The organism is Litoreibacter meonggei, assembly GCF_003663885.1.
GTDB lineage: Bacteria > Pseudomonadota > Alphaproteobacteria > Rhodobacterales > Rhodobacteraceae > Litoreibacter > Litoreibacter meonggei.
Genome location: NZ_RCCE01000006.1, coordinates 166,323 through 222,556 on the forward strand (window position 1 = coordinate 166,323; position 56,234 = coordinate 222,556).

Annotated in this window: 55 protein-coding genes and 1 pseudogene (2 of these 56 cut by a window edge); 26 read left to right on the forward strand and 30 right to left on the reverse strand. The window is 55.0% G+C overall.

The annotated features are described in order from the left end of the window. On the reverse strand, positions 1–573 hold the 5' portion of the coding sequence (fnrL, locus tag BCF46_RS16940; RefSeq protein WP_121027142.1) for a transcriptional regulator FnrL. 156 nt of this gene lie to the left of the window's left edge; only the first 573 of its 729 coding nucleotides appear in the window; its start codon is at positions 571–573; its stop codon lies beyond the left edge, outside the window. A gap of 70 nt (positions 574–643) precedes the next feature. On the opposite strand from fnrL, the gene hemN reads away from it, so the two are divergent. Beyond that, a complete protein-coding gene (hemN, locus tag BCF46_RS16945) occupies positions 644–1,993 on the forward strand; it encodes an oxygen-independent coproporphyrinogen III oxidase (protein ID WP_121027145.1) in 1,350 nt (449 codons plus the stop codon). A 1-nt stretch (position 1,994) separates the two neighbouring features. Here hemN and BCF46_RS16950 read toward each other — a convergent pair whose 3' ends face one another. Beyond that, a complete protein-coding gene (locus BCF46_RS16950) occupies positions 1,995–2,231 on the reverse strand; it encodes an Lrp/AsnC ligand binding domain-containing protein (RefSeq protein WP_121027148.1) in 237 nt (78 codons plus the stop codon). Between the two features lie 130 nt (positions 2,232–2,361). On the opposite strand from BCF46_RS16950, the gene BCF46_RS16955 reads away from it, so the two are divergent. Genes BCF46_RS16955 through BCF46_RS16970 form a run of 4 tightly spaced genes read left to right on the forward strand, consistent with a single transcriptional unit; the run spans position 2,362 to position 5,709 of the window. Continuing rightward, a complete protein-coding gene (locus tag BCF46_RS16955; RefSeq protein ID WP_121027151.1) occupies positions 2,362–2,904 on the forward strand; it encodes a 3-hydroxyanthranilate 3,4-dioxygenase in 543 nt (180 codons plus the stop codon). 22 nt (positions 2,905–2,926) lie between these two features. After that, on the forward strand, positions 2,927–3,907 hold the full coding sequence (locus BCF46_RS16960) for a TRAP transporter substrate-binding protein (RefSeq protein ID WP_121027154.1): 981 nt from the start codon (positions 2,927–2,929) through the stop codon (positions 3,905–3,907). Between the two features lie 3 nt (positions 3,908–3,910). Beyond that, positions 3,911–4,453 (forward strand): TRAP transporter small permease, encoded by a 543-nt coding sequence (locus BCF46_RS16965; RefSeq protein ID WP_121027157.1) that lies wholly within the window; start codon positions 3,911–3,913, stop codon positions 4,451–4,453. Continuing rightward, positions 4,450–5,709 (forward strand): TRAP transporter large permease, encoded by a 1,260-nt coding sequence (locus BCF46_RS16970; protein WP_121027160.1) that lies wholly within the window; start codon positions 4,450–4,452, stop codon positions 5,707–5,709. Before BCF46_RS16965 ends, BCF46_RS16970 begins: the two co-directional genes overlap by 4 nt. A 4-nt stretch (positions 5,710–5,713) precedes the next feature. Here the strand turns inward: BCF46_RS16970 and BCF46_RS16975 are convergent, their stop codons facing one another. Together BCF46_RS16975 and BCF46_RS16980 are read right to left on the reverse strand one after the other, a co-directional pair. Further along, entirely contained in the window at positions 5,714–6,577 is an 864-nt protein-coding gene (locus tag BCF46_RS16975) for a sugar phosphate isomerase/epimerase family protein (protein ID WP_121027164.1), read from the reverse strand. Then, positions 6,574–7,476 (reverse strand): NAD(P)-dependent oxidoreductase, encoded by a 903-nt coding sequence (locus BCF46_RS16980; RefSeq protein WP_121027167.1) that lies wholly within the window; start codon positions 7,474–7,476, stop codon positions 6,574–6,576. Before BCF46_RS16980 ends, BCF46_RS16975 begins: the two co-directional genes overlap by 4 nt. Before the next feature lie 330 nt (positions 7,477–7,806). On the opposite strand from BCF46_RS16980, the gene gmd reads away from it, so the two are divergent. The 13 genes from gmd to BCF46_RS17045 all read left to right on the forward strand — a co-directional run bounded on the left by gmd (position 7,807) and on the right by BCF46_RS17045 (position 20,748). Beyond that, a complete protein-coding gene (gene gmd, locus BCF46_RS16985) occupies positions 7,807–8,913 on the forward strand; it encodes a GDP-mannose 4,6-dehydratase (protein WP_121027170.1) in 1,107 nt (368 codons plus the stop codon). Next, positions 8,913–9,848, forward strand: coding sequence for a GDP-L-fucose synthase family protein (locus BCF46_RS16990; RefSeq protein WP_121027173.1), 936 nt, complete (start codon positions 8,913–8,915; stop codon positions 9,846–9,848). Before gmd ends, BCF46_RS16990 begins: the two co-directional genes overlap by 1 nt. After that, positions 9,845–11,017: a DegT/DnrJ/EryC1/StrS family aminotransferase gene (locus BCF46_RS16995; protein WP_121027176.1), complete on the forward strand. Its 1,173-nt coding sequence runs from the start codon at positions 9,845–9,847 to the stop codon at positions 11,015–11,017. The genes BCF46_RS16990 and BCF46_RS16995 overlap by 4 nt, the downstream gene beginning before the upstream one ends. Continuing rightward, positions 11,017–12,465: a mannose-1-phosphate guanylyltransferase/mannose-6-phosphate isomerase gene (locus BCF46_RS17000; RefSeq protein ID WP_121027179.1), complete on the forward strand. Its 1,449-nt coding sequence runs from the start codon at positions 11,017–11,019 to the stop codon at positions 12,463–12,465. The genes BCF46_RS16995 and BCF46_RS17000 overlap by 1 nt, the downstream gene beginning before the upstream one ends. 33 nt (positions 12,466–12,498) lie before the next feature. Beyond that, on the forward strand, positions 12,499–13,176 hold the full coding sequence (locus BCF46_RS17005) for a Crp/Fnr family transcriptional regulator (protein ID WP_121027182.1): 678 nt from the start codon (positions 12,499–12,501) through the stop codon (positions 13,174–13,176). An 89-nt stretch (positions 13,177–13,265) separates the two neighbouring features. Then, positions 13,266–13,478, forward strand: coding sequence for a YgaP family membrane protein (locus BCF46_RS17010; protein ID WP_121027185.1), 213 nt, complete (start codon positions 13,266–13,268; stop codon positions 13,476–13,478). A gap of 2 nt (positions 13,479–13,480) precedes the next feature. After that, positions 13,481–13,912 (forward strand): YeeE/YedE family protein, encoded by a 432-nt coding sequence (locus BCF46_RS17015; RefSeq protein WP_121027649.1) that lies wholly within the window; start codon positions 13,481–13,483, stop codon positions 13,910–13,912. A 3-nt stretch (positions 13,913–13,915) separates the two neighbouring features. Further along, complete coding sequence (locus BCF46_RS17020; RefSeq protein WP_121027188.1) at positions 13,916–14,350, forward strand: DUF6691 family protein; 435 nt, start codon at positions 13,916–13,918, stop codon at positions 14,348–14,350. Positions 14,351–14,364: 14 nt separating this feature from the next. Next, on the forward strand, positions 14,365–15,246 hold the full coding sequence (locus tag BCF46_RS17025; RefSeq protein WP_121027191.1) for an MBL fold metallo-hydrolase: 882 nt from the start codon (positions 14,365–14,367) through the stop codon (positions 15,244–15,246). A 109-nt stretch (positions 15,247–15,355) separates the two neighbouring features. Then, positions 15,356–17,029 (forward strand): bifunctional protein tyrosine phosphatase family protein/NAD(P)/FAD-dependent oxidoreductase, encoded by a 1,674-nt coding sequence (locus BCF46_RS17030; protein ID WP_121027195.1) that lies wholly within the window; start codon positions 15,356–15,358, stop codon positions 17,027–17,029. Between the two features lie 55 nt (positions 17,030–17,084). Continuing rightward, the gene (locus tag BCF46_RS17035; RefSeq protein ID WP_121027198.1) at positions 17,085–18,821 is read left to right on the forward strand and encodes a SulP family inorganic anion transporter; all 1,737 of its coding nucleotides are present in this window, start codon (positions 17,085–17,087) and stop codon (positions 18,819–18,821) included. A 164-nt stretch (positions 18,822–18,985) separates the two neighbouring features. Continuing rightward, the gene (locus BCF46_RS17040) at positions 18,986–19,801 is read left to right on the forward strand and encodes an MBL fold metallo-hydrolase (RefSeq protein WP_342768444.1); all 816 of its coding nucleotides are present in this window, start codon (positions 18,986–18,988) and stop codon (positions 19,799–19,801) included. Next, entirely contained in the window at positions 19,801–20,748 is a 948-nt protein-coding gene (locus BCF46_RS17045; protein ID WP_121027204.1) for an MBL fold metallo-hydrolase, read from the forward strand. The genes BCF46_RS17040 and BCF46_RS17045 overlap by 1 nt, the downstream gene beginning before the upstream one ends. A gap of 6 nt (positions 20,749–20,754) precedes the next feature. On the opposite strand, the gene BCF46_RS17050 is transcribed toward BCF46_RS17045, so the two are convergent. From BCF46_RS17050 to BCF46_RS17115, 14 genes are all read right to left on the reverse strand, one after another. Further along, positions 20,755–21,822 (reverse strand): YeeE/YedE family protein, encoded by a 1,068-nt coding sequence (locus BCF46_RS17050; RefSeq protein WP_121027207.1) that lies wholly within the window; start codon positions 21,820–21,822, stop codon positions 20,755–20,757. Positions 21,823–21,872: 50 nt separating this feature from the next. Beyond that, positions 21,873–23,096, reverse strand: coding sequence for a 5-aminolevulinate synthase (gene hemA, locus BCF46_RS17055; RefSeq protein WP_121027210.1), 1,224 nt, complete (start codon positions 23,094–23,096; stop codon positions 21,873–21,875). Positions 23,097–23,098: 2 nt separating this feature from the next. Further along, positions 23,099–23,530, reverse strand: coding sequence for a DUF302 domain-containing protein (locus tag BCF46_RS17060; RefSeq protein ID WP_121027213.1), 432 nt, complete (start codon positions 23,528–23,530; stop codon positions 23,099–23,101). Positions 23,531–23,612: 82 nt separating this feature from the next. Beyond that, complete coding sequence (locus BCF46_RS17065; protein WP_121027216.1) at positions 23,613–24,881, reverse strand: NAD(P)/FAD-dependent oxidoreductase; 1,269 nt, start codon at positions 24,879–24,881, stop codon at positions 23,613–23,615. Between the two features lie 29 nt (positions 24,882–24,910). Continuing rightward, a complete protein-coding gene (locus tag BCF46_RS17070; protein ID WP_245990215.1) occupies positions 24,911–25,591 on the reverse strand; it encodes a c-type cytochrome in 681 nt (226 codons plus the stop codon). Positions 25,592–25,617: 26 nt separating this feature from the next. Continuing rightward, positions 25,618–26,658 carry a c-type cytochrome gene (locus BCF46_RS17075; RefSeq protein ID WP_121027222.1) on the reverse strand — a complete coding sequence of 347 codons (1,041 nt, stop codon included), beginning with the start codon at positions 26,656–26,658 and terminating at the stop codon, positions 25,618–25,620. Next, the gene (gene soxC, locus BCF46_RS17080; protein ID WP_121027225.1) at positions 26,642–27,904 is read right to left on the reverse strand and encodes a sulfite dehydrogenase; all 1,263 of its coding nucleotides are present in this window, start codon (positions 27,902–27,904) and stop codon (positions 26,642–26,644) included. Before soxC ends, BCF46_RS17075 begins: the two co-directional genes overlap by 17 nt. 23 nt (positions 27,905–27,927) lie before the next feature. Beyond that, complete coding sequence (gene soxB / locus BCF46_RS17085) at positions 27,928–29,625, reverse strand: thiosulfohydrolase SoxB (protein WP_121027228.1); 1,698 nt, start codon at positions 29,623–29,625, stop codon at positions 27,928–27,930. A gap of 100 nt (positions 29,626–29,725) precedes the next feature. Continuing rightward, on the reverse strand, positions 29,726–30,580 hold the full coding sequence (soxA, locus tag BCF46_RS17090; protein WP_121027231.1) for a sulfur oxidation c-type cytochrome SoxA: 855 nt from the start codon (positions 30,578–30,580) through the stop codon (positions 29,726–29,728). 27 nt (positions 30,581–30,607) lie between these two features. After that, the gene (gene soxZ / locus BCF46_RS17095; protein ID WP_121027234.1) at positions 30,608–30,937 is read right to left on the reverse strand and encodes a thiosulfate oxidation carrier complex protein SoxZ; all 330 of its coding nucleotides are present in this window, start codon (positions 30,935–30,937) and stop codon (positions 30,608–30,610) included. Positions 30,938–30,960: 23 nt separating this feature from the next. Continuing rightward, the gene (gene soxY / locus BCF46_RS17100; RefSeq protein WP_121027237.1) at positions 30,961–31,380 is read right to left on the reverse strand and encodes a thiosulfate oxidation carrier protein SoxY; all 420 of its coding nucleotides are present in this window, start codon (positions 31,378–31,380) and stop codon (positions 30,961–30,963) included. 41 nt (positions 31,381–31,421) lie between these two features. Beyond that, positions 31,422–31,895 carry a sulfur oxidation c-type cytochrome SoxX gene (gene soxX / locus BCF46_RS17105; protein ID WP_121027240.1) on the reverse strand — a complete coding sequence of 158 codons (474 nt, stop codon included), beginning with the start codon at positions 31,893–31,895 and terminating at the stop codon, positions 31,422–31,424. Between the two features lie 107 nt (positions 31,896–32,002). After that, entirely contained in the window at positions 32,003–32,581 is a 579-nt protein-coding gene (locus BCF46_RS17110) for a thioredoxin family protein (protein WP_121027243.1), read from the reverse strand. 15 nt (positions 32,582–32,596) lie between these two features. Then, positions 32,597–33,334 carry a cytochrome c biogenesis CcdA family protein gene (locus BCF46_RS17115; RefSeq protein WP_121027652.1) on the reverse strand — a complete coding sequence of 246 codons (738 nt, stop codon included), beginning with the start codon at positions 33,332–33,334 and terminating at the stop codon, positions 32,597–32,599. Between the two features lie 78 nt (positions 33,335–33,412). Between BCF46_RS17115 and BCF46_RS17120 the strand changes: the two genes are divergently transcribed. From BCF46_RS17120 to BCF46_RS17135, 4 genes are all read left to right on the forward strand, one after another. Further along, positions 33,413–33,784 (forward strand): thioredoxin domain-containing protein, encoded by a 372-nt coding sequence (locus BCF46_RS17120; protein ID WP_170157966.1) that lies wholly within the window; start codon positions 33,413–33,415, stop codon positions 33,782–33,784. A gap of 112 nt (positions 33,785–33,896) precedes the next feature. Beyond that, complete coding sequence (locus BCF46_RS17125; protein WP_121027246.1) at positions 33,897–34,232, forward strand: ArsR/SmtB family transcription factor; 336 nt, start codon at positions 33,897–33,899, stop codon at positions 34,230–34,232. A 45-nt stretch (positions 34,233–34,277) separates the two neighbouring features. Further along, on the forward strand, positions 34,278–35,333 hold the full coding sequence (locus BCF46_RS17130) for a YeeE/YedE family protein (RefSeq protein ID WP_121027658.1): 1,056 nt from the start codon (positions 34,278–34,280) through the stop codon (positions 35,331–35,333). A 255-nt stretch (positions 35,334–35,588) separates the two neighbouring features. Then, positions 35,589–36,755 (forward strand): WD40/YVTN/BNR-like repeat-containing protein, encoded by a 1,167-nt coding sequence (locus tag BCF46_RS17135; protein ID WP_121027249.1) that lies wholly within the window; start codon positions 35,589–35,591, stop codon positions 36,753–36,755. Here the strand turns inward: BCF46_RS17135 and BCF46_RS17140 are convergent. From BCF46_RS17140 to BCF46_RS17150, 3 genes are read right to left on the reverse strand one after another with little or no spacing between them, the layout of a single operon-like run. After that, positions 36,752–40,033, reverse strand: coding sequence for an error-prone DNA polymerase (locus BCF46_RS17140; protein ID WP_121027252.1), 3,282 nt, complete (start codon positions 40,031–40,033; stop codon positions 36,752–36,754). The genes BCF46_RS17135 and BCF46_RS17140 overlap by 4 nt on opposite strands. Then, on the reverse strand, positions 40,030–41,508 hold the full coding sequence (locus BCF46_RS17145) for a Y-family DNA polymerase (protein WP_121027255.1): 1,479 nt from the start codon (positions 41,506–41,508) through the stop codon (positions 40,030–40,032). Before BCF46_RS17145 ends, BCF46_RS17140 begins: the two co-directional genes overlap by 4 nt. Beyond that, positions 41,450–42,058 (reverse strand): ImuA family protein, encoded by a 609-nt coding sequence (locus BCF46_RS17150; protein ID WP_425454433.1) that lies wholly within the window; start codon positions 42,056–42,058, stop codon positions 41,450–41,452. Before BCF46_RS17150 ends, BCF46_RS17145 begins: the two co-directional genes overlap by 59 nt. 276 nt (positions 42,059–42,334) lie before the next feature. Between BCF46_RS17150 and BCF46_RS17160 the strand changes: the two genes are divergently transcribed. Next, positions 42,335–43,297 carry a sugar kinase gene (locus tag BCF46_RS17160; protein ID WP_121027261.1) on the forward strand — a complete coding sequence of 321 codons (963 nt, stop codon included), beginning with the start codon at positions 42,335–42,337 and terminating at the stop codon, positions 43,295–43,297. Here BCF46_RS17160 and BCF46_RS17165 read toward each other — a convergent pair whose 3' ends face one another. Genes BCF46_RS17165 through BCF46_RS17190 form a run of 6 tightly spaced genes read right to left on the reverse strand, consistent with a single transcriptional unit; the run spans position 43,298 to position 49,634 of the window. Beyond that, positions 43,298–44,038, reverse strand: coding sequence for an ABC transporter ATP-binding protein (locus tag BCF46_RS17165; RefSeq protein ID WP_121027264.1), 741 nt, complete (start codon positions 44,036–44,038; stop codon positions 43,298–43,300). Further along, a complete protein-coding gene (locus BCF46_RS17170; RefSeq protein ID WP_121027266.1) occupies positions 44,035–44,892 on the reverse strand; it encodes an ABC transporter ATP-binding protein in 858 nt (285 codons plus the stop codon). Before BCF46_RS17170 ends, BCF46_RS17165 begins: the two co-directional genes overlap by 4 nt. Then, positions 44,892–45,803, reverse strand: a complete 912-nt coding sequence (locus tag BCF46_RS17175) for an ABC transporter permease (protein ID WP_211332834.1) — start codon at positions 45,801–45,803, stop codon at positions 44,892–44,894. The genes BCF46_RS17170 and BCF46_RS17175 overlap by 1 nt, the downstream gene beginning before the upstream one ends. Next, the gene (locus BCF46_RS17180) at positions 45,803–46,876 is read right to left on the reverse strand and encodes an ABC transporter permease (protein ID WP_121027272.1); all 1,074 of its coding nucleotides are present in this window, start codon (positions 46,874–46,876) and stop codon (positions 45,803–45,805) included. The genes BCF46_RS17175 and BCF46_RS17180 overlap by 1 nt, the downstream gene beginning before the upstream one ends. Continuing rightward, positions 46,877–48,472, reverse strand: coding sequence for an ABC transporter substrate-binding protein (locus BCF46_RS17185; RefSeq protein WP_121027275.1), 1,596 nt, complete (start codon positions 48,470–48,472; stop codon positions 46,877–46,879). Positions 48,473–48,524: 52 nt separating this feature from the next. After that, on the reverse strand, positions 48,525–49,634 hold the full coding sequence (locus tag BCF46_RS17190) for a dipeptidase (RefSeq protein WP_121027278.1): 1,110 nt from the start codon (positions 49,632–49,634) through the stop codon (positions 48,525–48,527). Positions 49,635–49,695: 61 nt separating this feature from the next. Between BCF46_RS17190 and BCF46_RS17195 the strand changes: the two genes are divergently transcribed. Further along, positions 49,696–50,604, forward strand: coding sequence for a LysR family transcriptional regulator (locus BCF46_RS17195; protein WP_121027281.1), 909 nt, complete (start codon positions 49,696–49,698; stop codon positions 50,602–50,604). Between the two features lie 29 nt (positions 50,605–50,633). Here the strand turns inward: BCF46_RS17195 and BCF46_RS17200 are convergent, their stop codons facing one another. The 3 genes and pseudogenes from BCF46_RS17200 to BCF46_RS17210 all read right to left on the reverse strand — a co-directional run. Then, positions 50,634–52,550: a beta-galactosidase gene (locus BCF46_RS17200; protein WP_121027284.1), complete on the reverse strand. Its 1,917-nt coding sequence runs from the start codon at positions 52,548–52,550 to the stop codon at positions 50,634–50,636. A 7-nt stretch (positions 52,551–52,557) separates the two neighbouring features. Then, complete coding sequence (locus BCF46_RS17205) at positions 52,558–53,163, reverse strand: 2-dehydro-3-deoxy-6-phosphogalactonate aldolase (protein WP_121027286.1); 606 nt, start codon at positions 53,161–53,163, stop codon at positions 52,558–52,560. 80 nt (positions 53,164–53,243) lie between these two features. Then, a pseudogene (locus BCF46_RS17210) lies at positions 53,244–53,606 on the reverse strand (SDR family NAD(P)-dependent oxidoreductase); the annotation flags it as partial. A gap of 255 nt (positions 53,607–53,861) precedes the next feature. Here BCF46_RS17210 and BCF46_RS17215 point away from each other — a divergent pair. Further along, positions 53,862–54,320: a (2Fe-2S)-binding protein gene (locus tag BCF46_RS17215; RefSeq protein WP_121027289.1), complete on the forward strand. Its 459-nt coding sequence runs from the start codon at positions 53,862–53,864 to the stop codon at positions 54,318–54,320. Between the two features lie 3 nt (positions 54,321–54,323). Then, a protein-coding gene (locus BCF46_RS17220; RefSeq protein WP_121027292.1) for a xanthine dehydrogenase family protein molybdopterin-binding subunit crosses the window boundary here: on the forward strand, positions 54,324–56,234 show its 5' portion. It continues 342 nt past the right edge of the window; 1,911 of the gene's 2,253 nt are visible here — the first part of the coding sequence; it begins with the start codon at positions 54,324–54,326; its stop codon lies off the right edge, out of view.

Sequence of the window (56,234 nt, forward strand, 5' to 3'; positions counted from 1 at the left end):
ATAGTCAGACATGGCATCGCGCGTCAGCGGAAGCTCCAATTGCAGTATCTCACCCTCTTTACGGCCTAGACGTCGCACGCAGATAAGCAAGAAGCTTGCGATCTTTTCACGCGCTGTTTTACGTCCTAGTAGCAGCATCCAATCGCGTGCCGCATCCAGTTCATCAAGCGCGATTTCAACCAAGCGCTCTTGAACATGCGGCGTCGCGTGAGTGACTTTCTCAAAAGGCTTTTTGTGAAAGTGGCACAAAGTCAACTCGGAGACTGCGGTCACATCATAAGAGGCCGTGTCGCGACCTGGGCGTCCGATAAAATCTGAGGGAAGTAACAAACCAACCATTTGCATACGTCCGTCAATCATAGACCGAGACAGTGTCGCGACCCCGGAAACCACAGAGGCAACAAAAGTCATAGGATCACCCATCAAAACCACGGACGCCCCTGCCGGATAGGTCTTGTAATATTTGATCTTATCAAGTTCCAACAACTCGTCTGCCGTGCAACGCGAGCAGATAGCTCTCGGCCGGATAGGACAATTTGCGCAGGACTTAGGGCTCAGATCAATTTGGGTCATAGACCCTACATGATTGAGAACTTGATCAGGATCAAGGTTTGCCCCATGAGATTGGATCAACTAGGGCAGTATGACACAGCACGAAACTCTTCGCCGCTACGGCCTATTCACTTCCCGCGCGCCACGATACACGAGCTATCCCACCGCGCCGCATTTCAATGCTGAAATTGGCCCAGCAACGATGGCGGGCTGGCTTGAACAAGTGCCTGAAGGCACGACGGTTTCGCTATATATACATATCCCGTTCTGCCGCAGGTTGTGCTGGTTTTGCGCCTACCGCACTCAAGGCACAAAAACCGACGCCCCATTACGCGCCTATCTCGACATGCTCAAAGCCGAACTGGCGATGGTTGCGAACAGCTTGCCCGCAGGCGTCAAACTGGGTCGCCTCCATTGGGGAGGCGGAACCCCAACAATTCTGCCAGCCACGATGATTACAGAACTGGCGGAAGAAATTGATCGGTTTTTTTCCCTGTCCTCAAGCTCAGAGTTTTCCGTCGAAATCGACCCGACACTAATTGATGCTGAAAAGATCGCAGCTTTAGGTGCTGCGGACCTATCCCGCGTCAGCATTGGCATTCAGGACTTCGACCCGCATGTGCAATCGGCGATCGGCCGCATTCAAAGTTATGAAGACACCAAATGGGCTGTTGGGGCGTTAAAAGACGCAGGCGTAAAAAATCTAGATCTCGATATTCTATACGGACTACCATTCCAGACGGCTGACAGCTTGGCCGATACCGTATCAAAAACACTGCTTCTGTCCCCGGATAGGATCGCCTTATATGGATACGCGCATGTACCTTGGGCGGCCAAGCGGCAGGTGCTCATCCCCGAAGACAACTTGCCAGATGGTCCAACTCGCTATGCGCTGTTTCACATGGCATCCCAACTTTTCAACGCAACCGGCTACGATGCCGTAGGAATCGACCACTTTGCACGCGCAGGGGACAGCTTACTGAACGCCTCCCTAAACGGAACTCTGCGTCGTAACTTCCAAGGCTACACCGATGATCAGGCCGAAGTATTGATCGGCATCGGGGCATCATCCATCTCGCGTTTTCCAGCCGGCTATACCCAGAACGCATCGGGCACTGGCGAGTATACGGCGGCGATCGCTTCGGGCAAACTCGCCACCAAGCGTGGACATGCAATGACGTCTGATGACGCTTTGCGCGCTCAACTGATTGAAGACCTGATGTGTCGGTTCGCGATTGATTGCTCAGATGTCGCAGAACGTGTCGGCGTCGATCAGACTAAGGTTGAAAGCATCGCTGCCGACCTTCATAGGCGCTACGCAGATGTGACCAAGATAAGCTCCAATACTTTGACCTTATCTGAGCCTGCATTATCTCGCCTGATGGCCATGAATCTGGACACCTACCAGACGCCGTCGAATAGACACTCGCTCGCGATCTGATCTAGAATGCCTTGAAGGTCAGAGTGGTCAAAGTCCGCTCTATTCCGGAGATGCTCAGTAGATTGTCATTAATGAATTGCCCAATGTCATCACCTTCCGGCACGTAGACCTTAAGCAACAAATCAAACGCGCCCGACGTGGAATAAAGTTCGGAATGGAACTCCCTCAAGACAATTTCCTCGGCGACCTTATAGCCTTGCCCCGGCTTGCATCTGATTTGAACAAACACGCAATTCATCTGGGTCTCCCTGACTGCAGTTCATCGCACCTTGCCACGCCTCTGGACCCGAGGAAAGTGCCCCTACAACATTGACAGACGTCAAGATGCGACGTTTCATCAACGATGTAGAGTCTGGGGAGATATAAAAATGGGCAAACTAAGCGCCTTCAATTTCAAGTCTTGGATAGACGAACATCGTCACCTGCTGAAACCGCCTGTCGGCAACAAGATGGTTTTTGAACATGCCGACCTGATGGTCACCGTGGTCGGCGGCCCCAACAAGCGCACAGATTACCACGACGATCCGGTGGAGGAGTTCTTCTACCAGTTAGAAGGCGACATGCTGTTGAAGCTCTATGACGGCGAGGAATTCTACGACGTTCCAATCCGCGAGGGCGATGTGTTTTTGTTGCCACCCCATATCCGCCACTCCCCTCAGCGCCCGCAAGAAGGCTCTGTTGGGTTAGTGATCGAACCCAAAAGACCCGCAGGCGCGTTAGATGCTATTGAGTGGTACTGCTTTGAGTGTGGCACGCGCGTGCATCGCGCCGAATTGGCCCTAAAGTCCATCGTCGATGATCTGCCACCAGTTTACGCGACATTTTACGAAAATGAAGACCTGCGCACATGCCCCAACTGTAAGGCCGTGCACCCCGGTAAGGAGCCACCTGAAGGCTGGGTCCAGCTTTAAAATTCCAACTAGGAGAACCAAAATGACCAAAGCCTTTCTCAAAGGCCTCGCCACTGGCGTCGCCACATTAGCGCTTAGCGCTACGGCGACCTTCGCAAATGACTTTCGCCTCGGGTTGATTACTCCCCCGTCCCACATCTGGACGAAAGCCGCCGAAGATTTCGGCGCGGCGTTGAAGGATGCCTCAGATGGCTCGCATTCTGTCACGGTATTCCCATCACGCCAATTGGGCAACGAAGCTCAGATGCTGCAACAACTGCAAACCGGCGCACTGGATATGGCGTTCATGACCGTGGCCGAGGTGTCCAACCGCGCGCCTGACTTCGGCGCGTTCTACGCGCCGTTCCTCGCCAAGGATATCGCGCATGCTGGTCGCATCCTACGCACCGATGCCGCGACTGACATGCTGGGGCAACTCCCCGCAAAAGCAGGCGTCGTCGGGATCGGGTACGGCATGGCGGGCCTACGCCAAATCGTGTCGCGCGGCGAGGTAAATTCCGCTGCTGATCTCAAAGGTCTGAAACTGCGCATCACGCCGTTCGAGCCGATCTTGGACTTCTACAACGCGCTAGAAGCCGCCCCGACACCAATGCCCCTGCCCGCAGTGTACGACGCGCTGGCCAACGGCCAAGTGGACGCGATTGATATGGATGCGGAGCTGATCTGGAAGCTTAAATACTATGAGCACGCCGACACTGTTGTCGCGTCCAACCACATGATGTTCCCGATGGTTGGCCTTGTCTCTGCCCGCATCTGGAAAGACTTGAGCGAAGATGACCGCGCAGCCATAACGTCATTGATGCAAGAGCAGCTTGAAGGCGTGATCGACACCTATGTGGCCCAAGACCCGGAGTGGATGAAGCAAGTCGAAGCCACTGGGAAGACCTACAAAACCGTTGGTCCGGAGTTCTTCGGCGATGCCGCGGCCGCTTGGGAAGCCAAGTGGAGCGAGAAATCTTCCCAACTTGGTGCGATCCGTGACGCGGCGGCCAGCGTCGAATAGGTGATGCTGGTAAGGCTGTCCAAATATTGGGCGAGGGTGGAAATCGCCCTCGCCTCTTTCTGTGCGGTGCTGGTCACCGCGCTGATCCTACTAAACGTGGTAACCCGCGCCTTCAACGCGTCGATTTATTGGGTCGACGAGGCCGCAATCTACGCGATGGTGTGGATGTGCTTCCTCGCCGCGTCCGCCGCCTTGCATGAACGCAGCGCTGTTTCTGTAACAGTGGTACGGGATTTGCTGGGGGAATTCGGCCAGAAATGGCTAGGACGCGCCGTGGACGTCTGCGTTCTTATCTTCGCCATTGCGCTTTTGTACTTCGCGTGGCGCTGGCTGATGCCATTGGATCTCTTGCACGCAGGGTTTGACGTCGAAGCCTTCCAAAGCGAAACTTTCAACTTCGTCTACGCCGAACCCACCACGACACTTGGCATCCGCAAAATCTGGGTCTGGTCCGTTCTGGGACTGTTTGTGTTTGGCACTTTGCTACATGCGGTCGCTAATCTGCTGTCGCCGTTACCCAAAACCAAACCGATGGCCCAAACATGACGCCATTTATTTTCGCGGCCCTGCTGTTTGGCGCGGTGCCTATTGCGCTTGTCCTGATTCTGACCGCCGTTTGGTACATCGCAGAAAGCGGCAACACCGTCCTGTTCGACAGTTTCATGCAGCAGCTTTTCTCGGGCGTCGAAAACTACGGCCTGCTTGCTATCCCGCTATTCATGCTCACCGGAGAGTTGATGAATGAAGGCGGTATGACCACCCGCCTGATCAACGCGGCGCGGGTGTTCGTGGGCGGATTTCGCGGCGGGCTGGCTTACATCAACCTGCTTGCCAACATGTTCATGGCCGCGATCATCGGCTCTGCCGCGTCACAGATCGCCGTCATGAGCCGCGCCATGGTTCCCGCCATGGAGAAAGAAGGCTACGACAAAGGCTTCGCAGCTGCGACCACAGCGGCGGGCGGGCTATTGGCACCGGTCATCCCGCCATCCATGCTGTTCGTCATTTATGGCGTTCTGGCCCAAATCCCCATTGGCGATATGTTTCTGGCGGGCATCATTCCCGGCTTCATTCTGGTGGTGGTGTTCTTTCTGGTGATCACCCTCATCGGTTTCTTTCGCGACATGCCCAAAGGCGCCTGGATGAGCCGCAAGGAAGCGCAGGCGGCGCTGCTTGCCTGCCTTCCCGCCGCATTAATCCCCGCCTCGATTATCGGCGGCATCTTGTTTGGCATTGCCACGCCAACAGAATCCGCCGCCGTAGCATCCTTGATAGCCTTCCTCATCGGTTGGCTGATTTACCGCGAGATAAACCCCGCGAAGCTTGGCGTACTATTTGCGCGCACGGCACGAAACGCCTCGATGGTGATATTCATGATTGCTGCCGCCAACGTCTTTGGCTGGGTAATCATCTATGAAGCTCTGCCGCAAAAGCTGGCCTCATTGATAGTCACAATCACCGCCGATCCATTCATCTTTTTATTGATCGTCAACCTAGCCCTGCTCATTGTTGGTATGCTGATCGACGGCATAGCAGCGCTGATCTTGGTCACCCCAATCTTGCTGCCCATCGCCATGAATAACTATGATATTGACCCGTTCCACTTTGGCGTGGTGATGAGCCTCAATCTGGTTTTAGGCCTTCTCACGCCGCCAGTTGGTGTCGGGCTGTATATCGCATCCGCAATGTCTGGCGCGTCGCCCGGCCAAATTTTGAGGGCGCTTTGGCCATTTTTACTGGCCGTAGCGGGCGTTCTTATACTGCTCAGCTATTTTCCCTGGCTGTCAACTGCACTCATTTGAAGCACTAAGCGAACGTGTCTTTAAAAACCTTGATGCACTGACGGAACCCGTCTTCAAAATTACCGTTTCCAGGATGATAGACGCTCTCAAAACTGACCACTCCGCCATACCCGTCATCCCGAAGCGCTTGCGCTATTGGCGCAAATAGCGGGCCAAGCTGACCTTCACCCATACGTCGCACCTCCAAGGTGGCACGTGGCGTATCGACCTGCACATCCTTGATGTGGACATGGCCCAAATACCCGTTCTTCACTTCCTGATAGCCATCCGGGAAAGCCAATTCGTGGCACCAGCAATTGTTGCCCGGATCCCAAAGCACTTTCAGAGCATCTTTGGCATCCAACTCGTCAATCAACCTCCGCGCGGTGTAGTTGGAGTTAACCATTGTACCGTTTCCCGTCTCGACCACCAAGGTCATCCCCTCTGCACGGGCTAATTCAACTGCCGGTGCTATCATCGGGGCCATCGTACCCCATGCGCCATGCGCCACGTTCCATTTTTCGGCGCCGTTATGTCCCCACAGGATTTGCTCCTTCTTCTGGGTCATAATCCGCACCAAAGGCGAGCCGACGACTTGCGCCATTTCGATCACGCGCTTCAACGCATCCATGTGTTTGGTATGCTCCTCATCACCGGCGCGGGTCGCAGTGGTTGTTCCCGCAAAGATATGCCGAGACAAACAGGAAACAGGTTTACCGCGACCACGCAGCAACGCGTCGATTTCCTTAATTTCAGCCGAACTATGATCGCCCACTTCGGTATCACCAACGAATTGAAGCTCCGCATATTCGAGACTGAACTCATCCATCACGTCCAAGGCATGTTTCAAGTCGCGGCTGATGCCGTCACAAATAACGCCCAGCTTCATTTGGACCCCTCGCGATGCAGTTCCGCCCCAATGATCTCCTCGATTACGCGGGTACAAACCCAGTTATCGCCGTTTGGATATTTCGTGCGCCCCGCGTGAAATAACTGCATCGCAGCGGCGGCGGTGTGAAGCGGGACGCCCAAGCGTTCCCCCAAATTCATCGAGATCGTCAGATCCTTGTGCATCGTATTGATATGGCTGCCAGTTCCCTCAAACTGGCGGTCGATAATCTTCTCCAAAGCGTTGTTTACAACGCCGCAGCCCGCAGAGGACGTCGAAAAAACGTCGAGAATGATCTGCCCCGGAACACCCGCCTTAGCCGCCAGCGCCGCCGCCTCGAACGTGGCTGAGAATTGCGCGCCAATCAAAGACTGAAGACACGCCTTGACCGTCTGTCCCTGCCCCGGCGTTGTGCCGACGCGATGGATGCTCGACGACACGGCCTCCATAACAGGCGCAAACTCGTCGAGCGTGTCATCTGGTGCAGCGGCCATCATAGTCAGCGTTCCCCCCTGCGCCCCCGGAAACCCGCCTGAAACGGGTGTGTCGATCAAATGGATACCCGAGCCTTGCATCGCCTGCCCGATTTCCTCAGCCTCTACCGGCTTTAAAGTCGCACTCAGGATGACGGCCCCGCCTTTGGGCATGTGAGCGACGAGTCCCGCCTCGCCCAAAATGACTTCTTTGGCCTCATCGCCATTCATCACCATGACAAAAACTGCGTCCGACGCAGCTCCAACCTCGGCACTACTTGCGGCGAGCCGCCCACTCATCGCCTCAAATGCCGCCATTCGATCCGGTTTCAGGTCGTGCCCTGTAACTCGAAACCCGTTCCTGATCAGGTTTTTGGCAAGCCCGCTGCCCATATCCCCTAGACCGATAACCCCTGTGGTTTTCATTTGAAAAACCTCCCGTGCTTTCCGCCGAAGCCTTTCGGCGGCGTTTGAAAATAGCCTAAGCGGCTGGTTTTCGCGGGGATTTCACGCGTCATATTGTGACGTCGGGCGGGTCCGGAAGACACCCCGCTGCCCGGTTACGTGGCCAAACGGTAGCACTTGGCCCCGCAGTCTGGCAATAATTTCAAGATCGACGGAAGAGGGTCGCCGCCTTCACAGTTTGCATCAAACGCCATTTACTTGTGCCAACGAAGCAAATGCGCGGACATTGCTGGATTTCACCGCGCCCGTATGGCAAGACCTAAAGTCAGAACAGGCAGCAGGAATACCATTGTGAAAAAGGCCCTTATCACCGGCGTAACCGGACAGGACGGCTCTTATCTGGCGGAGTTATTGCTCGAGAAAGGCTACGAGGTTCACGGCATCAAGCGCCGCGCGTCGTCGTTCAATACACAACGCGTGGATCATATCTACCAAGACCCGCATATCGACAATGCGCAGTTCATGCTGCACTACGGCGACCTGACCGACAGCTCAAACCTGACACGTATCATCTCAGAGGTTAAACCCGACGAAGTATATAACCTCGGCGCGCAGTCGCATGTGGCCGTCAGTTTTGAAGCGCCCGAATACACTGCGGATGTGGACGCCATGGGCACCCTGCGTCTTTTGGAGGCGATCCGCTTTCTTGGTCTGGAAAAGAAAACCCGTTTCTATCAGGCTTCCACTTCGGAACTATACGGTTTGGTACAAGAGACCCCCCAAACTGAAACCACACCATTCCACCCGCGCAGCCCCTATGCCGTCGCCAAAATGTACGCTTATTGGATCACGGTGAACTATCGCGAGGCTTACGGAATGTACGCCTGCAACGGAATTTTGTTTAACCACGAAAGCCCGCGGCGCGGCGAGACCTTTGTGACCCGCAAGATCACCCGTGGTTTGGCTAATATTTCCCAAGGGCTGGAAGACTGCCTGTACATGGGCAACATTGATGCGTTGCGAGATTGGGGCCACGCCAAAGACTATGTCCGTATGCAGTGGATGATGTTGCAGCAGGACAAACCGGACGATTTCGTGATCGCAACTGGCAAACAATACTCCGTTCGTCAGTTTATTACATGGTCGGCTGAACACCTTGGCCTAACGCTTCGTTTTGAGGGAGAGGGCATTGGTGAAACCGCAACGGTTGCCGCCATTGAGGGCGACAAGGCACCCGGCTTGAAAGTAGGCGACGTGATACTTCGAATTGATCCGCGTTATTTTCGCCCAGCGGAAGTCGAAACACTTCTTGGTGATCCAGCCAAGGCGAAGCGTGAGCTTGGTTGGACCCCCGAAATCTCGACGCAAGAAATGTGTGCCGAGATGGTGGAAGAAGACCTCAAAGAAGCGCGGCGCGCCGTTGTCATGAAGGCCCATGAGGCCGAGCGGAAAGCCTGATGGCACCGCTCAGCGAGAAGCGCATTCTACTGACAGGTGGTGGCGGTATGGTCGGCCAAAATCTGTTGCAAGCCGCCAAAAATTTGCGAGTTGATCACCCGACAAGCAGCCAATTGGATCTGACCAACACTGGTGATGTGCAGTCCTACCTGCAGGACACTAAACCTGACCTGGTCATCCACGCTGCCGGTAAGGTCGGCGGCATTCAAGCCAACATGGCGGACCCCGTTGGGTTTCTGGACAAAAACCTTGCGATCGGGCGCAATCTGATTATGGGTGCCTACGAGGCGAGGGTTCCAGAATTTCTAAACCTCGCCTCGACCTGCATCTATCCGCGTAACGCACAAAACCCGCTGCGCGAGGAAATGGTGCTGACCGGCGAATTGGAACCGACCAACGAGGGCTACGCCATCGCCAAAATCGCAGCGCTACGTCTGTGTGAATACATCCGCAGGCAACGGTCAGATTTACAATACAAGACCTTGATCCCGTGCAACCTGTATGGTCCGCACGACAACTTTCACCCCGAGAAATCCCACTTGCTGCCCGCGATTATCCGCAAGGTTCACGATGCTAAGTTAAGCGGTGAGGGCGAGGTGGAGATTTGGGGAGACGGAACTGCACGTCGGGAATTCATGTATGCCGGGGACCTCGCAAAGGTCATTCTGGAGGCCGCCGACCGTATAGAAACTGTTCCTGACCTGATGAACACCGGGCTAGGGCATGACCACTCAATCAACGACTATTACCAAGCGGTGGCAGATGTCCTGGAATGGGATGGTACTTTCACCCATGATCTATCCAAACCTGTTGGAATGAAACAAAAACTTTGCTCAACTGAACGTGCAGATGCTTGGGGTTGGCGCGCCTCCACCTCGCTTACGGACGGCATTGCTAAGACTTACGCCTTTTTTCTGGAGAACCACGTCTCATGAGCTTCAAATACCCTTTGGCCACTTCATCGTGGGATCAAGACGAGCAGGACGCTTTGCAGCGGGTGATTGCATCCGACCGCTTTTCGATGGGCGAAGAAGTTGCCATCTTCGAAAAACAGTTCGCTGCCCATTTCGGGTCGAAATACTCCGTGATGGTCAACTCGGGCTCATCCGCAAACCTGCTTATGGTTGCCGCGCTTTTCTACTCTCAGAACTCTGATTTGAACCTTAAAGCCGGCGACGAAGTCATCGTGCCGGCAGTGTCATGGAGCACCACGTATTTCCCGCTTCAGCAGTACGGGCTAAAACTGAAGTTCGTCGATATAGACGCCGAAACACTGAACTACGACCTTGATGCCCTGGCAGATGCGGTCAGCGACAAAACCCGTGCCCTTATGGTTGTAAACCTGCTGGGCAACCCGAACGACTTCGACCACCTCAACAAGATCGTATCCGGTCGTGAGATCGTGATGATTGAGGATAATTGTGAGTCTATGGGCGCGAGTTTCGGCGGCAAGCAGGCCGGTACCTTTGGCGTGATGGGTAGCTACTCGTCCTTCTTCTCGCACCACATCTCAACCATGGAAGGCGGTTTAGTCGTCACTGACGACGAGGAACTATATCACATCATGCTGTCCCTACGCGCGCACGGCTGGACTCGTAACCTTCCTAAAGAAAACACACTGACGGGCACAAAAAGCGATGATCCGTTCGAGGAGTCGTTCAAGTTCGTTCTCCCAGGCTACAACCTACGCCCGCTGGAGATGTCGGGCGCTTTGGGACAGGCGCAATTGCGCAAATTGCCCAAGTTGATCAATGGTCGCCGTGATAACGCTGCCCGCTTTCAGGAAAAAATGCGCGATCACCCGATCTTCTCCATCCAAAAGGAAACGGGACACAGCAGCTGGTTTGGCTTTAGCTTGGTGGTGAGGGAAAGTGCGAATATTTCGCGCAAACAAGCAATCGCGGCTCTCACGGATGCAGGCTTCGAGTGTCGACCAATTGTGACGGGCAATTTTGCCAAGAATGATGTTCTGAAGTACTTTGACTACGAAGTGCACGGCGAGCTTAAAAACGCCGATTACATTGATCAAAACGGATTGTTTATTGGGAACCATCACTATCCCATCCTAGACGCTTTTGATGTTCTTGCAGAGGTGACAATCTAATGAGTGACGTTATTCATCCGCTCCTGTTATGTGGGGGATCTGGGACCAGACTTTGGCCATTGTCTCGCAAAAGCTACCCTAAGCAATTTGCTCAGCTGACCGGCGAAGAAAGCCTGTTTCAAGCATCCGCAAGACGCTTGGCCGGAGACGGGTTTGCTGCCCCCATGATCGTCACCGGTTCTGATTTTCGCTTCACCGTCAAGGAACAGCTTGTCGACGTAGGAATGTCCCCCGACGCGATCATCATTGAACCCATGGGCCGCAACACGGCCCCTGCGATCCTCGCTGGCGCATTGGTGCTCGAGGCGGAAAACCCAGATGCGTTGATGCTGGTTGCCCCGTCCGATCACGTTATCCCGGACCAAGAGCGCTTTCGCGCCGTGGTTCAAGCCGCCATTCCCGCGGCAATCGACGGCCAATTGGTGACATTTGGTATACGGCCGGATCGCGCAGAAACGGGATATGGTTGGCTCGAGGTGACGACAGCCCCGTCACTCGATTTTGATCCCGTCGCACAGCCACTCAAAGCCTTCGTTGAAAAGCCGGACTCAGATACCGCACAGGCGATGTTGGATGGTAAAACGCATCTTTGGAATGCGGGTATTTTCCTTTTTTCGACCAGTGCGATAATCGCTGCATTCGAAACTTATGCACCAAACATGCTGGCAGGCGTCAGAGCCGCAGTGGCCGATGCGCAAAGTGACATCGGTTTCACACGACTGGCCGAAGATCCGTGGGAAAAGTTGGGAAGCGACTCTATTGACTACGCCGTGATGGAAAAAGCCAAAAATTTAAGTGTAATGCCATACGGCGGCGCTTGGTCTGATCTCGGGGGCTGGGACGCCGTTTGGCGCGAAACCGGTCCCGACGCACACGGCGTCGTAACCAATGGTCCCTCCACTGCACTCGACTGTCAAAATACACTGTTGCGCGCGGAGGACGGCAAACAGGTATTGGTTGGCATCGGGCTAGAAGATATCATTGCTATCGCCATGCCCGACGCTGTCTTGGTGGCCCATAAAGACCGCGCGCAGGACGTTAAGAAAGCCGTAGCCGCGCTGAAAGAGCAGGAGGCTCCGCAGGCCGAAACCCTGCCGCGTGATTATCGCCCTTGGGGGTGGTTCGAGAGTCTCGGTACAGGAACACGCTTTCAGGTGAAGCGTATTGTTGTAAACCCCGGCGCCGCCCTATCATTGCAAAGCCACAAACATCGAGCGGAGCATTGGATCGTGGTCGAAGGCACCGCGAAAGTCACAATTGATGACGAAGTGAAGCTCGTTGAAGAGAACCAGTCCGTCTACATTCCGCTAGGTGCGGTTCACCGAATGGAAAATCCTAAGGATATTCCAATGGTCTTGATCGAGGTTCAAACAGGCAGCTATCTAGGTGAAGATGACATCATTCGTTACGAAGACATCTATGCCCGCGGCCAGGGTGCGAAAGGCTGACGGATGCACCTTGAGGTTGATTGAGGAACAAGAATGAACCCGGAGTCTTTGGATACCGAATGGGTTGAACGCTTTCCTGGCTTATCGCGGCTGGAACCCAAGACCAAAACGCTGCTGGTTCAACGCAGTACGGTCGTCATCATGCCTGAAAAGACCGTTATTTTCGGCCCGGGAAAGTCGCCAGAAAACATGTTGTTCTTGCTGAGCGGGACGGTGCGGGTGCAGCAAGTTTCCGAAACTGGTCACGAAATCGTCCTATACCGCATCAACGCAGGTGAAAGTTGCGTCCTGACGACGGCTTGTTTGTTGGCATATGATGACTACTCCGCAGAAGGTATTGCGGAATCCGAAGTGCAGGCAGCAGCAGTCCCACGCCAAGTTTTTGACGATCTGGTTGCTCAGTCACCGTCCTTTCGCAACTTCGTCTTCGCCGCTTTTTCAAAGCGCATCACGGACCTTTTTCTGGTGATTGACGAAGTCGCGTTCCAACGCATGGATGTGCGCCTCGCCCACAAGTTGATCGAACTGTCCAAGGGAAACCATCAGATTTCAACCACTCATCAAAAACTGTCAGTGGAGCTTGGGACAGCGCGCGAAGTCATTTCGCGGCAGCTTCAGGAATTTCAGCGCCGGGGTTGGGTTGCGCAGTCTCGTGGCACTGTGAAAATACTGGATCGCACAAAACTCGAAAGCCTTGCGGATAGGGACTAGTTTCGCACCAGAACGCTTATGTGACTTTGTCACTGATAGAATTTCGAAATGAGTATAGTGATTCCTAAGATTATGAAGGAGTCCAATCTATGACTATGAATGTTGGCACAATTGACCGCGCGTTTCGACTGCTACTGGGTGTCGTTCTTTTGCTCGCGCCGTTTATCAGCGAAATGGCACTATTCAATTCGACCATCGTCACGGCAATCTCGGTGATTGCGGGTATTGTGATGCTGGTTACCTCTCTTACCCGCTCTTGCCCTCTTTATTCGATCTTCGGCATCAAGACCTGCAAGGCTTGATCGTGGAGACCGTTTTTACACCGTGGCAGTCGTTAAGTGGCGGCGTTTTGATTGGCGTGGCCTCTATACTGTTGATGGCCACATTGGGCCGTATCATGGGTGCCACCGGCATACTTTCTGGCCTGTTATCACCATCCAGCACGAGTGACTTTGGTTGGAGGGCTGCGGTGCTTCTTGGTATGGTTTCTGGACCTGTCGCCGTGATGGTGGTCACTGGGCAAATGCCTGTAATACAAGTGCCCACTCCAACGACAATGTTGGCTGTCGGTGGCTTCCTTGTGGGCATCGGGGTAACGTTTGGATCCGGTTGCACGTCAGGACACGGTGTCTGCGGAATGGCCCGATTGTCGGCGCGCTCCTTCGCGGCAACCATCACTTTTATGTTGACCACCGGCATCACAGTCTACGTCGTTCGCCATGTGTTGGGAGGCTGATCCATGCGCCTTATCGTAAGTTATATTAGCGGTCTGATCTTTGGGATCGGCATCTCAATCTCCGGCATGGCAAACCCAGCCAAGGTGCTGAACTTCTTTGACGTCGCGGGCACTTGGGACCCCAGCCTGATCTTCGTTATGGGGGGTGCCCTAATGGTGACCTTTGTCGGTTACCGTTTCGTACTGCACCGGCCAGCACCAACGTTTGAAGAAACCTTCAAGCTTCCCGCAAGCAACGAGCTTGATCTTCCATTGATCGGCGGTTCAGCGGTCTTCGGGATCGGCTGGGGTATCGCTGGGTTTTGTCCAGGTGGAGCATTGCCTGCGCTTGGGACGGGCCGTTCAGAAGTTATCATTTTCACCATCGCGCTGGTTTCTGGTATTTTCGCAGCAAAGGGCTTGCAACGATTGAGCGCGACAAAGGCAGCATCCGTTTAATAGAGAGGACTCCCATGACCTACCCCGTGAATATGGACGTCAAACCCATAGTGTCGGCTCATTTCGATGAGGCTACCAACACGATCAGCTACATCGTTCGCGATCCGTCCAGCACCCATTGCGCGATCATCGATAGCGTGATGGACATCGACTACGCCGCGGGCCGGATCACATATGATCACGCCGATAAATTGATCGAAGAGATCAAGAGCCAAGGCCTGACATTGGACTGGATCATCGAGACCCACGTTCACGCCGACCACCTGAGCGCCGCGCCTTATATCCAAGACAAGCTCGGTGGAAAAATCGGCGTTGGCGAAAAAATCATGGTCGTGCAGGAAACCTTCGGCAAGGTCTTCAATGAGGGCACTGAATTCCAGCGCGATGGCTCCCAGTTCGACGCGCTCTTCAAAGACGGTGACACCTACATGGTTGGCAACATGCAGGGTTTCGCGATGTTTACACCCGGTCACACACCTGCATGCATGGTGCACGTAATGGGTGACGCCGCTTTCGCGGGCGACACGCTGTTCATGCCCGACGGCGGCTCGGCCCGCGCTGACTTCCCCGGCGGAGACGCTGGTGAATTGTATGACAGCATTCAGAAAGTTCTATCCTTGCCTGACGAAACGCGTCTGTTCATGTGTCATGACTATGGCCCCAATGGCCGCGCGATTGAGTGGGAAACTACTGTCGCCGAGCAAAAGGCCAACAACATCCATGTTGGGGGCGGCAAAACCCGAGAAGAGTTCATAAAGTTCCGCACCGAACGCGATGCTCAGCTTGACATGCCAAAGCTAATCATCCCGTCCCTACAAGTGAACATGCGCGCCGGGGAAGTGCCAACAGATAAGGACGGCAATCCGATGCTCAAAGTTCCTGTGAATAGCCTCTAAGCCACTTTTCACAAAACGACTAGCTGATGCAGTGATCCGCGCCTCGGAGGACGGGCGCAATTCGGTTGCCAGGGTAACGTGACAAGCCCTTAATGGAGAGAGTTTCGCAATGGATATCAAAACACTCACGGCTAGCTTATCGGTTAGCCCTCAAATTTCTCCTGAAGACGTCCAGTCAATCAAAGATAAGGGCTTTCGCTCTATCATCTGCAATCGACCGGACGGCGAAGGCGTGGATCAACCCTCGTTTGACGAGATCGCAGCAGCGGCCAAAAAGCTCGAGCTGGAAACACGCTACATTCCCATCGTAGGTGGCAAAGTCGCGGACGAAGACGCAGAGATTTTTGATAACGCCTTAAACGAACTGCCGGGACCAACACTGGCCTACTGCCGCTCAGGTACGCGGTCAGCGACACTATGGTCGCTGGCAAAAGCAGAAGTTATGGGTGTCGCCGATATCTTAGCCGCGACCAAGTCTGCTGGCTACGACATGGGTGGTGTTGTTCGCCGGATCGTCAATGGTGGCAAGACCCCCACCAACCGCGCAGATGCAACATATGATGTGGTGATCGTGGGTGCCGGCGCTGCCGGGATCGCTGCCGCTTCCAGCCTACAGTCCCGCAAGTCAGGTCTGGAAATCGCAATCATCGACCCCGCAGACATCCACTATTATCAACCCGGCTGGACAATGGTTGGCGGCGGTATCTTCGATGCGCCGGACACAGCAAAAACAATGGGATCGCTTATCCCGCGCGGCGTTCACTGGATCAAAGCCGCTGTCGCTGCGTTCGAGCCTCACGACAACGCAGTTGTCCTAGATGGATGCCGCGTAGTGAGATACGCCCGCCTGATAGTGTGTCCGGGTCTCAAGCTTGATTGGCATCGCGTTGAAGGCCTAGTGGAAACGTTGGGCAAGAATGGCGTAACCTCCAACTATCGCTATGATCTGGCGCCCTACACGTGGGAATTGGTAAAAAGCATGAACGAGGGCCGCGCAATTTTCACGCAGCCGCCGATGCCAATCAAATGCGCGGGCGCTCCACAAAAAGCTATGTACCTATCCGGCGATGCGTGGTCCCGTCGCAATGTGCTAAAAGACATCGATATTCAGTTCAATAACGCAGGTGGGGTGCTGTTCGGAGTAAAAGACTACGTCCCTGCGCTGGAGAAATATGTCGAGAAATATGATGCCTCACTGAATTTCTTTCACAACCTTGTAGCCGTTGATGGTGCCGCGAAGAAAGCTTGGTTTGATGTTTCCAAGCCCGACACGCCAGTCGAGCGTGTGGAAATGGAATTCGACATGATGCATGTCTGCCCACCCCAAGCTGCACCTGACTTTATTCGCGTCTCGCCACTGGCAGATGCGGCGGGTTGGGTCGACGTGGATCAAGCAACCTTACGGCACAAGACATATGACAACGTCTGGTCACTAGGCGACGTCATGAACGCACCGAATGCGAAAACTGCCGCCGCCGCGCGAATTCAAGCTCCCATCGTAGCCGAAAACTTGATTGCGGACATCGAAGGGCGAGCCCCCGTCGCACAGTACAATGGCTACGGCTCCTGCCCGTTGACAGTGGAACGTGGCAAGATCGTGCTTGCAGAGTTCGGCTATGGCGGCACCATGCTGCCGAGCTTTCCAAGATTTCTGATCGACGGGACCAAACCTTCGCGCGCCGCATGGTTCCTGAAAGAAAAGATGCTTCCACCGATATATTGGAAAGCCATGCTGCGCGGCCGTGAGTGGATGGCAAAACCTGAAAAAATCGCCACCAGTTGATTATTCCGCCTCCGCCTAATCCCTGGGGGAGGCTCTTAACACAGACGAGCCCCTGATGCCAATTCAACTCACTCGGTATTTGCCCATCCTGACTTGGGGTCGGGACTATAATCGCACGACGTTATCGAGCGATTTATTGGCTGCGGTGATCGTCACGATCATGCTAATTCCCCAATCCCTGGCCTATGCTCTTTTGGCAGGTTTACCGCCAGAAGCGGGGCTTTACGCTTCCATCGCACCAATCATTCTATACGCCATATTTGGTACCAGCCGCGCGTTGGCCGTGGGTCCTGTCGCGGTGGTATCACTGATGACCGCTGCAGCACTTGGCACTATCGCCGAACAAGGGACGATGGGCTACGCCGCAGCCGCTTTGGTCCTCGCTGGTTTGTCGGGGGCCATCCTTCTCGGCATGGGGCTGTTTCGCCTCGGGTTCGTCGCAAATTTCCTGTCCCACCCCGTCATTGCGGGCTTTATCACCGCGTCCGGAATGATCATCGCTGCAAGCCAGTTGAAACACATTCTTGGCATTAACGCCGAGGGGCATAACCTGCTGGACTTGCTTATCTCTCTGATTAAGCACTTGCCCGAAACCAATTGGATCACCGCAGTCATAGGCGTCTCAGCCGCAGGTTTTTTGTTCTGGGTCCGCAAAGGTCTCAAGCCAACCTTGAAGCGTGCAGGCGTGGGCATGAGGGTTGCGGATGTCACAACTAAGGCCGGTCCGGTTGCAGTCGTGGTTCTTTCAACTTTTGCTGTTTGGATACTTGGGCTTACAGAATACGGTGTGAAAATCGTGGGAGAAGTCCCGCAAAGCCTCCCTCCGCTTACTCTGCCAATTTTCTCGCCCGATCTCGTTGGGAAATTGTTGCTGCCTGCATTCTTAATCTCGATCATCGGCTTCGTGGAATCGATTTCCGTTGCACAAACCCTTGCCGCCAAAAAGCGCCAACGTATTGATCCCGATCAAGAATTGATCGGGCTAGGCGCAGCCAATGTTGCAGCCTCGCTGACAGGTGGATTTCCAGTAACCGGGGGCTTCTCACGTTCAGTCGTGAACTTTGACGCAGGCGCTGAGACCCCCGCCGCTGGTGCCTTCACTGCTATCGGCCTTGCAATTGCGGCAGTTGCATTAACTCCCCTTATCTTCTTTCTTCCCAAAGCAACCTTGGCTGCAACCATCATTGTAGCCGTGTTAAGCTTAGTCGATTTCAGCATCCTCAAGCGCAGCTGGACATATTCAAAGGCCGATTTTGCCGCGGTGCTTGCCACAATACTTTTGACTTTGTCTGTTGGTGTCGAAGCTGGGGTTTCAGCGGGCGTGGGCTTATCTATCCTGCTCCACCTTTATAAATCATCACGCCCCCACATTGCTGAAGTGGGCCTGGTCCACGGGACCGAGCATTTCCGCAATGTGCTTAGGCACAAGGTCAAAACTGATCCCAAAGTCGTTACCCTGCGCGTGGACGAAAGCTTGTATTTCGCCAACGCACGATTCTTGGAGGACAGTATTCAGGACCGCGTGGCGGCAGCCCCAGATGTTCAGCACGTAATTCTGCAATGCACCGCAATAAATGAGATTGACCTGAGTGCGCTGGAATCCCTTGAGGCGATCAACAAGCGTCTAGACGAGATGGGCGTGAAGCTACACCTGTCCGAGGTCAAAGGCCCCGTCATGGATAGGCTGGAAACGTCACACTTTCTTGACGACCTGACCGGTCAGGTATTCCTGACCCAGTATGAAGCGGCGCATGTCGCATTGGAACGCTGCCAGAAGATCAAATCCGGTTAGCACTTGCAAAGCCCCCCTTCAAACATTCATATTCACTAAATCGAATGGATGTGGAGGATCCTATGAATATTGACCGCAGACTTCTTCTAGCTGGGTTTGGGGGCGTAGCTTTATCTGGGCTTCCTCGTGTTTCACTGGCCGCGACGTCAGCCAAAGTTGGCACTATGGAAGTTATCAGCGTCAGTGACGGTAATTTGGTTCTACCGGGCGCGATGTTCTTTGACGGGCTTCCCCAAGATGAGCTCGATAGCATACTTACTCCGCTCAACATCTCACGGGCCCAAGTAGAGCCACCTTGTAACGTCACGCTACTAAGGCACGAAGATCGTGTTGTTTTGTTCGACGCTGGCTCCGGTGACGGCTTCATGCCATCCGCAGGTGCGTTGATCGATAGCCTCGACGCCGTCGGCGTGGCTCCGGATGACATCACCCATCTCGTGTTCACCCACGGTCACCCCGATCATCTTTGGGGGGTACTCGACGATTTCGATGACCCAGTATTCACCAACGCCGAACACATGATGGGGCAGACCGAGTGGGACTATTGGACCAACCCGAACACGGTCAACACCATTGGCGATGTCCGCGCGTCCTTCGCTGTTGGTGCTGCACGCAGGCTCGAGGCCGTTGAAGATCGCATGTCGTTCTTTAGCGATGGCGACGAAGTACTTCCGGGCATTATGGCCCATGCAACTTTCGGCCATACCCCGGGCCACACGTCGTTTGAAGTGCGCTCAGGAACTGATGCACTGCTCGTAGGCGGGGACGCTATTGGCAATCACCACATCGCTTTTGCCCGACCGGACTGGGCAAGCGGGGCAGATCAAGACCCCGATCTGGGCGCTGTCACCCGCGCGCGCCTGCTCGACAAGCTGTCTCAGGAAAAGATCACCTTGCTCGGCTTCCATCTACCTGACGGAGGCGTCGGGCGGGTCGAGCGCAAAGATAGCGGATATCGTTTCGTATCGGAGAACATGTAATGAAGAAGAGTTTTCTGCTCGCCGCCCTTGCCCTGTCAAGCACCGCACATGCAAGCGAGGAAATCGCGGACAAATACCCAAACTCGCTTTTGTACGATAAGCCTTTCGAGGTGATCCCCGGCGTGTTCTCCGCCATTGGGGCAACCGCCCCGCCGACTTATGAAAACTCCGGTCACAACAACAACCTGAGTTTTATCATCACCGGCGACGGCGTTATCGTTGTGAATGGTGGCGCAGCCTATTCATTAGCCAAAGCGCTACATGACGAAATCCGCGCGTTGACGGACCAGCCGGTTAAATTGGTATTCAACGAGAACGGCCAAGGCCACGCAGTATTGGGCAACAACTATTGGACCGAGCAGGGCATCCCCGTGGTCGCCCATCAAGAAGCCGCTGACGAGGTCGAGGAGTATGGCGGTTCCATCCTCGAGGGGATGAAACGGTACAATCGCGACAAAGCCCAAGGCACCAAGATCCAAGGTCCAACTGTCACATTTGAAGATGAGTACATCGTCGATATGGGCGATTTCCATATCGAAGCACGCTATCTTGGCCCCGCCCACAGCCCCGGCGACATCGTGATCTGGCTGCCTGAACAAAGTCTGGTCATCTCCGGCGATATGGCATTCCATGAACGCATGCTACCCATCTTCGAGCATACTTATACCGCCGACTGGCTGGATACTTGGGACACCGAATTCGAGGCTCTCGGAGCGACCTACGTTATACCGGGCCACGGCCATCCCACCAATATGGATCAGGTGCGCCGATACACGAAAGACTATCTGGTTTACCTTCGGGGCAAAGTCGGAGAGTTGATTGAAGAAGGCGGCGGCCTCGCAGAAGCCTATTATGTGGATCAATCACCCTACAAAAAATTGGACACGTTCGAAGAGCTTGCGACAAAAAACGCTGGCCGCGTTTTCGAGCAAATGGAATTCGAATAGATTTTCCTAAACTGCGACTGCATCACGGCGTGAGATGCGACCCATCACAAGGTGGGTCGCCATCGCTCCGACCCACATAAAGAACACCGCAACCCATGCGGTTATTGCAAAAATCGCGCCTCCAGACATGCCCGCACCAACTGCGCAGCCACCGGCAAGCATGCTACCAAACCCCATCAGAGCCGCCCCTATCAAGTAACGCTCCATTGGAGTGTCTGGCCCGAAGCGTTCAATATGCGCTTCACGAGTCAGGATGGCCATGGACATCGCGCCAACGAAAACGCCAGGTACCAAACCTACTCCGAAGCCAAGGGGTAACTTCGTGCTGTTGACCAGTCCCATGAGCGTATCAGTGGACGGCCCTGTGAACGTGACTGATGAAATAGCAATCACTTCGAAGGAGCTTTGGGCGATCGCGTATGTCAACAACCAACCTAGTCCCACGGCACCTCCAACAATCGCGGCAGCGACAGCGTGACTTACACGCACTTCAGAGCGGTGGGCTAGCCAGAACCCGGACGCTAGAGCTAACGCCGCGCCGGTAGCCGCAACAGGGGATGACATATCAAGCTGGCTTAGCAGGCTTCGTGCTTGACCACCCGGAACAAGCCAAAGCCCAGCCAGCGCCTCCCGCACGGGGGCCAGCGCCCCCCTTAAGGACGCTTGTGCCACGAGCGTGAGTACAAGCCCGGTGACAATTGCGCGAAGATTTCCCGTCGCAGACAGCACCAGCAATCTGCTCGCACATCCACGCGCAAGGATCATGCCACACCCAAACATCAAACCGCCGATGATTGCACCAGACATACTGCCCGTCGCTGCAAGTTGCCGCGACTCGGACACGTCGAGAATGCCTAGAGAAATGCTCACCTGCACAAGCAAAACACCCGCGCTAAAGGCAATGAACCAGATTGAGATACGGGGGCCGAAGCCACCTTCGGTCAGCTCTACACTCGCCGCCCTAAGGCAAAAACGGGAATGCTGCGCGGACGCCCCGAAGATCACACCGACCAGTGCACCCGCCAGCATCAACACGCCCTCGTCGCCAAACCGGTCGATCAGAGTCTCAAGCATTCGTTTACCTTTCCGCTCTCAGGCAAGAAAGACCGAGCGCATGGTAACCGCTATTGTGCGGCCATCGGCATACGCGCCAATTCGCACTGTGACCACAACGCGCCTAAAGCATTGACCAAGCGATCTACGTCGTCTTGGCTGTGGACCGGTGATGGCGTGATCCGCAGGCGTTCTGTTCCCTTTGGAACCGTTGGGTAGTTGATAGGTTGGATGTAGATACCGTGGTCCTTCAGCAGCAAATCCGAGATGTACTTGCACTTAACTGGATCACCGACCATCACCGGAATAATATGGCTTGGGTTCTCGGTATGAGGAATGCCAAGCTCGTCTAGACGTGCGCGCACTTCCGCGACACGGACTTGATGCGCTTCACGCTCGGCCGAGGAGGTTTTTAGATGCCTAACCGACGCAGCCGCGCCAGCCGCAACAGCAGGAGGAAGTGCTGTTGTGAAGATAAATCCGCTGGCAAAGCTACGCACAAAATCACACAAATCAACAGACGCCGCGATGTAACCGCCGACAACGCCAAATGCCTTGCCGAGCGTACCTTCAATCACGGTAATCCGACCCATAAGGCCTTCGCGTTCTGCAATGCCACCACCACGTGAACCGTAGAGACCTACAGCATGGACTTCATCTAGATAGGTCATGGCATTGTATTTGTCGGCGAGGTCGCAGATTTCCTTGATCGGCGCGATGTCACCATCCATCGAATAAACGCTCTCGAAGGCAATTAGCTTCGGCTGGTTCAATGGAAGTGACGCCAGTTTGGCTTCCAGGTCCACAAGGTCATTGTGCTTCCAGATCATCCGATCAGCTTGTGAGTGCCGAATGCCTTCAATCATCGACGCGTGGTTCAAAGCGTCAGACAGTACAACGCAACCAGGAATTTTGCCCGCCAACGTACCAAGCGCAGCCCAGTTGGAAACGTAGCCGGAGGTGAACAGCAAAGCATCCTCCTTGCCATGCAGATCAGCTAACTCAGCTTCCAGTTGAACATGGTCGTGGGTCGTGCCGGAGATATTGCGCGTTCCACCAGCGCCAGCGCCGCAGCGGTCCAGTGCCTCATGCATGGCCTCGAGGACCGATGGATGTTGCCCCATGCCTAGATAGTCATTCGAACACCAGATGGTGACCGGCGCAGTACCGCCACTCTCATGCGACTTAGCATGGGGGAAGTCGCCGCATTGGCGCTCCAACTCGGCAAAGACGCGATAGTTTCCGTCATCGCGCAACTGATCAAGGCTGGCGGCAAAAAAATTCTGATAGTTCATGGTTACTGCAGAGCCTCTTTTACGATGTCGTCCAGCAGCGCTTGCACTTCTTGCATTGGCCCCTCTGGAAAGGTCTTGTAGCCGATGATGACTTCACCTTGTTGATCTACGACAAAGATTCCGTAAGGACAAAACGCGATGTTCATAGGATCAGCCTCCATGACCTTTCGCGAGAGTTGCGCAGAGCAGAACTGGAAAATATCCGCTCCGTCAAAGAGCTTCACATCACTGCCAACAGCGTCAGCAGTACGGTTGAGCATGTCACCTGTGTGGCTCACCCAATCAACAACCAATCCACGCCCAACAATTGCGCTTTCAACGGCAAAGGTGGCATCCCCGAAGTCACCTTCGAACGGATAGGTTATGGCGTGGTTTTCAGCAAAAGCTGACGTCGAAAATAGGGTTAAAGCCCCTGCCATCACTAATCTCTTCATGAGAGTCCCTCCTGTCGCTTAATTTATCGAACCACAGCCTGGAAGCGCGGGCCTTGATATAGATCATGCCCGCGCAGGTCGCTTATCCAAACATATCAGCCGTAATGCCAGCGTACCAACCTTCGGATTCCTCAAAGGTTGCCTTGCGAGTTGCGCTATCTTCACCAGTAGAAGAGATGAACCCATCAACCTTTGATATCTTCTCGGCGGTTGCCTCGTAAGTTGCGCCGACCTTCACGCCATCATCGGTGCCAATCAGGGACCAGCATGTGTTCGAGAACTTGGCAGGGAACACTTTGGATCCTGTCAGCGCACCGCGCACGGCGTTGGCACATACTTTCGCCTGCGAGTTGGCCGAGAAGCCGGATTTCGGCATATCACCCTGCTGGCTTGCATCACCCAAAACGTAGACGTCTGCGTCCGCTTTGGTGCTCATGTCAGCGGCATTCACAGGTGCCCAGTTGCCTTCAGTCACACCAGCAAGTTCCGCAATGCGACCCGCCTTCATAGCGGGAATCACGTTGCAAACGTCGACTTTGGTCTCTTCTCCATCAATGGTCACCGTCATTGCGTTCGGGTCCACCGAGACGTTGCCACCGCCAAAATCGGAGCCGATCCAATCGACCATCCCCGCGTAATGGTTCGCCCAGCCTTCCTGGAACAGGCTCATCTTGGAGAACTTCTCTTTCGGGTCGGCTACGATGATTTTCGCGGTCGGGTTGCTGGACTTTAGTGCGTGAGCAACCATCGAAACCCGCTCATACGGCCCTGGAGGGCAGCGGAAAGGATTCGGCGGGGCAACCATGGCGAACGTTCCACCTTCGGGCATCGCCATAACTTGCGCTTTTAGAAGCTCGGTTTGCGAGCCGCCCTTGTAGGCGTGTGGCATGGCGTTTTGGGAAGAGACACTCCAACCTTCCACAGCGCCGTCAACAAAATCAATGCCGGGGCTGAGGATCAGTTTGTCATATGGCAGTTTTGAGCCACCAGCGAGCGTAACCATCTTGCTGTCACGATCAACGCCCACGGCCCAGTCATGCACGACATTGATGCCGTACTTGGCAGCAAGCGTGCCGTAGTTATGACCAAGGTCGTCGATGTCGCGGAAGCCGCCCAAATACAGGTTCGAGAAGAAGCAGGTAAAGTATGTGCGCGACGGCTCCACCAGCGTCACATCCAGCTCACCCTTGCTATCTTTTGCGAGGTAGCGCGCAGCGGTTGCACCACCTGCCCCGCCACCGATCAGCACCACGCGCGGCCTGCCGTGACCGTCCGCAAGAACCGAAGGCGCACTTAGCGACGCCATTGCGGCAGCACCCGTTCCCATAAAAATTCGTCTGTTCAGTGTCATGTTTCATTCCTCCCAGAAAAATAGCCTCGTTATTCGAGGTCCTTAAAATACGCAGCCAAAGCTGCGATCTCGTCATCATTCAAACGCCCCGCCATCATCTGCATAACCGGATGCGGCCGGATTTTCCGTTTGTAGGCGTGCATAGCGACCACGAAGTCTTCTTCAGGCCATTGCGTGATTGATGGAATGCCCACGGCACTACCGTCAGATTGATGGCAAGTCAGGCATTCGTTCGAAAGATATTCGCCGTATTCTGGATCACCCTTCAAAGCAAGGATCGCTGGATCAAGGTCATGATCCGTTGCCGTCGCAGTTGGCTCGGCCTCTGGCAGGTTGGACGGGTTATCCGAAAAGTTCCGCAAATAGGCTAACAGGTTGGCGCGGTCAGTCGCGTCTTTCATGCCGCGAAAACTCATCCGAGTTTTGGACACCAGCGCACGTGGGTTCTCGATATAGGCGTCGAGTGTCTTGGCGGTCCACGTCAGCCCATCGTTGCCAGCGCGCTGCATCGACTTTGAGTATCTGAAACCCTCATGCGCAGCGGCGCGGCGCCCGAAGATGCCATTCAAGTGCGGCCCTATACGGTCTTTCGCGCCGGCCCCGAGTTGGTGGCACCCTTTGCATTGGGAAAACACTTTTTCACCCGCTTCTGCGTCGCCGATTTCATTGGCAAAAGACGTCCCAGCCGCGATGCTCGCGGCTAGGGTCATTTTTGCAAACAATGCGACGCCCATGCTTAGTTACCCAAGCTGGTCAGATAGGCCGTAATCGCCGCAAGGTCCTTTTCTTTCTTCAGACCTGCGAAGCTCATTTTTGTGCCCTTCATGAAGGCTTTCGGCTTTCTAAGGAACTCGGCCAAGGTTTCGTCGGTCCAAACCAGACCACCTTCGGCTTTTGCCTTCAGCGCCTTGGAATACTTAAACCCTTCAACTGCGCCCGCAGCTTGGCCAATAATACCGTTCAACACCGGACCAGTTTTGTTTTTGGCCCCGTCGCCGACTTGGTGGCAAGCCTTGCATTTTTTGAAAACCTTGGCACCTGCCGCAACTAATTCTGGGTCAAGAGCCACCACTTCTTCGACAGGCGCTTCCTCTACTTTGGTTTCTTCCACGACAGGCGCGTCTTCGACCATTGCGGGTGCCGGTTCGTCTTTCCCCTCATCAGGGGTTACATCCAGAACCATGGCGCGCATGGTGACTTTGACGTCTTCCTTGCAGTTCTCCATGCAAGGCTCGCCAACCCATTTGGAATGCTCTGTCTCAAGGCGGTTATCCAAGATGAACCCATCGTGGTTTGGCAATTCGACATCAGCAAACGTCTCGTTAGACAGCACGAAATCCTCGTCAACCAAATCGTTGGAATAGAGAATGTAGGCAACGATCGCGTAGACCTCATCTGCGTCCAAAGTTTGGGCGTTGCCGAATGGCATAGACCGGTTCACGTAGTCCCATGCCGTTGACAAATACGGCCAATAGCTGCCCACAGTTTTCAACGGATCTTCATCCGCCAATGTGCCAGCGCCGCCTGCCAGCTTTGGCCAGTTGTCGACGCCTTCCGCAAAGTCACCGTGGCAAACCGCACATTGATCAGCGAACACCTCCTCGCCGGTCAGCACGTCGCCGGAGCCGTCGGGCAAGCCGGTGCCATCAGGGCGAACATCTTTGTCCCATGCCGCAATTTCTTCAGGCAAAGCCGTACGGCCAAGACCGAATGTGTCGGCGACAGCCGGAGTTGAAATCAGGGCAAGCGCCGTTGCTACCTTAAGAAACTTCGACATTTTCCGCCTCCCCGTTCGCGCGCACCAGCCAGGTCTGGATACAGTTGTTGTGGTAAATTGAATTCAACCCGCGCACCTCGCGCAGCTGCGTTTTCGTAGGCTGCACATAGCCCGTGTCATCCATGGCGCGCGACTGGAGCATCATCTCGTCGCCATCCCAATTCGTGTCGAGATAGAAGCGTGTCAGCGCCATTTTCTCACCCGGTTTGGCAAGGCGCGCGGTTTCCCAAGTCTTGCCACCGTCTTTCGACACATCAACGCGTTTGATCGCGCCACGACCGGACCAGGCCAGACCTGTGATAACCAGCGGGCCTTTGCCGTGGGTGATCGGCGCTTGCGGACTAGGCGAGGTCACAACGGACTTCGCATCCATTTCCCACGTCCATTTGCGCGCGATGCCATTCTCAAGAACATCAGTATATTTTGACGTCTCTTCGCGGCTCTCAACCGGCGCGTCAGTCACTTCGATGCGGCGGATCCATTTGACCCACATATTGCCTTCCCAACCGGGGACGACCAGCCGCACGGGGTAGCCATGCTCTTTGCGCAGCGCTTCACCATTGGCTTTAAAGGCAATCAATACATCGTCGAGCGCTTTTTCCATCGGGATCGAGCGGCCATTTGACGACGCATCCGCGCCTTCAACATAGACCCACTTGCCTGCGGTGTCGTAGCCGGCTTCTTCCAGCAACGTGCGCAGAGGCACACCAGTGTATTCCATGTTGTGGATCATGCCGTGGGTGAACTGTGCGCCGTTTAGTTGCGCGCCTGCCCATTCCATTCCGGTGTTCGCTGCGCATTCGCAGAAGTACACGTGGTTCTCACGCGGGAACCGCTCCAGATCGGCGTAGGAGAAGACCAAGGGGCGGTCCACCATCCCGTTGATCATCAAGCGGTAGTCGTCTTTCTTCAAGTCAATCGCGCCAGAGTGGTGACGCTCGAACGCGCATCCTTGCGGCGTGATCGTGCCGTCCAACGCGTGGATCGGCGTGAAGTTGATCGAGCTGATCGTATCAGCGGTGAGCCATTCCACATTGCGGCGCACGACGTCGCCCTCATACTGAATAGGTAAACCATACGGCGATGCGTCCACTCCGTCACCAAGGCCGGACGCCCATGGTTGAACTTCGGTGATCAGCGGGTCAGGCGTTGCGGCGCTAGCCTTGCCCGCCGCCAAGCCAACCCCTGTCAGGGCTGCGCCTTTAAGGAAGGCGCGGCGGGATTTACCGGTCGTCTTGTTCGTCATCTCTTTGCCTTTCTATTGGGGGCTTAAGCGCCAACAACCTGCACACTGTTGTTCGGATCAACCGTCACAGTGCCTTGCTTGCGGATATGATCTTCCACGACATCCCAGATATGAGGGCCCTCGGTGCCCTCGTTCACCGAGGCCCACCCCGCGACTTGATATGTCTTCGACGCATCAATCTTCTCGCCAGTTTTCAGCAACGTCATTTCTGTAATGCGTTCACCTTGCGGCTTGGTGATGTCGATGCGGTAACCAAGGCCACCCGTGCGCACCATGTCCCCGCCCTGTTGATAGTAGGGGTCTGGATTGAATAGGTTGTCGGCCACGTCTTCCAAAACGACATGCAGGAATTCACCCGTCATCTCGGAGCGGTAAGCCGCACCGTACGTCATTGAAGTGACGTTCCAAATGTCTTCGCGGGTGATGTCTTGCCCGGGCAGCAGAGACGGCCCCCAACGCACGCCAGGGCTGAGCGCTATGTCGGCTTCACGCTCCGAAATGAGCGCATCACAGATGACGTCATCCCAAGTGCCGTTGAAGTTACCACGGCGGTACAACAAGGAACCGGTTTGCCCGATCACCTCCGAAAGCTTCTCCTCGTACGGCGCACGCTGATCATCAATGACCGCAGCAACTTCGGCATCAGGCGTAATGACATCTGAAAAGATAGGGATCAGCTTGTGGCGGAAGCCCATCATGCGGCCGTCCCTGACGTCCAGATCAACCCGCGAAACGAACTTGCCATTGGAGCCCGACGCCACGATGATCGTCTCGCCCACCAATACCGGCTCTGGCAATGCGTCATGGGTGTGGCCGGACAAAATGACGTCGATGCCTTTCACCTTACCCGCCATCTTCTTGTCCACGTCAAAGCCATTGTGGCTCAGGCATACAACAAGCTCGGCACCTGCGGCGCGGACTTCGTCAACCATCTCTTGCATGTTCTCGTCACGAATTCCGAACGCATATTCGGGGAACATCCATCCGGGGTTGGCGATCGGCATGTAAGGGAACGCCTGCCCGATGACAGCCACTTTCACCCCACCGCGTTCGAAGAATTTGTAAGGCGGGAACAATTCTGCGGGTTCGTCCCACTCGGCGTCAAAAATGTTTTGCCCAAGGGCAGCGAAGGGCAAGCCTTGAACAATCTCGTTTACGCGGTCAGAGCCGAGCGTGAATTCCCAGTGGAAGGTCATCGCGTCGGGCTTCATCGCATTCATCACGTTGACCATGTCTTGGCCTTCGGTGTGGAAGCAGGTGTAGGAACCGTGCCATGTGTCGCCGCCATCCAGAAGCAGGGCGTCAGGACGCTCAGAACGGATTTGATTGATAACTGTTGCAACGCGGTCCAAGCCGCCGACGCGACCATAGCCCTCCGCCAACGCGGTGAAATCACCAGAACTCAGCGCATAATGCGACGGGCTGCCGTCTTCGATCCCGTATAGCTTCCGGAAATCAGAGCCCGTGACATGTGGAACCTTTCCGCGATTGTCACCTACACCAATGTTGATTGAAGGTTCGCGGAAATAAAGCGGCTTCAGCTGCGCATGAATGTCTGTGACGTGGATCAACGACACGTTGCCAAACGTATCAAACTGCAGCAGCTGGTCTTGTGTCAGCGACTGCTGCGCCGCCAAACGCCCCCAATTGCCATAGCTGGACGCTCCGAGGATGGCACTTGCCGCCATGCTTGTTTGAAGAAAGTCACGCCGTGAGATCATTTGAAGGTGTTCCCTTTGTCAAGATATATGCTGTTTCTTGAATGTTTTGAGTTTTAAAAAACCCCACACCGATCACTCGGTGCGGGGCAATCAAAATCCTTTAGTTACGAACAGACGGTCCTTCGACCGACAAGCCGTTCCCGCGCGACGCGACATACAGCTCAAGCGCCACGAACTCCGGGCTACCAGGGCTGTAGGTTTCAGCACGGGTATCGCGAACGCAGCCTTTGAAGCGCGCATGAGCCGAGTTCAGCTTGGTGTTCTTCAAACGGTAAGTTGGGAAACCGTTGATTTGACCTTGGCTCAGGTGATCCGCACGGATCATCTTGCCATAGCTGTCTTCGTGGCAGTTGGCACAAGACAGCTCAAGCTGACCGGTGCGAGTATAGTACAGCTCTTTGCCATCTTCCCAAGTTGACTGGGCGGGGCCGTCAATCGCCACGTTCACAGGTTTGCCGCGCGATACGGACGCCAACAATGCAGTCATGTTGACGATATCGCCACCAGTGTACTTCCACTTTTCGGCACCCATACGGTTTTCACGGCAATCGTTGATCTGCATCTCAAGCGTAAACACTTTTTCGGCCGCGTCATTCCACTTTGGGAATGTTGGGCGAACGTCGGACATGTCCGAAGATGCACCGTGACAGTCGGCGCAAGACTTGCCTTCCGATCCGTCAGCAGTGTTCCAGACATCCTCGGCCTGCTCAACAAAGATCATGCCGGGATTGTCGAAATCATCAGCTTGCATCGCGCGGGTTTCAGTGCCGCGAAACAGCCAGCCGGACATCACTTCGTCAAGTACATCGGCCACGTGGGCAGGTGCGGCGGTACGTGTAACGATTGTCAGCTCTTCGTTGATGATCAAAGTATCATCAACTGGGTCAGCCATGGCGCCAGACGCCATGGATCCCGCTACGATCAGGGCGCTAAGTGCGCCTTTTAGATTGGTCATATCATCCCTCCCGTGATGTTGCGACGCTCATTCAATGGCAATTTTCTTGCTCTCTTCGTACACAGAGCCGTCGTCGTCATACCAAGTGAACTTGAACTCGCCAGCCTCAGGGACCTTGGCTTCAAATTCCAGATATGGGTTGGTCGAAATCGCAGGTTCAAGCACCACATCGACGACGTTCTCGCCGTTGAAGTCGCATGTAAAGCGATTGATGATCGAGCGTGGGATCAGGTTGCCGTCGTCATCTTTACGCTGACCAGATTCCATCTTGTGGCTGATCAGCGTTTTGATGGTTATTGTGTCGCCTGCAGCTGCCTTCTTAGGCACCTTGACGCGGGGTTTTACACCTTTTGCCATTTTAGAATTCTCCTTGAGATACCTTAGCCGCCGCAGCCGCCGATTGTGACTTTGACCGTGCTCGACGCTTTCGCGAAGGACCCGTCAGCCATTTTTGCGATCGCAACAACCTCTTGGGTGCCGGCAAGCCGGATGCGCGTAGACGCATCCTGCGATGCAGCCAGTGGTCCGAACTTGAATGTCGCAACGGCCGGTATTGGGTTGCCCGTGGCCAGCACGAGAATTTCAGATGCGCCAGGTGCGGACACCTCAACCGGAACGGTATTGCCGTTCTCAGCAATTTCCGGCGCTGTCAGGGTGATCCCTGCATCGCCCATTTCAGCGCCGCCCGTGAAGGCTGCAATGGCGTCGTCTGCCAAGGTTGCGGACGCGCGCAGCGGTAAGCCAACCGCAACGAAGGCACCCGCGCCCATGATCATGGCATTTCGTCTTGTCAGTTTCATTGATTCAGCTCCTGAGCTTGATCCCCTTGGATAGGGACCGATCATTCTTTGAGGGTGGAAAGGTAGGCCACCACGTCTTCGATCTGCTGCGCAGTAAGAAGTGGTCCGAACGTGTCGTCGGCAGCCTCGCCTGTGTATGCGTTACCAGGGCGGATGAAGCCCTCGGTTTTGTAGAACGACGGCATCATGGTGTCCTCGAACATAATCTTGGCGTTAGCAACGATGCCGCGAAGTTCGGCCTCGGTCCAACGTTCACCAGCTCCATCAAGCGAGGGGCCGATTTCCCCTTGGAACGGAACATCGGCCAAGTCTGAAACCTGATGGCAAGCTATGCAATTGCCCAGTTTTTTGCTGCCGACAATCTCGCTGCCGCTTGCTGGATCGCCCGCAACACCCGAAAGTGATTGCGAGACCGTACCGTCTTCGAAGCTAACGGCAGTTGGCGCAATTTCGGCCGCGCCTAAAGCGGTGGCAGAGACAGCGGCTGCTATCGTTGTAATTATGGAAACTCTCATGCGTCCTCCCGTAACACATTCAATTTTTCGTATACCATAGGACACGCGTTCGTGAAGCGGCAAGCGTAAATTCTACTTTGTGAATATATCTCTTGCCTAACTGCCGCTCAATCGGTTGACCCGTCCTGCCTCTCTTGAATTCTACGCGCATGATAACGTTGGAAATCTTCTTCGGAATCAAGCTCGTAACGCTTCTCGTTGACCCAAGTAAACATATCAAGAGTTGTACCAGCCCCAAATGCCCCGGGCATCATGGCAACCGCCGCAGATTGCGCAGTTTGATCTTCGCTGACTTCCTCGGGCATGAATAGAATCGATGGTGTGAATAGAAGTCCCCATTTTCGCGCGGCCGCCTTTTCCGAAAGAACCTCACCATCAAAATCAGTAATCTCCGTGTCTCCGTGCAGATTTAACTGCACCACGAAATAGTTATCGCTTATGTAGCTCGACACCTCTTCTCGCGGGTAAATTTCAGTGTGCATCTTGGTGCAATAGATGCAGCCGCGCTGCTCAATGAATAAGGCGAGCCGCTTGCCTTCGTCATTGGCTTCACCGAGGTCTTCACGCAAGTCCTTGAACGTGTCGCGCATCCACTCTGTTTTGTGCAAGCCATCATCGCCCAACTCGGCGGCTAGCGCGGGTAGGGCGAACAAGATTGCCATCAAAGTCATCCAAAAACGTTTCATTGGCTCGTCTCCTTCTTAAATACCCTGAAACACAGGGAAGGTGTTTATCATCCATTCCGCAATGCGATTTACGCTATCCGTAGCAATCAATCCGGCGAACAGGATCATCAAAATGCCCATCGCTTTCTCAACTTTTGGCAAGTGCTTCCGGAAGCGCGAGGCGAACCTCAGGAACGGCCCAATAAAGAGCGCGGCTATCATAAAGGGGGCTGTCATTGCGAAGCCGAAGACCAACAGTAACATCAACCCTTCAAAGGCTGTAGACTCGGTGCTGGCTGTGAACACAACCGCAGTTAAAACTCCGCCAACGCACGGGGTCCAGCCCGCCGCAAACGCAAAACCTACGAGGTATGCTCCTAAGACCGACATATTCTTCGTGTCGCCCGCGTCCATCTGAAAAACGCGATTTAAGAATCCAATGCGCAAAACTCCAAGGAAATGAAGGCCCATGATGAACACGACTGTCGCGGCAAATAGGCGAAACTCCGTTTGCATGCTGCGGAAGGTTTGGCTCAGCCCATAGGCCGCGGCTCCCAACAAGACAAATACCGTAATGATCCCCAACGAGAACATCACCGATGCCAAAAACGCCCTTCGACGTACTCCGGGTGCCATTTCCCCTTCGGCGCTGATTTCCGACATCGAAGCCCCAGCCATGTAGCTTAGGTAGAAGGGAACGATTGGCAGAACACAAGGCGAGAAAAAAACGATTAACCCACCCGCTAAAGCCCCAAGAATAGTGACGTCGAACATCGCCGGAAGTCCCAACAGTTGCATGCATTACACATTCAAGTTATTATATGTTTTAGCAACTGGTCAACTGGAACCGCAATGACGGCTGTTCGATCCTGCCTTATCGGTCTACTCCTTTCCGGAGTATTCGCATACTCCGCCCAAGCCGCTCATCTTGTGATGGTCGAGCAAGATGGATGCCATTGGTGCGCCCAATGGGACAAGGAAATATCAGAAATTTACCCGAAAACCGATGAAGGCAAACACGCTCCACTGCGCCGCGTCAATCTTCGAGATCTTCCAGATGACATTGAGTTTACCTCCAAGCCCGTCTTCACGCCTACATTTGTTCTGGTTGAAGATGGCAAAGAACTGGCGCGGCTGGAAGGCTACGCAGGCGACGAGTTTTTCTGGTTCCTGCTTGGCAAAATGCTTGATGCACACCCTGATGCAACGCAGGTGTCCAATTGACCGTTCTCGGTGACGTATATAACGCACGCGCCGAATACTTACGTCGTGTGCATTGCCACATGCAGTTTCCCGCATATAAAGGGAACGCATTGTGCTGGATAGCGATAGTTCCATGAATCTGCCCGTCATCACCAAGAACATGTCCGACGAAGACATTGAGAGAATGATGGAAAGCGCCTGCAACGCGTCAAACTTCCTCAAAGCGATTAGCCATGAAGGCAGGTTGATGATCCTGTGCCATCTTGCGACGGGGGAAAAATCCGTCACCGAGTTGGAAGAATTGCTGTCTGCCCGCCAAGCAGCTGTATCCCAACAGCTTTCGCGGTTGCGCACTGAAGGTCTGGTGACCCCCAGGCGTGAAGGCAAAGCCATCTATTACAGTTTGACAGATCGTCGTGCCGTTCAGATACTTGATGTGGTCTACGACCTATTTTGCCAAGGTAGATAAGACCCCGCCGTAAGCCCAGCGCTGGCGGGCAAGCGGAGTAACGTGGTGCTAGACAATATCTCAGATGCTTGGCTTCTCACCCTCGTTGGGTTTGCCGGCGGCGCAGTGCTCGGCCTTGCCGCACGATTGGGACGGTTTTGCACATTAGGGGCAATTGAGGATTTTTTGTACCAAGGCAGCTCGATCAGACTTCGCATGTGGATTCTGGCCATCGCGGTTGCGGGCATCGGCAGCTTTATCTTGGTATCCATAGGCTATCTAGACCTGTCCCAGACAATTTATCACGTGGCCCCGTGGTCTCCGGCTGCCAGCGTGATTGGCGGACTACTCTTCGGCTACGGAATGTCGCTCGCGGGGAATTGTGGTTTCGGAGCTTTGGCGCGGTTCGGCGGGGGCGATTTGCGATCATTTGTGATCGTGCTGGTGATGGGAATCTCGGCTTACGTCATGCTGTCAGGGCCGTTCGCAACAGTTCGCGTTGCCTTCACTACGAGTACGACTATGCCCACTGAAAGCTTCGGCTATGCCGGCTTGATTTCATCAATCATAGGCGCACCTGTCGCCTTGGTTGGTCTCATTCTCACCGTTGGGATAGGCTTGGGCGCGTTGAGCTCTCGTAGCTTGCTAGGCGACCCTAAATCTATTGCTTGGGCTTGCGCGGTGGGACTTGCCATCATCAGTGGCTGGGCGGGTACTCAGTGGGTTGCAAGTACCGGTTTTAGTGCGTCTCCGGTTATCAGTCATACCTATACCGCCCCGCTCGGTGAGACGCTAATTTACCTAATGACGGCAAGTGGCGGCGGCCTCTCTTTCGGGGTGGGTTCTGTATTTGGAGTGCTAGCAGGAGCCTTTTGCGGAAGCTTACTCAAGGGCCACTTCAGATGGGAAGCCTGCGATGATCCGCGTGAGTTAAAACGCCAAATCCTTGGTGCCATGTGCATGGGTTTCGGTGCAGTTTTGGCTATCGGTTGCACTATCGGTCAGGGCATCTCTGCGTTTTCCGTGTTGGCATTCAGCGCGCCCATCACGTTCGCCGCAATCTTTGCTGGGGCGGCTGTCGGACTGCGGCAGCTTATTACCGGCTTCGCATCGTCTCATTGAGCTATTCGAGGCTAGACTACAGCAATCACACCTCTAAGTTATGCAAGTCCCTTCGGGTAACCGGTCGCCAAGCACCCCATCGGGCATGGCTTCCAAGGTTCCACAGTTAGCTAGCGTCTTGCAGGAACCAATATCAGACTATTAACTGGTATACCGGATGGCAAAGCAGCTTCAGATCATTGCGTTTCTATCGGGTTGTTATGTAGTTCGCGGCTCCTGTGCTACCCTTCCATAGCGTTCAGGAGGTAAAAAATCATGACATCAGACAGCGTCACAATCCTTATTGGCACCACGAAAGGTGTCTTCCTTGCCTTCGGTGGACCAGACAGAACAGGTTGGTCGGTAAAAGGCCCATTTTGCGATGGATGGCCTATCAACCACGTGATCGGCGACCCAGATCGAGGGGTTTTGTGGGCAGGTGGCGGTGGTGATTGGTCCGGAGCTGGAGTTTGGTGCTCTACCGATGGAGGCGAAAGCTGGCGCGTCACAAGATTGACCAAAGGCACGATGGACGAATGGGCCGCGAATGATCCTGAGTTTGCGAATATGATCGATTGGAAGGACGTTCCGTTGCCATTCGCCGAGCAGTTCTCGCAGATTTGGTCGCTTGGATACGCTCACGGGAAACTCTATGCTGGCACCAAACCCGCCAGCCTTTTGGTAAGTGAAGATGATGGAAAGACGTGGGCCACAGTTCAAGGTTTAACCGATCATGAGTCTGTAGACTCATGGAATCCGGGCGCGGCAGGACTGGTTCTCCATACGATCGTGCCTGACCCAACGGAGCCACAGAAACTGTGGATAGGCATTTCAGCAGCTGGCGTTTTCGCGACTGAAGATGGTGGTAAGACTTGGGAAAGGCGAAACCGTCTTTCGAATGAAGAATCCTGTGCCCATCATGATCACCCTGCCGCCCCGCGTAATGGAGAAACCGGCCATTGCATCCACAATATGATGCGCGCACCGGGGAGCGGTGATCTGCTGTATCAGCAAAACCATCATGGCGTCTGGCGGTCAGGCGATGGCGGTCGCAGTTGGGATGATATTACCGCGGGCTTACCGTCAACCTTCGGCTTCCCAATTCGCGTCCATCCCCGTAACCCAAATACAATCTGGACGTTGCCCCTGAATGGCGACAGCACAGGGCGTTTTCCGCCGGATGCAGCCGCTGCTGTTTGGCGGTCAAAAGACGGCGGGGACAGCTGGCAAGACATGCGACGCGGCCTTCCTCAGGAAAGCTGCTTTTTTACGGTGCTACGTCAAGCCATGGCAGGTGACACATGGGACCCTGCGGGGCTGTATTTTGGTACGAATAGCGGATCGGTGTTTGCCAGCGTTGATGAGGGGGAGAACTGGCAAGAGGTGGTACGACACCTGCCTACGATCTTGGCTGTTGAAGTTTTGGAAGGCCCTAGACCTTAATGGAAATCCCTACTCGGAAATAGCCTTTTGGCTTGCTCCCGCGGATGCATAGCGCGGGCTGGTTGGTTTTGGCCACGCGGGGCATCGTCAGCTTGCGGTTGCGTAACACCGATGGCAGCCTCCAACGGATGGCCCAGATCAGTGAGGCGGTAAGACATGTCTTCAATCTTTTGCGCAATCAAGTGCACGACAATGCCCTCACGCTGAAGATAGCCGGTCACACGCAAAAGTCGCCCTCCCATAACAACACGGCGAAAGCGCTCATAGACTTTGGGCCAAACAACAACATTGGACACACCGCTTTCATCTTCCAACGTCAGGAAGATCACGCCCGACGCGGTACCGGGGCGCTGGCGGGTAATGACAAGGCCACAAACACTGGTGCGCTGTAATGGTGCCGTGATCAACTGGTTATGTGGCGTTAGCCCAGACATCGAAGGGCGTAAAAGCTCCATCGGATGGGCCTTTAACGTCAGGCGCATGGAGACGTAATCTTCCACCACCTCCTCGCCCAGATGCATCGCCGGAAGTTCCACCTTCGGCTCGTTGATGCTCTCTCCGTCAATCGGATCATTGAACAATGGTAACGGGGTCTGACTGCGGATCGCCTTCACCAGCCAAAGCGCATCGCGCCGCGTCAACCCCATGCCGGAGAACGCATCCGCCTCGGCCAACCGCTCCAACACCGAAGGCACCACACCGGCACGCAGCCAAACGGCCTCTGGGTCGCGGTAACCGTTACCCCGCGCAGACACGATCCAGCCCGCGTCCTCTTCCTTGAAACCTTTGATCTGGCGGAATCCAAGTCGTAAAGCCAAAGCCCCGTCCGCCCTGCGCTCCAGACTGTTGTCCCAACCGCTGGCATTCACACAAATCGGACGCACTTCTACCTGATGCTCCCGAACGTCACGCACGATCTGCGCAGGGGCATAAAACCCCATAGGTTGCGAGTTGAGCAAGGCACAGGCAAAGACCGCCGGATGGTGGCATTTGAGCCAAGCCGACACATAGGCCAGCATCGCAAAGGCGGCAGCATGGCTTTCGGGAAATCCGTAATCGGCGAAGCCTTCAACCTGACTAAAGCACCGTTCGGCCACCTCGGGGCTATAGCCGTTCTTCAGCATCCCGTTGATAAACTTTTCCTTAAACTTGCTGATTGTCCCCATACGCCGGAACGATGCGATAGAGCGGCGCAATTGGTCAGCCTCTTCCGCCGAGAACCCCGCACCGACCACTGCGATTTGCATCGCTTGCTCCTGAAACAACGGCACGCCAAGCGTCCGCTTCGTCACCTCCTCCAAAGCTGGCCCAAACGGCTCCGCTTTCTCAAGACCTTGTCGCCGCCGAATATAGGGCTGCACCATGCCCCCCTGAATTGGGCCGGGGCGCACAATGGCGACCTCAATCACCAAATCATAGAAAGTTTTCGGCTTCATTCGCGGCAGGAAATTCATCTGCGCGCGGCTCTCCACCTGAAACACACCTATAGCATCGGCATTTTGCAGCATCTGGTAGGTCGGCTTATCCTCTTGCGGAACTGTGGCGATGCTAAGGGTCTGATGCTCGTGTTCATCCATCAGTTTGAAGGCCTTGCGAATACAGCTGAGCATCCCCAAGCCCAGCACGTCGACCTTTAGAATGCCCAGCGTGTCGATGTCATCTTTGTCCCATTCGATCACCGTGCGGTCCTCCATAGCCGCGTTTTCGATAGGGCACAGCTCGTCCAGCCGCCCTTTAGTGATCACGAAGCCCCCCACATGTTGGGACAGATGGCGGGGGAAGTTGATGATTTCACCGATCAGGCGGATGGTTTGGGCAAGGCGACGATCGGTGGGATCAAGGCCAAGCTCTTTAATATGCTCGAGGTTCGCCCCGCCGTTTGACATGCCCCATATCTGACTAGAAAGGCCAGCGGTCACGTCATGGGACAGCCCCATCACCTTGCCAACCTCGCGAATAGCGGCGCGAGAGCGAAAATGGATCACCGTGGCACAAAGTCCCGCGCGATGGCGGCCATATTCTCGGTAAATCCACTGGATCACATCTTCGCGCCGTTCATGCTCGAAATCCACATCAATATCCGGTGGCTCGCCTCGATGTTTTGAAACGAACCGCTCAAACACCATGGCAATTTTGTCTGGCGAAACATCGGTGATGCCCAGCAGATAGCACAGGATGGAATTAGCTGCCGAGCCACGCCCCTGACACAAGATACCAACAGAACGTGCGTATTGAACGATGTCGTGAACGGTCAGGAAATACGCGGCAAAGCCAAGCTCCGCCACCAGCTTCAGTTCCTTCTCCATCAGATCGTGAACTCGCTCCGTCGCGCCAGTCGGGTATCGACGTCTCAAACCCTCTTGTGCCAAACGCTCTAGCCGTTCCAAGGGGGTTTCCGTTTTGGATATTTCGTCTGGATACTCGTAGCTTAACTCACTCAGGCAGAAGCTGCACCGCGTGGCGATTTCCAAGGTGCGGCGCAAGGCGGCGGGATGGTTGCGGAACAACCGCGCCATGTCCATGTAGCCTTTCAGGCGGCGTTCGGAATTAGGCAAGGCACGCGTGCCAATCTGATCAATCGTGATGTGTTCTCGCATACAGGTCAGCACATCAGCCAGCTGCTTTCGGCTGCCGTGATGCATCAACGCATCTCCTACGGCCACCATAGGTGCAGAAGTGCTTAACGACAGTCTTGCACATGCGTTTAGATACGCCTGATCAGTACCGTCATAACGCGGAACGGCCCCAAGAAAGACGTGGCCCGGGAATTTCCGTTGAACCCGTTGGACATCACTTGCTGCCGACCTCAATTTCTTTTGTGGCAGCGCGACCAAGGTCATTCCTGTGCACCCTTCAAGAATATCCTTCAGATCGAGATGGCACTCCCCTTTCTCGGCCCGTCTCTTGCCCAAAGTCAGCAGTCGGGTCAGGCGCTGATACGCGATCTTATCACGAGGCAGCACCACCCAGTCGACAGAGCTGTCACGCAACGCAAGGCGGCATCCCACAATCAACTTGGGCAACGAACCTCGCGGCTCATGGGCCTCCTCAACCTCTTGTTTCAAAATTTTCAGCGCCGAATAGGCCCGCACAACTCCGGCCAGCGAATTGCGGTCGGTAATCGCGATGGCCGCAAGACCGAGTTCGGCGGCACGTGATATCATCTCCTCAGGGTGTGACGCTCCGGTAAGAAAGGTGAAGTTGGTGGTGACAGACAGCTCGGCATATTGGCTGCAGGCCGCGTCAATCAGGTGATCTTCGTGATTGGTTTCAGTCATGCAAACTCCCCCTGCACAAACCAGCCCGGATTTTGGGGTGTGTAATAAAGCCAAAGCCGCCGCCCTTGCTGTGTTTCCACACGCCAATAATCGCGAACACCCGAGCGCCAGTTATCATTCACCAACCACCATTCCGGTGTGATCCGCTCCGGCCCCGTGGCTTGCGCAGTGGAAAGAGGCATCCGTCGCCATCGAAACTGCCTTGGCGGGTTAGGCTCTGTTCCTGCAATCGGTTCTGGCGGGAAAAGGCACAAGGGGCGTGGACGTAGTGCACGCCATGAGCCTACAGGCTCAGAGTTCACCGCAGGTGTAGCTATAAAACTACGCTCTGGGATGTGGCTATCAGCAGGCAAAACACGCTCAATATTCTCCAACCCTATCCGTGTGCCGATACGTGAAATCAGGTCTTCCAACTGGTCTTTGCGCGATGAGCTGACCGTACTGATCTGCCGGGCCGGCAAGGGAAAAACCTGCGTCGCTTCCAATCGCATCTGGTCAATGCCGAAGCCCGCATCCACATCCGCAACCCCCCGCTCAAAAAGCGGCAGGATACGTTGCGGGTCACGCAAAGGGCGGGCCAGACGCAACTCCACGATTTGCGCTTCTTGATCTACACGCCGTAAGGTAAGGCGCAAAATTCGCGCGCCAGCTTCACGCGCATTTAGCTTGGCGCAAAGGCTGTTCAGCAGACGGGACGTGCCTGCCATCACGTCATCATACAAACCAATCGGGTCGGGCAAGGTTAGACGCACACCATAGTGGGGAGGGTCCGCCAGTGGGGTGATTTGCTCGGGTTGGCGACCAATGGCTTGATCCAATCGCATCATCAACTCCGGCCCGAAACGCCGTGTCAGTGGTGCACGGGACGTTCCTTCCAACTCAGAAATCGTGCGTAACCCAAGCCGTTGCAAGGCGATCACTGTCTTCTCTTCCAGTCGAAGAGCCGTTATCGGCAGCGGCCCCAGTGCTTGTAACGCCTCTCCCGGCTCGGCCAACCCTTCTCCGTAATGCGCCAACCCCCAAGCCGCTCCACGTGTATCCGCCAGCCCTATCTGCGCCGAGAACCCTGCCTTGCTCAACCGCAAGCGCATGTCTGACAACATCATCCCATCACCGCCAAAGAGGTGCGCAGCACCAGTAATATCAAGCACCAACCCATCCGCGCCCTCAAGTCCGACCCACGGACAATAACGGGTCGCCCAACGACGCAATACTTGCAGAAACCGCTCATCCCCGATTGGTTCAGCTGGGCGACTTTGCAGATCGGGGCAAAAGGCCCGCGCGTCCGAATAGGGCATTCCCCGGTTCAAACCCTGCCGCTCGGCCTCCGCGTTTAAGCAATAAATCCGATTGGCATTCTTCTGCTTGACCGTCAGGACAAACGGTCCATCAATTGGACGCATTCGTAAAGCCCGGTCACTCGGTAACCGGGGAAGCCATATGGAGGCTACGCGACGCTGTATTCCATCGAACATGCCAGGCACCTAATGTTCCCGATTTGTTCTTAATAAGTTCCCAGCGCTGCAGAGTCGAGTCGTCACGATCTAAAATGGGGGTGCAATGCCATCGGGTTTCCGCCACGTTGCTGCCCATCCCTTCGGGAATACGACAAAGCCCAATAGTCTTTCCCGCCTTCGCCGCAAGCTGCAGCCTCCGCCCCTCGGTCAAGCCCAAAGGTTCGCCTAACTCCATGACAACATGAGACAGATTTCCATCCCTTAAAGCTTCTTCCATCACGGCCAAACCTTCGGTTTGGTCCTTGACCTGCGCAATCAAAAGCTTCGAGGGGTCAAAGAAGTCGCTCAATCCCACAGGATTTAGAATCTCCGGACGCCAAGCCTCCCGGATCCAAAAAACGCAGTCACAAGCTTGTGCCGCAACAATGGCGGAAAAACTCAACGAGCCGGACCCACAAACCTCGTGAACCCGCGCCTTACGCAGTGGGAAATATGTAGAGAGATCAGAGGTCATCCGGTTGAGGTTACACTGATAGGACAGCGTTTCAAATCCCCAACCATGGGTCATCAGTCTTCGCAAGCGAAGGCCTACACGTTGGCCGAGGAAGGTGCTCATGTACTGGTAACAAAAATAGTTGCTGAGATGGTCTCGTCAACAACACCGCAGGACCGCCTCCGCATTGTGGTTGACGGTGGCACATTTGACATTAGTCCCAGTGACAGGCTTGTTACCCTCTTAGGCGAGACACACGCGCGCCTTTACCAAGAACCTTGCAAGCTGGTGGAGTGCTTCACCAAATGCCACAACGAATTACTTTGAAAACCAAGAACAGGTCACAAGCCAATGACACCGTCAAACGAACATCAGTTAACACAACCGATTCTAGGACAGCTCAACAGGTTTCTGTCCATCGGGGAGTGCATGGTCGAAATGGCCCCCATCGATCAAGCGGGTGATTTCCGGATGGGATTCGCGGGCGATACTTTCAACACGTCTTGGTACATGCGGACGCTTCGCTCCGACGTGGAGACACGATACTTCACACGAGTAGGCACGGACGCTGTGTCACAATCCATGTTGGACATGATGTCCGGCGCGGGGGTCAACACGAGCTTCATTGCCCAAGACCCAGTGCGCTCCGTTGGGTTGTATCTCATCTCCCTCAAAGATGGAGAGCGCAGTTTTTCGTACTGGCGCGATCAATCTGCTGCCCGAAAACTAGCACAGGATGCTGACCTTCTGCATAGCGCCATGCAAGACGCCGATCTTATCTATTTCTCCGGCATCAGCCTTGCGATCCTAGACACGAAGGGTCGTCAAACTCTGCTGCATGCTCTGCACACAGCTCGTGCCAACGGCAAGCGCATCGCTTTTGATTCCAACTTGCGACCACGGCTTTGGACGAACAACGACGAAATGACCACGACGGTTATGCAAGCTGCAGCGGTCAGCGATATCATCCTGCCTTCCTATGACGATGAAGCTGATTTCTTCGGCGATGCAAACATCGAAGCGACGGGAAACCGCTACCTGAATGCCGGTGCCAAAACCATAGTAATCAAAAACGGCGCAGGCGCAGTTCACTACATCCACAACGGTGTCAGCCATCACATCAATCCACCAGCAGTAGGCGAAATCATTGACACGACCTCGGCTGGCGACAGCTTTAATGCCGGGTTCTTCGCGGGATTGGATCGTGCCACGTCAATGGAAGACCTGATCAAATCAGCGTCGCAAGTTGCAGGTCAGGTTATAGGACGGAAAGGCGCATTGGTCCCGCTCGATCTTACCAAGATCACGACATAGCTACAAAGACGCCTGCAGCAGCTGCTTGGAATACGGATGCGTTGCATTCATTGCGCGCAACGCTTCGACGCCCAAAATCTCGACGATCTCGCCATCCTTCATTACCGCCAAGCGGTCGCACATATGACCGACGACGGACAGATCGTGTGAGACCATCAGATAGGTCAGGCCGCGGTCGTTTCTCAGATCGGCAAGCAGATTTAAAATCTCGGCTTGTACGGACACGTCCAACGCAGACGTCGGCTCATCCAGCAAAAGCAGTTCCGGCTCAGGCGCCAATGCACGGGCAATCGCTACTCGCTGACGCTGCCCTCCAGACAATTGGTGGGGATATCGGAACCGGAATTTTTGCCCTAGCCCCACATCATCCAGCAATTTCACGACACGCGCATCAATGTCTTTGAACCCATGAAGATGCAGTGTTTCACCAAGCACCTGATCGACCGAGTGGCGCGGATGGAGTGATGCATAGGGGTCTTGGAACACCATTTGCACGGTCTTGAAAAACTCCTTTGGCCGCTTTTTCCCGATAGGTTTCCCGTCCAAAGTCATAGCGCCGGACCAATTCGGAGCCAGCCCCGTAATCGCGCGCAGAATGGTCGATTTCCCTGAACCGCTTTCCCCGACCAAGCCAAAGCTTTCGCCCTGCCCCACGTCGAACGTAGCGCCTTTCACAGCGTCCACCCGGTCCCGGTTCTTGCCGAACCAGACGTTAAGCCCGTTCACATCAAGCATGCTCATTCGCTGCCACTCACACTTGGTGCCTCCGACCATTGCGGGTCGCGTTCAAGCACCTCAAGCCGGTCACGTGGCGCGTCCAGTCGGGGCAATGAATTCAGCAGCCCGCGGGTATAGGGGTGTTTCGCTTCGTGCAGCTTGTCGGCATCACACACCTCCACGATCCGCCCAGAATACATGATCAAAACCCTGTCGCAGAAATCGGCAACCAAGTTCAGGTCATGGCTGATGAAAATCAGCCCCATGCCCCGTTCCTTGACCAGTTTATCCATAATATCGAGCACCTGCCGCTGCACGGATACGTCCAGTGCCGAGGTCGGCTCGTCCGCGATCAGGATCTCGGGATTCGGGATCAGCATCATCGCAATCATGATACGTTGCCCCATGCCACCAGACATCTCGTGCGGATAAGCACGCATCACGCGCTCGGCGTCACGGATCGACACCGCTTCGAGCATTTCAAGCGACTTGTTATAGGCGTCGGCCTTCGACGCCGAGTTATGAAGTCGATACGCCTCGATAATCTGGTCCCCGATGGTCATCACCGGGTTGAGCGAGAACTTCGGGTCCTGCATAACCATGCTGATGCGTTGTCCGCGCACCGAACGCATGTCCTTTTCGGACAGCTTCATCAAGTCCTGCCCCTCAAGATTGACTTGATCGGCTTCGACAATGCCCGGTGGTCGGATTAGTCGGAGAATTGCGCGGCCCGTCATCGACTTGCCTGACCCGCTTTCACCGACGATCCCCAGTCGCTCGCGGCCAAGAGTGAACGACACACCACGGACCGCATCGAACACACCATTCCGTGTCGGAAACCGCACCCACAGGTTTTGAACATCCAGAAGAGTGCTCATCATTCACCTGCCTTCGGATCAAGGACGTCTCGCAAACCGTCGCCCAACAGATTGAACGCCAGCGACACTGTGAAGATCGCGAGGCCGGGCATGGTTGCGACCCACCAGTAGTCCAAGATGAACCGCCGTCCTTCGGAAATCATCGCACCCCATTCCGGGCTGGGCGGTTGTGCACCCAGACCAAGGAAGCCAAGACCCGCCGCCGCAAGGATGATCCCCGCCATGTCGAGCGTTACCCGAACAATGAGTGACGAGATACAGAGCGGCCAAATATGCCTGGTGATGATCCTGAGCGGTCCCGCGCCTTGTAGTTTGATCGCGCTGATGAAGTCTGAGGAGCGGATCGTCAGCGTCTCTGCTCGCGCGATGCGGGCGTAAGGGGGCCATGCGGTCAACGAAATCGCCAATACCGCGTTCTCGATCCCTGCCCCGAGGGCCGCGACGAAAGCCAATGCAAGAACCAGCCGTGGGAATGCCAGAAAGATGTCGGTGATACGCATCAGGACCGTGTCGGTCCAACCGCCAACATAGCCCGACACCGTGCCCACCAAAAGCCCAGCAATCGGTGCGATCAATGCAACCAGTGCAACAATATAAAGAGTGATGCGTGCGCCGTAGATGAGCCTCGACAGGATATCGCGCCCAAGGCTGTCAGTGCCGAAGATATGGCCATCTGTGCCCAGTGGTGCAAGCCTGTTACCGAGGTCCTGCACGAAGGGGTCATGCGGGGACAGCAATGGCGCCGCGGCCGCAATAAAAACGAGCAGCACCAGAATGCCCAGCCCGATCATCGCCATGGTATTGGACCGGAACGATAACCACCCCTGATAAAGGGCTGATATCTTCGCATGGCGTCGCGAGGTCGGTGTCTCGGCCAGCAGCCATTCGCGCATTGTTTGTGTCTCGGCCATTATTTAGCCCTCGGATCAAAGACCTTGTAGAGCAGGTCCGACAGAATATTGAGCAGGATAAAAATCAGACCCACGACCACAGTTCCGCCTAAGACGGCATTCATGTCAGCACTGAGCAGCGCCGTTGTGATGTAGCTACCGATGCCCGGCCAACTGAAGATGATCTCTGTCAACACCGACCCTTCAAGCAGGTTGGCGTAACTGAGTGCGATCACGGTGATCAGTTGCACGCGGATGTTCTTGAACGCATGTTTCCACACAACGTCCCATTCCGACATGCCTTTGACGCGGGCCGTGGTGATGTATTCGGCGCTGAGCTGCTCCAACATGAACGACCGCGTCATCCGGCTGACATAGGCCAACGAATAGTAGCCCAACAACGACGCAGGCAGGATGATGTGGCTAAAGGCGTCCTTGAACACATCCCAATTGCCGTCCAGCAAGCTGTCCACCAAAATCAGGCCAGTCACGCTCGGCACAACATCAACGTAGAAGATACCAACGCGACCCGGCCCACCGACCCAGCCGAGGATGCCGTAAAACACCAGCAAGCCCATCAGGCCCAGCCAGAAAATCGGCATGGAGTATCCGACCAGCGCCACGACACGCGCGATCTGGTCGATCCATGACCCTTTGCGCACGGCGGCCAGAACACCCAGCGGCACACCCAATACGACGCCAAAAATGATGCCGATCGTGGCCAGCTCAAGCGTGGCGGGAAAGACGCGCGCAATGTCCTCGGACACAGGCCGCGCGTTCAAAAGGGAGGTGCCGAAATCAAGATGCAGCACGTCCCAAAGATAATAGAAAAATTGAACCATCAGCGGTTTGTCGAGCCCCAGCTGAAGGTAAACGGTGTCATATGTTTCCTGTGAAGCGCGTTCCCCAACGATGGCAAGCACAGGATCAATCGGCATAACGCGGCCGATAACGAAAGTGATGAACAGCAAGCCCAAGAGCGTGACCGCAATTGATCCGAGCGTCAGCATCGTTGTCCGAAGAAACGGCCAAACCTGATCTGTCAGAGGCGCCCGTGTGGGGCGCCTCTGGTTGTTGTCCTCAGTGAGGGCCATTTACTTCGTGACCTGCCAGTAAGCTGCAGATGTCACAGCCTGACCGGTGGACCAGTTCATGACGTTGTCACGCAGAGCGGATTGCTCGATTTGCTGGAACATCATCACAAAAGGCGAGATTTCGCGGAACTCTTTTTGGATATCCAGATACATCTGAACCCGCTTCTCGCGGTCACCTTCGGTTACTGCGGCATCAACCTTCTCGGTCAAACCACCAGCATCCCAACCCGTGCGCCAAGCCAACAAACCAGTCGCATTGGCTGCGTCAGAGTTGTCTGGGTTATAGGCAAACGTACCTGCGTTGGTCTGTGGGTCAGGATAGTCTGGCCCCCAAGCACCCAGATAAACGTCCAGCTCGCGGGCACGGTAACGTGCGAGGATTTGCTTCGCAGTACCAACGGTGATGTTCACCTTGATCCCGGCTTGTGCAGCGGCGTTCTGGAAGGATTGGCCGATCTCGATACGCTCTTGCGCCTCGCGAACGCCAATCTCGACCTCGAGGTTTTCAACACCGGCAGCAGCCAACAGTTCTTTGGCCTTTTCAATGTTGTAGGAGAACGGGTTCTCATCCGACGCGCCAAGATAGGTCGCTGGCAAGAAGTTCTGGTGGATCGTATACTGCCCCTTCAGGAAGCTGTCGCGCATACCTTCATAGTCGATCAGATATTTGAACGCTTGACGGACCTCCGGCTTGGACAGCACCGGATGTTTCTGGTTCAGAGCCAGATACATCAAGCGGCCCTTTAGTTCATCCTCGATCTTGACGCCACCTGCGCTGGAAGCGCCTGCGATGTCTTCGGGGTTCAAGTTACGGGCAATGTCGATATCGCCGCGCTCCAACAGCAGGCGCTGCGAGGCGCTTTCCGTCACGTGGCGAACGATGACGCGCTCCATGGTCGGCGCACCCCCGTAGTAGTCCGGGTTGGAGGATAGCGTAACGCTTTCATTTGGCTTCCATCCGTCCAGTTTGTATGGGCCGGAGCCTGCGGAGTTGGTTTTGAGCCAGGTGTTGCCCATATCGCCATCGGCCTCGTTGGCCATGACAACTTCTTTGTCCACGATCCCGCCGATGGTTGCGGTCAAGCAGTTCAGCACGAAGGACGTCGCGTATTTCTTGTCCGTCGTGATCATCAACTTGTTGCCATCGGCTTTGATGGTTTCGGCTGCATTCTCAGGTGTGAAGCCAAACTGCGTAAGGATAAACGCAGGTGTCTTATTCAGGATCACAGCGCGTTGCAGCGAGAACGCAGCGTCTTCTGCACGCACAGGATTGCCGGAATGGAACTTCACGCCTTCACGCATGGTGAACGTGATGGTCTTGCCATCTTCGGAGACTTCCCAGCTTTCTGCGAGGTCAGGCTGATAACCGGCTGCAAGATCCATCGGGTCAAGATTGACCAGACGGTTGTAGACATTGCGGCTGATGTCAGAGCCGGCGAATTCAAAGCTTTCTGCCGGGTCGACTGTGGTAACGTCGTCAATCCGGTTGGCGATAACCAACATGTTCGCTGGCGTTTCGGCAATTGCCGAGAACGATGTCACACCGACGGCTAGGCCGATTGCGGCGCTCGTCAGTAGTTTGTTTATAGCATTCATTTCTAGAACCTCTCCTGTTCCGTTTCACTGAAATCTGTCTGGCCGTAAGGGGTTATGCCCCCCATGTTTTTTCCAGCACGCGCAACCAGTTTTCGTGACAAAGTTTAGCTATCAACGCATCGTCGTAGCCATGTTTCGCCATCGCGTGCCGTAATTTTGGCAGTCCTGCACAAGAAGTAAGCTCTTCCGGCACAACCGCTCCATCATAATCCGAGCCGAGTCCGACACGGTCTTCACCCAGATGCTCGATCAAATGATCAAGATGTCTAAGCATTTGCTCCAGTGGCACATCCGCCAGCATGCGTCCGTCATCCCGCAGGAAGGCCACTGCAAAATTCAGCCCCACCATGCCATCGCTTTCGCGGATCGCGGCCAGCTGTTTGTCAGTCAAATTGCGACTGTGCGGGCAGATCGCGTGGGCGTTGGAGTGCGTTGCGACAAGCGGTTTCGACGAATGCCGCGCCACATCCCAGAAGCCTGCTTCATTAAGGTGCGACAAGTCCACCATTATTCCCAACTCGTCACAGCGCTTCACCAGTCGCAAACCATGGTCTGTCAGGCCGGGACCAATGTCTGGCTCACTAGGGTAACGGAACGGAACGCCATGTCCAAAGATTGTGGAGCGGCTCCAAACCGGTCCGATGGATCGCAGACCCGCGCGGTACAATACTTCGAGCGTGTTCAACTCCGCATCGATCGCTTCCGCACCTTCAATGTGGAATATTGCCGCCATTTTGCCACTACTCAACGTGGCGCGAATTTCCGCAGCAGTCTTACAAACCGTTAAAGCACCGCGCGCCTCCAAGTCGAACAAGATCGCCGCTTGCGACATTACGACCGGAAATGCGTCTTCCCAGTCAATCGGGTCTGGAAGGGGCAGATCGTAGGTAGGTTTCGCCATCTCCTCAAACTTAAACTCAAGATCAACAGGAGAGGGTACATAGACGGCAAAGAAGCCACCGCCAAAACCGCCCAGCGTTGCAGATGGCAGATCGATAGCCCCATCACGACCAGTCACAAAACTCTTGGATGCTGACACGCCACCCGCGCGGTACAGCTTCAACAAGACATCGTTATGCCCGTCGAACACTAACGGTGATGCTAGATTGCTCACAATTCCCCTCCCAAGGCTCCCGTTCCACCTTATTCCAGTAATTCTCATGGACCACAGCTAATGACATGATATTAAATCATAACTGAATGAGACTTTCGCAGAGGCTGAGATGGCGACCAAAACTTGGCATAGCCTGCCAGAATATCAGGCCCTGCGTGCCTTGATGGAGAGCGGCACAACGTCAAAGGCCGCTATACGGTTGGGCTTGTCGCAGTCTGCTATCAGCAGATCAATCGCCAGTCTTGAAGCTCGCACCGGGCGAATTCTGTTCGAGCGCGAGGGCGGGCGCCTTCGCCCTACCGACGAGGCGATGCGGATGAACCGTCGGCTGGATCCACTATTTTCTGCGCTGGACCGAATAGACGGTCCACCAGACGCCGCGCCTGAAACCCTGAGGATCGTCGCCCCGCCAACCTATGCGCATCGATTTCTTGTCCATCAAATTGCAACGTTTCTGAAAACAAACCCCCAATTCTATCTAAGCCTCGAAGTTGCATCGTCAGAAGATGTTATACGTGGCATTCTGGAGGATCGGTTTGACCTTGGGTTCACAGGTGTTGAGCTATCACGTGACGGAGTAAAACTCTCGCTGTTCCGCACCTCCAGCGCAGTATGCGCGATGGCCAGCGATCACCCCTTGGCCAAGCGAGACACCATCCACCCTGAGGATTTAGACGGCCAACCGATTATCGCGCTCACCTACCGCCATGCCCGCCGCGCGCAATTGGAAAAAGTGCTACACGGATGCCGGAGCAAACCCCGCATTGTCGCAGAGGTCTCAACATCCATCGCTGCGGTCGACCTTGCGAAAGAGGGTCTGGGCCTTACCGTTGTTAATCCTTTTCCTATTGTCCAATACCGCGCCGACGACGTCGTGTTCAGACCTTTTGCGTCACAAATCGCTTATCGCAGTTACTTCGCCACGCCCGACCAAAGGCCGATATCTCGCGTCGCAAGAGCATTCATCCGACATCTGAGGCTGCATACTCCAAAGGATGTTTTCTCCGAAAAAGCGTGACTTCGCACATCGGACGCAAACCTGCCTTTCTAGAGCATTTCCCTTGTGACGGATGCCGCCTGAAAGGTCGTGCCAAAGGCGTCAATTGGCGCGGTACTATAGTTAAACCAAAACATCTCATGCCCGGTTTGTCGCCGGCGTAGACCGTCGGGCATATTCACTACGTCAATACCAGCACGTTCACATACGGTGCCAAAGACACGTTTCATCGCAGCGGCATCAAGCCAGCCAGAAACATAGATAAAACAATCCCCTGAGACTATGGCTGGCTGGCCGTCGTCCGTCTCTTCGATAACCTCTGCATCACCTTCCAGCACTTCGTGATAACGTGTAATCGTGCCACCGGATTTGAGCGGAATCTGCATATCAGGGCGCAGGCTTTCAACACGAGACACCAGCACATCCAGTCCCGGAACGGCCGGAGGCAACGGAACCGGGATGCGCATACTCGAGTCTCTTGCGCCGCTTCTTGGACCTAAAACTACAGTTGCGCCACTTGCTCGAAGAGCTCCCTTCAACGCGTCACTCATGTGCATAAGGCCAGGTGCCAAGATGACCTTATACGTTGTAAAATCAGCGTTCTGACGCAGGATGTCTACCGACAAGCCAAGGGCGCGAAGGGCACGGTAGGTATCAAAAACCAGGTCAAAGTAACTCGCCCCCAGACCGTGCGGTTGAATGGCCCAAGCCCAATCCGCTTCGTAGTCAAAAATCAACGCAACTGGTGACTGATACGAGGTAACCTCCGGCGCATCAGCAATCTCACGGTAAACCTGTTCAGCTTCAGCAAGTGCGGGTGCCGCAACACTGTCGGGGCGTAACAAGCCGGCATGCATCTGCTCTTGTGCCATCGGAGCCTGACGCCAGCGGAAATAGCATACTGCCTCGGCACCATGCGCAAATGCTTCCCAAGTCCATAAACGAACCATTCCCGGCAACGGTTCGGGGTTGTAGGGCGCCCAGTTTACGGGACCGGGTTGCTGTTCCATGACCCACCAACGCCCTTTGCCTACAGCGCGGTACAAATCATGGTGGAAAGCCTGAAAATCGGGATCGCCTTGCCGCGCATACGCACGTTTATAGCTTGGGGCAGCTTCGATGCGGTCTTCCAAGAAGCCGAGCGGGTAGCTGTCCCAACTCGCAATATCGAGGTCGTCACCAATCGCAAAATGGTCAAAGTCAGTAATGCGACCCATGTAATTATGTGCGATCGGCGCATCAGAATACGCCCGAATGATATCTGCCTGGAGTTTGTTGAAAGCAACAACCTGAGCAGAACTGAAACGCCGAAAGTCCAAAACATGCGACGGGTTGGGCTCAGTCACAGTCAGGTTGGGTAGGTCAATTTGATCAAAGTCGTTGTATTCCATCGACCAAAAAATATTGCCCCACGCCTTGTTGAGCGCCTCAATATCCCCGTCATTCCCCTGCCCCGGATACTGTGCTCGCAACCACCCACGAAAAGCATGCCGGGCCATGTCACTATAAGATAATGTTGTGTCATGGCAGCCGTATTCATTGTCTGTTTGCCACGCGGCCACAGACGGGTTTCGACCATAGCGTTCCGCCAATTTGGCCACGATTTGAGCGCACTCAGCTTTGTAACCTTCGTGGCTGAAGCAGTAGTGGCGGCGCGAGCCAAACTTCCTTGCGCGCCCATCTACGTCAACGGCCAGCATTTCAGGATGTCGATCAAGCATCCAACGCGGCGGCGTGGCAGTCGGGGTGCTCAAGACCACCTTCAATCCAGCCTCACCAAGAACGCTGATCGCGTCATCCAGCCAATCAAAACTATACGCGCCGCGCGATGGCTCTATGCGCGACCATGCAAACTCGCCAATCCTGACCCACGTCAGACCGGCCTCTGCCATCCGCCGCGCGTCGACCTCCCATATCTCTCGGGACCAGTGCTCCGGATAGTAGCATGTACCGAGGGTCCGTTTCATAGTCGAGCTATGCCTTGCCAGCGTCGTAGGCGGCGACGATTTCCAGCGCCCTCGTGGCAACGTCATCAGCAGTAAGTCCCGGCTTGTAGATACCTGAGCCGATACCGAAACCTGTCACACCAACACGAAACCAGTCGGCGAAATTAGACGGATCAGCGCCGCCCACGGCATAGGTTTTGGTGCCTTTCGGGAGAACTGCTGAAATTGCAGCAAGGCCAGAGGGCCCAATCAACGATGCAGGAAAAAACTTCAGCCCGTCCGCCCCGTGGCGCAGCGCGGTGAAGCACTCTGTAGGCGTGGCAACGCCGGGGTAAGATAGCATTCCCAGCTCTTTGGTCTTCTCAATCACAGCCGGATTGCAGTCTGGTGAGACGACTAGCGTGCCGCCCGCATTGTGCACATCCACAACTTGTGCCGCGTCTAAGACCGTGCCGGCGCCCAACGTTGCCTGCCCGGCCAATCCCTTTGCTAAAATCTTGATTGAGTGCAATGGATCGGGTGAGTTCAAAGGCACCTCAATCCGATCAATACCAACTGCAACGAGGGCTTGACCGATTTCAAGAACCTCACTTGGTTTCACTCCACGCAGAATTGCTATGATTTCTCGGCTCATAAGTGTTGCTCCCTTTGTTGAGACGTAAGTGATCCGAAGATCGGCAATATCCAGTCATCGCCATGAAAGGCGCTATCTGCCTAGCCAGTCATGACAACGCCACCATCCACCACAACAGCCTGTCCCGTCATCATACGACTGGCATCGGAGGCAAGAAACAGTGTCGTGTCAACAATATCGCGCGGGGCTAAATGATCCTTCAGACATTGCCGCTCCAAATGAGCCGCAAGCGCATCGGGGGTAGCCCACATATCCAATTGTTTCTCCGTCAGAACCCAGCCAGGTGCCAAAGCATTGACGCGAATTCGGTCCGGACCAAACTCACGCGCCAGCGAGCGGGTCATGCCAGTCAAACCGGAATTTGCCGTGGTGTAAGACGGATAACCCGCATTCCCCATCATGTAGCTGATCGAGGAGAAGTTGATGATCGATCCACCGTCCGCACGATGATTCAGGTTCATCCCCTCCAGCGAAACGCGCGCATCGCCGCTGTGCGGGCAATGTGTGACCGACCTTCCGATGATTGGCCAAGTCGACTTCGACGAATAGACCAAGACGTTGGTGCAGTCCTTAGACCGTCTTGTCACACAGCCAAACTCGAATACGCATGATACGTTACGTCATCGGCACGAACTGCAACTCCCACTATCGCCTATTTGGGCTATAGTAATTCGACGCTGAAGATTAGGAGTTCTTCGATGAAATTGACAGTAAATGGCACCGACCACGAGGTTGACGTTGAACCCGAGATGCCGCTGCTGTGGGTGTTGCGCGACGAGCTTGGTATCACTGGCCCAAAATACGGTTGTGGCATCGCGCAATGTGGGGCCTGCACGGTCCATATAGACGGAGAAGCCGTCCGCTCCTGCCAATTGGAAATCGGTGATTTGGACGGTGTAGTCACAACCATCGAGGGCTTGGGAACGCGTGCTGCACTTCATGTCGTCCAAGAGGCTTGGATCGAGCATCAGGTCGCACAATGCGGGTACTGCCAGTCTGGGCAGATTATGTCAGCGGCCTCATTCTTGGATACCAACTCTCGCCCCACGGATGACGATATTGACGACGCAATGTCTGCCAATCTGTGCCGGTGCGGTACCTACCCACGAATCCGCGCGGCAGTGAAATCCGCCGCCGCCAAGCTGAACGGAACATAGCTCATGAGCCAAGCTGGAAAAATCGCTCGCCGCACGTTTTTGATCGGATCCGCGACCATCGTAGGTGGGGTGGCCTTCGGCACTTACCTAGCGAAACGCGCTATACCAAACCCCCTCCTGCAAGACCTCGCAGATGGCGAGGCCGCTATTACGCCTTACGTCAAGATTGAGGCAAACGGGATCACGCTTATCACGCCTCGCGCTGATAAGGGCCAAGGCTCTTACTCAATACAAGCGAGCCTGATCGCAGAGGAGTTAGACATTGATCCGGTAACAGCAACCATCAGCCCCGGCATGCCTGGTCCCGCTTACTTCAACAGCGCGGTTCTACAGGAAGGTGTGCCCTTTCCAGCTTATGATCAGGGGGCCGTCGCCGAAACGATGCGCAGTTTCATGGCCGTGCCCGCCAAGATTTTTCAGATGCAGGTAACGGGTGGATCATCCACAGTACCTGATAGCTACATCAAACTGAGAATGGCGGGGGCCGTTGCTCGCGAAACGCTCAAAGAGGCTGCCGCCCAGCGCGCGGGTGTCTCTCGCACTGAGCTTAAGACCGACGCCGGACGGGTGATCCTGCCGGACGGCACTCAAATCTCCTACGTCGATCTTGCGGCCGACGCAGCAACGATTGATCCGATCACGGATGTCACACTCCGCGATCCCAGTGAATGGCGTCTCTTGGGCAAGGTGAATGCCAAACGCCTTGATATGGTCGCTAAGTGCACAGGCACCGAGATCTATGGCATCGACTACGCAGTCGAGGGCATGGTCTACGCCTCCGTCCGCGCGAACCCCGGGATCGGGGGCGATTTACTTAGCTTCAATGCCTCTGCCGCTGAGGCCATGCGCGGGGTTCAAAAAATTGTGCCAATCAAACATGGCGTGGGCGTCATCGCAGATAATACATGGCGCGCGTTTCAAGCGGTCAACGCAATCGAGTGCGAGTGGAGCGCTGGCCCCTATCCCGCAAGCTCGATTGAGATGTTCGATATCCTCGAGAAAGCCGTCGACAATGAAGACATGTACGACCACCGACAGCGCGATGAAGGCGACGTAAGCGGCGCGCTCGAACGGGGCGAAGTAATCGAAGCCACCTACCGCATCCCCTATTTGGCCCACGCACCGCTGGAGCCCATGAACGCGATTGCGCGCGTTACCAATACCGCGTGCGAAATTTGGACCGGCACGCAAATTCCACTTTTCATCCGCAACAAAGCCGCGCAACTCACCGGCCTCGATGAGGAGCAAGTCTTTGTCTACGTTCAGCCCATGGGCGGCAGTTTCGGTCACAAGCTGGAAATGACCCATGTAGAGCAAGCCGTCGAGCTGGCCATGGCAGTCAAAGGCACACCCGTGAAAATGACGTGGTCGCGCGAGGAGGATATGACGCACGACTACCCTCGCCCCGCCGCCGTCTCGCGCGGACGTGGCAAGGTCGCAGACGGAAAAGTTGATACATTCGATCTCTCGGTCAGCCAATCCGCGTTGACGCCCAATTGGTTTGGACGCTTAACAGGGACGACCATCCCCGGCCCAGATGCGACGATTACCACTGGGTCATGGGATCAACCTTTCGATATTCCGAACTACCGCGTCACGGGTTACCGCGCGCCGGACATGGTACCTGTCTCATCATGGCGCTCGGTCGGAGCGTCAGGCAACGGGTTCTTCCATGACTGCTTCCTTGACGAGCTGATCCACGCAGCAGGCGTGGATCCGTTGGCCGAACGCATCCGGCTATGCCTAGATGACGCATCGCGCAAGGTATTGGAAACCGTCGGCGACATGTCTAGGTGGGATGGATCAACTCCAGGAGAAAACCGAGGCCGAGGCGTTGCGTTTTGCATGTCGTTCGGGGTGCCCGTCGCACAAGTGATTGAAGTCACGAAAACTGACGCAGGCATCAAAATCGAC

What these genes read in the sequence shown, in the direction of transcription:
- hemN (WP_121027145.1), top strand. Translation starts at nt 644, where the DNA reads ATGACACAGCACGAAACTCTTCGCCGCTACGGCCTATTCACTTCCCGC.
- BCF46_RS16950 (WP_121027148.1), bottom strand. Translation starts at nt 2,231, where the DNA reads ATGAATTGCGTGTTTGTTCAAATCAGATGCAAGCCGGGGCAAGGCTAT.
- BCF46_RS16955 (WP_121027151.1), top strand. Translation starts at nt 2,362, where the DNA reads ATGGGCAAACTAAGCGCCTTCAATTTCAAGTCTTGGATAGACGAACAT.
- BCF46_RS16960 (WP_121027154.1), top strand. Translation starts at nt 2,927, where the DNA reads ATGACCAAAGCCTTTCTCAAAGGCCTCGCCACTGGCGTCGCCACATTA.
- BCF46_RS16965 (WP_121027157.1), top strand. Translation starts at nt 3,911, where the DNA reads ATGCTGGTAAGGCTGTCCAAATATTGGGCGAGGGTGGAAATCGCCCTC.
- BCF46_RS16970 (WP_121027160.1), top strand. Translation starts at nt 4,450, where the DNA reads ATGACGCCATTTATTTTCGCGGCCCTGCTGTTTGGCGCGGTGCCTATT.
- BCF46_RS16975 (WP_121027164.1), bottom strand. Translation starts at nt 6,577, where the DNA reads ATGAAGCTGGGCGTTATTTGTGACGGCATCAGCCGCGACTTGAAACAT.
- BCF46_RS16980 (WP_121027167.1), bottom strand. Translation starts at nt 7,476, where the DNA reads ATGAAAACCACAGGGGTTATCGGTCTAGGGGATATGGGCAGCGGGCTT.
- BCF46_RS16990 (WP_121027173.1), top strand. Translation starts at nt 8,913, where the DNA reads ATGGCACCGCTCAGCGAGAAGCGCATTCTACTGACAGGTGGTGGCGGT.
- BCF46_RS16995 (WP_121027176.1), top strand. Translation starts at nt 9,845, where the DNA reads ATGAGCTTCAAATACCCTTTGGCCACTTCATCGTGGGATCAAGACGAG.
- BCF46_RS17000 (WP_121027179.1), top strand. Translation starts at nt 11,017, where the DNA reads ATGAGTGACGTTATTCATCCGCTCCTGTTATGTGGGGGATCTGGGACC.
- BCF46_RS17005 (WP_121027182.1), top strand. Translation starts at nt 12,499, where the DNA reads ATGAACCCGGAGTCTTTGGATACCGAATGGGTTGAACGCTTTCCTGGC.
- BCF46_RS17010 (WP_121027185.1), top strand. Translation starts at nt 13,266, where the DNA reads ATGACTATGAATGTTGGCACAATTGACCGCGCGTTTCGACTGCTACTG.
- BCF46_RS17020 (WP_121027188.1), top strand. Translation starts at nt 13,916, where the DNA reads ATGCGCCTTATCGTAAGTTATATTAGCGGTCTGATCTTTGGGATCGGC.
- BCF46_RS17025 (WP_121027191.1), top strand. Translation starts at nt 14,365, where the DNA reads ATGACCTACCCCGTGAATATGGACGTCAAACCCATAGTGTCGGCTCAT.
- BCF46_RS17030 (WP_121027195.1), top strand. Translation starts at nt 15,356, where the DNA reads ATGGATATCAAAACACTCACGGCTAGCTTATCGGTTAGCCCTCAAATT.
- BCF46_RS17035 (WP_121027198.1), top strand. Translation starts at nt 17,085, where the DNA reads ATGCCAATTCAACTCACTCGGTATTTGCCCATCCTGACTTGGGGTCGG.
- BCF46_RS17040 (WP_342768444.1), top strand. Translation starts at nt 18,986, where the DNA reads ATGGAAGTTATCAGCGTCAGTGACGGTAATTTGGTTCTACCGGGCGCG.
- BCF46_RS17045 (WP_121027204.1), top strand. Translation starts at nt 19,801, where the DNA reads ATGAAGAAGAGTTTTCTGCTCGCCGCCCTTGCCCTGTCAAGCACCGCA.
- BCF46_RS17050 (WP_121027207.1), bottom strand. Translation starts at nt 21,822, where the DNA reads ATGCTTGAGACTCTGATCGACCGGTTTGGCGACGAGGGCGTGTTGATG.
- hemA (WP_121027210.1), bottom strand. Translation starts at nt 23,096, where the DNA reads ATGAACTATCAGAATTTTTTTGCCGCCAGCCTTGATCAGTTGCGCGAT.
- BCF46_RS17060 (WP_121027213.1), bottom strand. Translation starts at nt 23,530, where the DNA reads ATGAAGAGATTAGTGATGGCAGGGGCTTTAACCCTATTTTCGACGTCA.
- BCF46_RS17065 (WP_121027216.1), bottom strand. Translation starts at nt 24,881, where the DNA reads ATGACACTGAACAGACGAATTTTTATGGGAACGGGTGCTGCCGCAATG.
- BCF46_RS17070 (WP_245990215.1), bottom strand. Translation starts at nt 25,591, where the DNA reads ATGACCCTAGCCGCGAGCATCGCGGCTGGGACGTCTTTTGCCAATGAA.
- BCF46_RS17075 (WP_121027222.1), bottom strand. Translation starts at nt 26,658, where the DNA reads ATGTCGAAGTTTCTTAAGGTAGCAACGGCGCTTGCCCTGATTTCAACT.
- soxC (WP_121027225.1), bottom strand. Translation starts at nt 27,904, where the DNA reads ATGACGAACAAGACGACCGGTAAATCCCGCCGCGCCTTCCTTAAAGGC.
- soxB (WP_121027228.1), bottom strand. Translation starts at nt 29,625, where the DNA reads ATGATCTCACGGCGTGACTTTCTTCAAACAAGCATGGCGGCAAGTGCC.
- soxA (WP_121027231.1), bottom strand. Translation starts at nt 30,580, where the DNA reads ATGACCAATCTAAAAGGCGCACTTAGCGCCCTGATCGTAGCGGGATCC.
- soxZ (WP_121027234.1), bottom strand. Translation starts at nt 30,937, where the DNA reads ATGGCAAAAGGTGTAAAACCCCGCGTCAAGGTGCCTAAGAAGGCAGCT.
- soxY (WP_121027237.1), bottom strand. Translation starts at nt 31,380, where the DNA reads ATGAAACTGACAAGACGAAATGCCATGATCATGGGCGCGGGTGCCTTC.
- soxX (WP_121027240.1), bottom strand. Translation starts at nt 31,895, where the DNA reads ATGAGAGTTTCCATAATTACAACGATAGCAGCCGCTGTCTCTGCCACC.
- BCF46_RS17110 (WP_121027243.1), bottom strand. Translation starts at nt 32,581, where the DNA reads ATGAAACGTTTTTGGATGACTTTGATGGCAATCTTGTTCGCCCTACCC.
- BCF46_RS17115 (WP_121027652.1), bottom strand. Translation starts at nt 33,334, where the DNA reads ATGTTCGACGTCACTATTCTTGGGGCTTTAGCGGGTGGGTTAATCGTT.
- BCF46_RS17120 (WP_170157966.1), top strand. Translation starts at nt 33,413, where the DNA reads ATGACGGCTGTTCGATCCTGCCTTATCGGTCTACTCCTTTCCGGAGTA.
- BCF46_RS17125 (WP_121027246.1), top strand. Translation starts at nt 33,897, where the DNA reads ATGAATCTGCCCGTCATCACCAAGAACATGTCCGACGAAGACATTGAG.
- BCF46_RS17135 (WP_121027249.1), top strand. Translation starts at nt 35,589, where the DNA reads ATGACATCAGACAGCGTCACAATCCTTATTGGCACCACGAAAGGTGTC.
- BCF46_RS17140 (WP_121027252.1), bottom strand. Translation starts at nt 40,033, where the DNA reads ATGACTGAAACCAATCACGAAGATCACCTGATTGACGCGGCCTGCAGC.
- BCF46_RS17145 (WP_121027255.1), bottom strand. Translation starts at nt 41,508, where the DNA reads ATGTTCGATGGAATACAGCGTCGCGTAGCCTCCATATGGCTTCCCCGG.
- BCF46_RS17150 (WP_425454433.1), bottom strand. Translation starts at nt 42,058, where the DNA reads ATGACCCATGGTTGGGGATTTGAAACGCTGTCCTATCAGTGTAACCTC.
- BCF46_RS17160 (WP_121027261.1), top strand. Translation starts at nt 42,335, where the DNA reads ATGACACCGTCAAACGAACATCAGTTAACACAACCGATTCTAGGACAG.
- BCF46_RS17165 (WP_121027264.1), bottom strand. Translation starts at nt 44,038, where the DNA reads ATGAGCATGCTTGATGTGAACGGGCTTAACGTCTGGTTCGGCAAGAAC.
- BCF46_RS17170 (WP_121027266.1), bottom strand. Translation starts at nt 44,892, where the DNA reads ATGAGCACTCTTCTGGATGTTCAAAACCTGTGGGTGCGGTTTCCGACA.
- BCF46_RS17175 (WP_211332834.1), bottom strand. Translation starts at nt 45,803, where the DNA reads ATGGCCGAGACACAAACAATGCGCGAATGGCTGCTGGCCGAGACACCG.
- BCF46_RS17180 (WP_121027272.1), bottom strand. Translation starts at nt 46,876, where the DNA reads ATGGCCCTCACTGAGGACAACAACCAGAGGCGCCCCACACGGGCGCCT.
- BCF46_RS17185 (WP_121027275.1), bottom strand. Translation starts at nt 48,472, where the DNA reads ATGAATGCTATAAACAAACTACTGACGAGCGCCGCAATCGGCCTAGCC.
- BCF46_RS17190 (WP_121027278.1), bottom strand. Translation starts at nt 49,634, where the DNA reads ATGAGAATTACTGGAATAAGGTGGAACGGGAGCCTTGGGAGGGGAATT.
- BCF46_RS17195 (WP_121027281.1), top strand. Translation starts at nt 49,696, where the DNA reads ATGGCGACCAAAACTTGGCATAGCCTGCCAGAATATCAGGCCCTGCGT.
- BCF46_RS17200 (WP_121027284.1), bottom strand. Translation starts at nt 52,550, where the DNA reads ATGAAACGGACCCTCGGTACATGCTACTATCCGGAGCACTGGTCCCGA.
- BCF46_RS17205 (WP_121027286.1), bottom strand. Translation starts at nt 53,163, where the DNA reads ATGAGCCGAGAAATCATAGCAATTCTGCGTGGAGTGAAACCAAGTGAG.
- BCF46_RS17215 (WP_121027289.1), top strand. Translation starts at nt 53,862, where the DNA reads ATGAAATTGACAGTAAATGGCACCGACCACGAGGTTGACGTTGAACCC.